Consider the following 57671-nt stretch of genomic DNA (forward strand, 5'->3'; position numbering starts at 1 on the left):
CGCAACCCATCACAAGGCCAACGGTCTTGCCGCAACAGCCCATGGCACCGCCATGGGACATAATCCGATAGATTTAGAATGTGGTCGCGAGCCAATGTAGATTGAAACGGTCAGGAAGTTTCGACCGTAATAATGTAGAGCCAGATTGAAATGCAACCCATTTGGCTAAAGCCAGGAGAGTGTTTCATGCACCTGTTCCCCGGGCTAAAGCCCAGGGCAATTGAGAACGCCAGAACAACAGTAACAACAGTAACGACAGAAACAATATCAGTTACTGCAACCTCGAAGCGTAACCTGAAACCTGAAACCTGAAATGGTTTAACAGCGAAGCTGAACAACAGAAACAACACTAACTACCGCAATTGCACAGCTCCCCTTGGAAATCAATAAACGATTTCGTGTTTGCTATATTCGTTTCTGATTCTCACCAATTTTTGATTGTTGAAAAACAATCTTACGGACGATTTACCGACTTTGCCCGAACTGACATCTTCCGTAAAACTAAATGCCCATTCGTCGTAATTAGCCATGTCCGGGTCGAAAGGTCTTTCCAGTGACTTGTCGGGGAGGGTGATCTGATAATCACTGTAAGGAGCGGTCTGGCAAATTGCCAATAGCTTTTCATACATCGTGTCAATCGGGTCATCGACATGGATCGTAATTTCATCAGGTGTATCCTTAGGCCATGCAGAAGCATCATCCAGCAAAGCGCCACCGGTTTCGATAGAACTCACTTTACCCTGATCAAATTCGATAAGAGCCCGCTCTGTAACGCCCGATGTTGTTTCCAGGGTAACAGACCGGTAAAAGCCAAAAATATTCTGAATGTCTTCGGGGTTTGAATAAGGCTTTCGATACACAATGGCTACAGCGTCAAATTGTTTCTCGGTCCCCAGTTCCCGGAGCTGGCTGTAAACTTCTGCCGGAGAACTCCCTATTTGAAGTGTCCATTTTTCTCCGCTGGTTGTGTTTTCTATCCGGGGAAAGTCGTTGTCCTTCTCACAGGAAGCAAATAAAAACAAGGCAGGAATGGCCCATAATATCAGGTTTTTCATGATTGGTTAGATTTTAAGTACTCTTCAAAGAGTATATTTCCCTCAGTTTGGTTGCGTGAAATCTTATAATTAATAATTAGTAATGAACAATGAATAATTTATTGTTTTGAGCACTATTTTATAATCGAATACAGTAATCTGAGTAATTCGTTGAGGTCATTCCTAATGGAATTAAATGACTCTACTTCCAGATAACCAGTATCTTTTAATAATCTTAACCAGTAATCAGTTTCGCGGGCTTCTTTATAGGCAACACTCATTTTAGCCCTAAAATCAGCTTTCGAGATACCACCAATCGCTTCTTCTATATTTGCTCCAACAGAAGTCCCACTCCTCAGAATCTGCTTACTCAGAACAAATTCTTTCTTTTCAGAAGACAAATGCTGGTACATTTTGACAATCCTGACAGCAAAATTGTACGACTTGGTTAATACTACATTCTCATTTTCACTCATTATTCATTGTTCATTACTAATTATTAGTTACTCATTACAAGTTACTCATATCATAAACTTTCCACCGGATTCCGGGTGACTGCCTCCCCGCTTTATTTTTATTGTTTTTTTAATTGATTACCAGATTGGCTCCTTCTTTTGCCAATGTTAATGCAATGTTCCGTCCAAGCCCATTTCCCGAAGCTCCTGTTACAATTGTTGTTTTGTTTTTCAGGCTCATGAGATTCTTTTTTAGTTACTTAACTATGGGCGTTTAAATATTCCGGCATTCAAATCGTAACCTGTTGCCCCAGGAACAATGTGTAAATGTGCCTGAGGAATTCTCTCACTATTACATTCAACAAGAGATATATTGGCTTTCTTATCGATATTGTTTTCAGTGAATTTCTGCATACTCTCCGTTATTCCGGTATTTCCCCAATTGCCCCTGAGGTGTTGGTTCCCTGAAATTATTGAATTGGATATTTTGAATTCTGTTTTACTGTCTGGGTCGCCAATCCAGAAGTAATCGCAATTGCTTACAATGTTATTCTCAAATTTCAGGTTTTCATCGTTACCCATCCATAATGCACTTTCATACGCATCGTATATAATATTGTTGCTGATAATAGAATTGTTGATGTTTTGGAATAATAGAATAGCATTTCGGCATTGGTAAAATACATTATGATTGATATTTATATCTGTTCCATGTGCCCAAACCCCTCCCTGAATAATGCCTGAATTTCTATCGCCAATAAAAACACATTGCGAAACAACAAGGTGCTTTAAGTCCGGATTTTCCCTTGTAATTGGATAGTAATATCGAACCAGGGGGTTTGCATTACCTAAAAATTTTATTCCCCTGAATTCAACGAAATCAGAAGCAACCAAAAAACCAGTTGAATGTTGAAATTGTGTTTCTGAATTATTTGCCGAAAAAGATACAACAACCGGCATTTTCAAAGGTGTCCATAATGAATCGTCCGGCAAGATGGCTGATTCGATTATCAATTTTGAGTTTTCATTGAGAATCCGAACAGGGTTAATATCGATTCTGTTGGATAATATGTATATCCCCGGCATCACTTTTATTGTAATGTTGCCCTGTCCGGTCAATTCATTTGTTATTTCAATTGCTTGCTGAATTGTTTTAAGAGGCGTGGTAACATTCCCTGAATTCATGTCATTTCCGTTTTTGGAATCGACATAGAATACCTGGGCATTATTGATTTGGCTAAAAAACAGGGAAATGATTAATAGTAAAAAGAGTTTTGATTTCATGGTTTGTTGCTTAAAAATTAGTATTCAATTTTAAAATAGAAGTAGTTCGGCAAAAACACTTTTCGGTCGGCATGAGTTTTCTTTTTCCATCTAATCATATCGTAAACTTTCCACCGGGTTACGTGTAGCAGTTTTCCAGCTTTGCCAACCGTTTTACATTTAATAATCAACAATGAATAATTAGTAATTGACTGTTACGCGCATGATTTCACCTTACTCAGAACACTTTTTTTTAGAGGACAAATGCTGGTACATCTTGACAATCCTGACAGCAAAATTGTACGACTTGGTTAATACTACATTCTCATTTTCACTCATCATTCATTGTTCATTACTAATTATTAATCACTCATTATTAATTACTCATTACACGTTACTCATATCTCAGCGCTTCTATCGGATTCCTCGTCGCAGCTTTCCAGCTTTGCCAGCTCACGGTTAGCAACGCAATTCCCAGTGCCAGCAAACCTGCTAAGGCAAAAATCCACCAACTCAGGGTCGTTTTGTAGGCAAAATTCTCCAACCATTTATGCATGGCAAACCAGGCAATAGGTGTTGCAATTACAAAAGCGATGGCAACCCATTTCACAAAATCTTTATTGAGCATGGTCATCACTTCGGAAACTTTGGCCCCGTTCACCTTGCGGATGCCGATTTCTTTAATCTTTTGTTCAGCCAGTGAAATAGACAATCCCAGAATACCCAAACACGCAATCATTATGGCAATCGCTCCTCCGATTCCTACCAGTGTGCTGAATTGCTCCGCCGATTTATATTGTTTATTATATAAATCATCCTGAAAATTATACTCGAATACATGTTCCGGGCTGAACCTTTTCCACACCTTTTCGATATTCCCCATTACCTCTTTTGTATTGGTGGCATTAACTTTTAAGTTGATAAGGTTGTACCTGTGATCTCTGAAATAAAATAGAACCGGTTCGACCGGATATTGAGGAGATTGAAAATTGAAATCTTTCATCACACCAATTATGGGATAGATTTTCCCGTCCCTTTCCATGGTTTTCTCAAGTGGGTTTTTGATGTTGTATTGTTTTACCGCTGTTTCATTAATTATGTAACCCTTGTCCATTTCGTCTTCCCGGAATATACGTCCTTCTTTCAGTTTAATGCCCATGAGATTGAAATATCCAGGCTCAACGTCATTCACCTTAAATGCTTTGCGACCGCCATCCATTTCATTTACCCAATTCGACCAGTCTTGCCCCATACTATTTCCTGAGTAGGCAGCCTGTAGTACTCCCGGAATTTGAAGCAATTCGCTTTTGAAAGTTCGTTGTTTTGATTGCAAATCGTCGTTTAGCTTAATGCATACAATTTGTTCGGGAGAAAAACCCAGATCCTTGTTTTTTAAATATTGAAGCTGTTTTACAATGAATAATGTCCCGGCTATCAAAATAATTGAAATGACATACTGAAAGGTTATCAGTGGTTTACTAAAAAAAGTTTTTTTAGAGAAACTGTCCATTTTATTTTTCATCAGAGAGATAGACTGGACAGAGTTTATATTAATAGCTGGTAACAAACCGGTCAGTATTCCTGTCGCAAGAATTAGTACGGCAATGATAAGTAGATTATGTGGCGCATAAATCATACTAAAATCAATTGTTTTGCCGATTAAATTATCGAAAAAGGGTTGAATACTTTTTATGATGATTAAAGATAATCCAAGGGCTATGGATAACAGTATGACGGACTCGACCAGAAACTGAATGACTAAAATGCTTTTGGCGCATCCAAATAGTTTTTTTATTCCGACCTCTTTAAACCTGATTTTAGTTCGTGAATTGGTTAGGTTGATGAAATTGATTCCTGCCAGTATAAAAAGCAGTACCGCAATAGAGAAGAGAATAAACAGAACAGCTTTACTTCCGTGCTGTGTGTTTCCCTCATAATACAAAGGCGCGGCAAAATATAAATCCTTGAGGCTGGTTAATTGAAATTTCTGATAGTTAAACTTTTTCAAATCGCTGTTCAGTCTTTCTTCGGTTTGGGCTATACTTAGCGAAGGTTTTCCAACAATATAAGTAAAGTAACTCCACCCGTCTTTTTGCTCAAGAATCTTGGGGTAGGCTAACTCTTTCAAGCTTTCAAGAGTCGCAATTGCTGTAAATGGCAAATGAAAATAATCGGGATTTTCAACCACCCCGGTTACGGTAAAAGGGTACTTGTTTTTTAAAAGAATTGTTTGATTTAAAGGATTTGTTTTCCCAAATATGCGTTCAGCCTCTCTTTGGGTAAGTACTATTGAATGCCTGTTTTTTAGTGCGTTTTCCGAATTCCCCAGTAAAAAATTAAAGTTGAATGTGCTAAAAAAGTTTCCATCAGCCAATCCTATATTATCCATAAGATAGACCTGACCGTCATAACTGACTTCGTGTTCTTCCATTTTCACCCGGGTGACGTCCTTGATATAACCCGATTCATCTTTCAGAAAGTACCCGATAAACGATGGCATGGTCGCCCAGTTTGTTTCTATCCGGTAAATTTTATCACGATTATTTATCTGGGTGTCGTATTTTTGCTCATTTCCAAAATAAACCAGTATAATGAGGATTGATGTAATTGAAACGGTCAGTCCGAGGATATTTATGAAATTATAAATCCTGTTTTTCCATAAATATTTAAAAGCTGTTCTGAAGATATTTTCAATCATGGCTAAATAGTTAGGTCATTATTTAAACGCTTTTACTCATATCTCAGCGCTTCTATCGGATTCCTCGTCGCTGCCTTCCAGCTTTGCCAGCTAACTGTGAGCAGAGCAATTCCCAACGCCAGTATACCTGCCAGGGCAAATATCCACCAGCTTAGGGTAGTTTTGTAGGCGAAATTCTCCAACCATTTATGCATGGCAAACCAGGCAATAGGTGTTGCAATCACAAAGGCTATGACAACCCATTTCACAAAGTCTTTATTCAGCATCGTCATCACTTCGGAAACCTTGGCACCGTTTACTTTGCGGATGCCGATTTCTTTAGTCCTCTGTTTGCTCCGTAGTAACGCAATGTTGAAAAGTCCCATTAACGAAATTAGTAAGGTGATTAACGTAAATAATCTGATTAACCTGCTTTTTGTATAATCATCTTCGTACATCATTTTTACCCGGTTATCGAGAAACTCTGTCTTTAGAGGTTCATCAATAAAAAAGCTTTTCCATGTTGTTTGTATACTGGCAATTGCACTTTTAAAATCTGAATTTGCTTTTAGCCTGATATTCAAATAACCTTCTTTTTGTTGGTCGAGATAGAACAACACTGGTTCGGTTTGATTACGCAGAGAGTTCAAGCAAACATCTTTTAAAACCCCAATAATTTTTATCCCTTGAATTTCTTTTCCGACAACAGGAGAGGGGAACCCAAAAAAATTGACGGCAGCTTCGTTGATAATTGCCGATTTAAGATTATCATCATGATAGCTGTTATTGAAGTTCCGGCCTTCGGTAAGTTCCATTTTCATTAATGGGATATAATCGTAATCTACACCCATGCTGCTAACGATTTTTGTTACTTTTTTCCCCTCCCGGTCAACCTGAAAATGAAAGCTACCCAGTACTTCTCCGGGAGAATGTTCTGAGAATGCAACTGATGCGATATTTGGGTTTCTCTGTATTTCCTGTTTTAGTGACTTGACTGTTTCCGGACTACAGATTGTTTTGTTAAGTTTTAGCATGACGACGTTTTCTTTATCGAAGCCCATGTTGCTTTTGGTAAGGAAAGTGAGCTGTTTGCTGATGGCTATGATTGAAATTAGCAGCATGATAGATAAAGAAAGCTGGACAATCGTAGATAACTGTCCAAAGTTTAATTGTCCCTTATTTTGTTTGAATTCATCTTTTTTTAAAAGGAGTTTTAACCCACTTTTTTTCGATTGATTGAAAAACGGGATCAATGACGATAAAAATGAAAATACGAGCAGTAATCCTGCAGCTAAGAAAATGGTTATATGCAATGGCAACAGGTTGGAGTGGATGAGTGGTAGCTCGTTTAAAAGCGGGACAGACAACCGGTAAAGAATAATTGCTAAGACTAATGCTACAGCGATAACAACCATTGAGTTAAGAAAGAATTGCAGGAAGATGCCGACCTGGCCTGCCCCTATAATTTTTCGTATACCTATATTTTTTGACTGTACAATGTTTTGGGAAACCAGGAGATTTGAATAATTAATAAACGCAATTGCTAAAATAAACAACCCGATAACCATAAAGATATAGGAATAGGTGCGGTTTCCTTTTGGATAGTCGTAGCTCATATTGCGTGAGAAGTGCAGCGATTTTAGTGGAATAGCAACCGGGACAAATTGTGCATTAATGGCTTTCCCGAAAGAGGACATATATTTCTCGTAAAACGGTTGGAAGTTGTTGGTGATGCTTTCAATTTTCGCGTTTTTCTTCAGTAAAACAAATACATAACAGGTAGGCATCCAATAACCTTCAGATATCTTTATTTTGGGAATTCCGGTTAAGTCATTCCATTGGTTTCCCATCGAGAACAAAACGTTTAGTTTATGATGGGAATTGTCGGGACTGTCTTTTACAACGCCTGCCACGGTTAGAGGTGTGCCGTCCCTTACAATTGTCTCACCTAGCGGATTCTCATCTCCGTATATTTTTTTGCTCAAGCTTTGGTTAATTACAATTTCATCGGGTTTTCGAAGCGCATATTTCGGATTGCCGTAAATAAAATGGAAGGTAAAGATATTGAAGACCGATGAGTCAGCAGTATAAGCTTCTTCAACCTCAAATATCCCCTTGGGGGTTTCCAGTTTAACCGATTGGTGTACAGGAACCAGGCGGGTATAGGATTCGACTGCCGGAAATTCGTTTTTAAGCCCTGGCCCCATTAGCGGGCCGAGTACTGCATGTGTCATGGTATTTTCGGCTGCAACAATATCCCCGCTAATTCGGTAAATCCGGTTAGCTTTTTCATTTTGGGTGTCATAACCTCTTTCAAAGCTTACGATCGAGTAGATGTGAAAGATTGCGGCAAATGCGATGGTTAAACCAATCAAGCTAACTGCCGTGTTGTTTTTCCTGTTAAGCAGATTGTTTACTGCTTGCCTGAAATTTAGTTTATTCATGGTTAGGTAATTTTTGTTATTCGTATCGCAACGCTTCCACCGGATTTCGTGTGGCTGCTTTCCACGATTGGAAAGAAACAGTTAGCAGGGCTATTCCCAGGGCCAATATGCCGGACAGGGCAAAAATCCACCAGCTTAAAGTGGTTTTGTATGCGAAGTTTTCGAGCCACTTATTCATCGCAAACCAGGCGATTGGTGTGGCGATGATAAAGGCAACGACTACCCATTTCACAAAGTCTTTATTGAGCATCGTCATCACTTCGGAAACTTTGGCCCCGTTCACCTTGCGGATGCCGATTTCTTTTACACGATTTTCTACCATATTTAAAACCAAACCCAGCAAGCCGAGGCAACATAAAAACAAGGCTAACCCGGCAATAATGCTGATTGAATCTGCCAGTTTTTGTTCCTTTTCGTAGAGTTGAGCAATTATGTCGTCGTAAAACTGGTAATTGAAAGGGTATTCAGGAAAGAACTCTTTCCACGTTTTTTCAATAGTGGAAATGGTTTGCGGAATGTTTGTTCCGTTTATCCGAAAAGTTACATTCGAAATGTAGTTGCTTACAGGCTTGAACATTACGCCGCTTAACTCCTGGCGCATCGACATACTGTTAAAGTCTTTGACTAATCCTATTATCTGGTAATCTCCGATTTTTTCGTTTAGCGGATTTTCAAAACCACATTCCCTTGCAAGTTTTTCATTTATGATGCATACATTTTTATCAGAATCGAAAAAAGTCCTGCCTGCCACTAGTTTCATGTTCAGTGTATTAAAAAAACCGGTGTCACAATCAATATGATTGTATTTAACATCGTGACCATTAATTTCGTGTTGGCTGTAAGAATGAATCTCAAAAGGCACTCCATCAGATAATGTCAGTTTCAGGATTTGCGGACTTTTTAGCAATTCACTGGCATAAGTTTTTATGGTTTGTGGATTTCTCACCGAATAATGGATGTCCTGTTTAATTAGATAACTCGTTTCGAAGCCGGGGTTCTTGTTCTTCAGATAATCGATTTGCTTAAAAATCATCAAAACGGACGCAATTAAAGTGATTGCCGCTACAAACTGAAAAACAAGCAGGACTCTTGAAAAAGAGCTAAGACGCATTTTCCCGACGATTTTCCCCTGAAACAAACTTATTGGACTGATTCCTGAAAACAACCAGGCCGGATATAATTCGATAAAGAGAAATAAGATAATTATTACCCCCAAAAATGGGACTAGATAGGAAATATCGGTTAAAATACTGAGGTGGAAACCGGAACCTACCAATTGATTAAAATAAGGCAAAGCCATAACAGATAGCATAATGGCGACAGAGAAAGACAACAAAAGAACCAATCCGCCGGATACCGCGTAATACCTGAACATATTATTTCGATGCGCACCATTGACCTTTAGGATACTCACTGTTTTCGATTCAGCACTCAGGTTCGATAAACTAAAGTTAATATAGTTGATACCTGCAATAATTATTACGACCAGAGTTATTGAAAACAATAGCCAAATCAATGACTTATTAAGATGACTGACTCCGGCATCCTTATAGGTATTGTTCCTGAAAATATCAGAAAGGGGTTGCATTTCAATGTCCGGGGTAAAACTGTACCAGGGGAAATTGTATGTTGCTTTAATCTGTGCCGCAACACTTGCCGTATCTACCTTTTTATTCAGTAATAAATAGTAGCTGTAAAGTTTGACTTTCCATGTGCCGTTTTGGTTGCCAAAATTACCGCCACTCCATGGCAGCTTGTCGGTGTAAAGCGAAACAATTGCATCGGTTTTAAAATGCGATTTCTTTTTTATATCATCAACAATGCCCGAAACATAGGCAGTTGTGACCATGTTTATTTTAACTGGTTTTCCGAGCGGATCTTCCTTTCCAAACAGTTTATCGGCAAGCGATTTGGTTAATACGATTTTATTTGGCGCATCCAGAAGGTGCTGTTTCGATCCCGCTAAAATGGTGTAATCAAACAGGTCGAAAAAAGTTGAATCGGCAATAGCAAGGTTATCAATTCTTTGTACAATATCTTTCGAAGTTAACATCGACCCGAAAACATTAACCCGACAGGCTTTCTCGATGCCGGTTACACCGGTCAAAAGCGTACTGTAATATTGGTCATCCAGCCTGACCTGATTTTTCGGAGTGTTTACAAGCCGGTAAATTCGCTCATAGTTGCTTTGATATTTATCTGAACTGGTTTCGTAAGCGTAGTAAGCAGAGGTTAATATAACCAAAGCCAAACTTACAGAAAGGCTGACTACCGAAAAAAACAGGAATCTTTTTTGCCTCAGCAAAGCCCGGATGACCAGTTTTAATAGGTTGTACATGGTTAGTTCATTTTTATTTAGTTTGTTTTTTTTAATTTTCTGAATCAGGATTAAATAGACATTTTCTCAATTTTGTTTATCCTTTGGTTCTGCCCAACCTGATACCGACATTTTACTCATATCGCAAAGCTTCCACCGGATTTCGTGTGGCTGCTTTCCACGATTGGAAAGAAACAGTTAGCAGGGCTATTCCCAGGGCCAATATGCCGGACAGGGCAAATATCCACCAGCTTAGGGTCGTTTTGTAGGCGAAATTCTCCAGCCATTTATGCATAGCAAACCAGGCAATAGGTGTCGCAATCACAAAAGCGATGGCAACCCATTTCACAAAGTCTTTATTCAGCATCGTCATCACTTCAGAAACCTTGGCGCCGTTTACTTTCCGGATACCGATTTCCTTGATCTTTTGCTGAACAAAATAGAGCGACATGGCAAACAATCCCATCACCGAAATCAGGATTGTCAGCAGAGTGAAATATTCAACCATCTTGCCGATTCGGGTTTCACGGTCGTACCACTGGTTGATGCTGTCGTCCATGAATTTCATTTCAACAGGCAAGCCATGGGTAAATTTGGTGTAAGCTGCTTTTATTTTCTGTGTGGTCTCAAAGGTATTCCGGCCCGAAACCTTCACCATAATGCTCCAGGCTGACATTTTGGGTGACATGATTCTAAAATAAACGGGGCCAACTTTTTCTTTCAGATTACGAAAATGAAAGTCTTTTACAATGCCGTAAACCGGAGTTTCTTTATCGAAAAGCTTAACTGATGTCGGGTTGTCCGGCAAATCCAAATCCTTTACAGCAGTTTCGTTCAGCAGTATGGCATTGGTCGAATAAGCTGCCCCTGTCAGGTGCACATCCATTCCCATCATCCTAAAATAGGAGGTGTCAACCTGAAAAACCTGGAAACTCAATGGTTTATCATGGTAGGTAAACGAGTTGTTGTTGCCTCCGTCAACCGGATTGCCACGAACAAAACAAACATGTTTCACGCCTGGAATGGCCATTAATTCCGACTGAAAAGAATTGCGTTGATTATTGGCAATGGTATTGTTTATAATTAGAATGTTGTCTTTGTTGAACCCCAAGTCGAAGTTGCGCATAAAACGGGTCTGTTTGTTGATAAAGATGGAGCTGGTAACCAGAACAATAATCATGAAATACTGGAAAGCAACCAGTCCTTTGGTATACGATTGTTTGCTTTTCATGCGGAAGGCTCCTTTGACTACCGCAATGGGATCGAAACGTGCAATGGTTAGAGCGGGAATAATGCCCGAAATTGCTCCGATAATTATTGCTCCGCCAACGAGCAGCCCCAGAAATTGCCAGCTGAACGAAGTATCTAAATTGAGATGGGTGTCGAGTAGATGATTAAATATGGGCAGAACGATGAAACTCAGCAAAAAGGCGATAAAGAATGAAATGAGTGATAAGAAAATCGACTCGAAGGTATACTGAGCTAAAATTTGACCTTTTCGGCTACCCATCAGTTTTTTGATGGCAATCTCTTTGCTTCGGGTTCCCGATTGAGCGATGGTAAGGTTAATATAATTTAGTACCGATAGGAAGAGGATCATGAAAATAATGGCCGAAAGCACAGTAAGCAATGTTTTGCTGTTTTGCCTTACTCCTGGCGAATACGATTTACTGAAGTATACATCGCAGAGCGGCTCGAAATTAACTTCTTTAACCGATCCGTTTTTATACATCCAGTTTACATCTTTAAACAGTTTTAGTATTTTGGGAGCTTTGTCTGGCAGGTTGGTATTGGGTTTTTCCATTACGTACAGACCAAACGAATTGTTGTTATAGGTCGTGAGTACCTGTGGATATTCCCACATATCGGCCAGCGACGGGAAATCGACGAGGGCATCCTGTTTGGCGAAGTGCGTGTTCGCGGGCCATTTATCCAATATTCCACCGACTTTGTAATCAACCTGATCGTTGATGTTGACTATTGAACCCAGTTCCGGAATTTTTCCAAATATTTTCAGCGCATATTCTTTGGTCAGGACAATCGATTTAGGTAGAAGTGCTGTTTCCGGGGTTCCTTCTATCAGGTGGAATGAAAACATCTTGAAAAAACAGGAATCTACCATCAGGTAGCTGATTTTCATCTTTTCATCCTTGTTGGTATAAGCATAACCTTGCTGATCGTATGTGCGGGTAAAATATTCCATTTCCGGGAATTTCTCCATTAGTAATGGCCCGCTTGGTGGCGCAAATCCCGAATAGTCGTCATGAGCCAGCCGGAATATGCGGTTTTTATTCGCATTAAACTCATCGACTGAGTATTCCTGTTCGAGGTAAACACTTAACAGAATAACAAACATGAGTGATATGGAAAAGCTGATGATGGTAATGGCGGTGTACAGCTTGTTTTGACTCAGGTGTCTGATAAAGGTTTTGATATTCTTTAGAAACATAATTTCTCCAGATTAAGTAGCGGGTAAAGGCAGTTGTTACAGGGCTAATTTTAATTGATTTATTATTTCGAAAAGCTAACAGCGCTTCGTTATTTTCATCTCCGTTGCAATGAGTCCCTGATTAGTGTATGCATCAAATAATAAGGGAGATTCAGCAACTATTCGTGGAACATCAAATTTTGTTCCTAATCACATAATGAACGCCCGGAGAGCACTTTGCATAAATTTAAAATTTCAATGTTGAATATTTTTTTGACAATCGTTGTAAAATATTTCAACATGATGATGCCTGTTTCCGGCAATAAAAGCGATTGCAGCCAAAGAGACCGCGAAGTGAAACCTGAAACCTTCAAATCAATGAATAATTAGTAATGAAAAATGAGCAATAAAGAAAAGAATAAGGCTGTACTTCAGAGCGTAATCTGTAACCTGAAATTTCCTCACGTGCGGCGCAACAACACCTCCGTTCCAATCATCTTCCGAATGTGCGCCTCTGGTTTGTCGTGGTATCCTGACCCCGGAGCCTGTCCCGACGACCGTCGTGGGTGGCGTCATCACGACATTCGTCGTGTCCCGATGTCCATCGCGGATTCCCCCGGGCTGTGGTCTTTCAGGCCTTCAGCCTGACAAACACGGCAACTTCCAAGCGCAACCTGAAACATAAAACCTGAAATGGTGTAGCCGCGCCGCCCAACAACAGTAACAACAGGAACCATAGGAACAACAGAAACGACAGAAACAATATCAGTTACTGCAACCTCTGAGCGTAACCTGTAACCTGGAACCGCGAAGCACAACAACAGAAACAACAGCAACCGCGAAGCGTAACCCGTAACTCTCCTTCGTCATTTCTTCGAGCGAACATATTTTACCCTCAAATCGACCAGCCGGTCCGACAGTTTCTCGCCTTCAGGGGTCATAAACGAGAGTTTATTTCTTTCAAGCGACAGTTGATAGGCGCGTTCACATTCTGCCAGGGCATTTTTGATATCGCCTCTTTCCTCAAACACTTTGCTCATCAGGTCGTGCGCTTCCGGCAGGTTAGTATTGAATTTCAACGCTTCCAGTGCATCTGCGTTGGCTTCTTCATCCCGGTTTAGTGCAAGAAACGTTAATCCGCGTTGTGTGTGATAATAGGCGCGTGTGGTATTGGAGCTGTTTTCCGGTAACAGGTTCAATCCTTTGTTCAAGTCGGGTAGTGCCTGTTCATTCTCACCAAGTTGATGTTGAAGCTCCCCCCGGAACAATAATCCACCGACATTTTCGCTATCAAGCGACAAGAGCCGATCGAGGTAGTCTTTGGCTTTTGCCTGCCAGTTCATTTTTGCGGCAGCACGGGCCTGCAAAAAATAAGCCTGTACTTTCCGGTCATCGTCGGAGAACGCCCGGTTTGCCCGGCGTGCCTTGCGAAGCGCCTGGTCCATGTCGCCACTACGGTAAGCCAGTCTTGCCTGGGCAAACTCCTGTTCAGCATCGATAAAAAATATGCTTATAACAGTAATGACGACTGCCAGCAGAAAGGTAACTATGCGAACGAATTTTATCATGACCTTTTTTTGTTAGTCGTCAGCGGTAGCGAAACGAGCATAAGAAAGAACATAAACGAGATATCGAAAAACCAGAGAAAGGCCCAGAATCCGCCGCTTAATCCTTCCGAAAAAGTTTGATGAACGACGCCTCCGGTGGAGAAAATACCGAAAACGGATTCGGTGGTGTCTCCGTTCCAAACCCGGGCTACCCAGTTGAAGGGATCGAATACCGGTTGGGCCACTCCAAAACCGATTGCCTGAGCAACCATAAAGGAGAAAAAGAGTAGGAGAGCCATTTTAAACCGAATATCAGAAATGGCTTCCAGTTGATTGGGGGCTGCTTTTTTTACCATCCAGGGAATCAGCAAACCGGCAATTACGCCTTGTATGAGCACATAATAACCAATCCAATAACGAATCCAGCCAAAAACCAGGCCCGTTACCCCCGCAATCAGTAGCCACTTGACTAACGATGCCGTGGATATGCCTCGGGGTTCAGCGGTCTTTACCGGCTTTGGCGCAGTGGCTGCCGTCTTTTGCGGAGCACCGCAATGCTGACAAAATTTATCCTCCTGGCTGATTGGTTTTCCGCACTGGCTGCATGTTGATGATTTCATCGTATCTGATTAAGTTGAAGCGTTATTTTAACAGCGGACAGCCGCAATTCCGGCACACATCTTCATGAATATCGTGCAAAAATGCGCAGGCGCTACAAAAGATAATCGTATCGCCCGATTTGTCGAACTTTTCATAGGTATTCAATCTTCCGTGATGCCGTACCTTGTCGCCGATTTTGTAATAGTTATAAACCGTTTCGTCGTCCTCGTCCCTTATTTCGTGTACTTTCCCGTTTTCGCTTTTTATCAAAACGGTGAATACGTAGCGTTCGGCTTTTCCATCACCGTACCCAATGTCTTTGGTGGTTTTTTTTATTTTTTTGTCGATAACCACACCGTCCCACGTACGGTTGTTTGAAGTTGATTTTCCTGAAATGAACCCGATCAGGATAAACAGCAATCCGATGCCCATCCCGATTTGAAGCGCCTCGGGGTTGTCCATCTCGTCGCTTAATGCGCCATAAAGGGAAAATCCGGCAATTGCCAGGGCAGCAAGAATCAACGAAAACTGAAACTTCCAGTTTCTGGTGTTCCTCAGGTACTTGTCAAATGACTGGTCGTATATTTTGTTCGAGTACGGCATCTTTTTTCATTGAGACGATTTATGGCGGCTGACGGTAAACCGCGTTTGTGCAACGGAAAAGATTACGTCAACGATGAACTCCGGCACACGGGATTTGAAAGCAATCTATTTCACCCTTTTGTATAGCACATTGGTTTCTATGGTTCTTTTTCCATACCGGGTATAATAACTTGTAATTTCACTGTTGTCCGGCGAAATGGTATAATGGTATACATAGCCCTGGTCGGCACTTGAACCATTGGTTGTGGAAGGAAAGACTTTAAAATTCATTTTTCTGCCTTCAAACCGGCCTTCACCTTTGTAGCTTTTCCAGGTTCCTGTGGCGGCGTCGGGCCACGATGCGATGACCACAAATTTGTCTCCATCTTGCCAAATCTGTAACCTGCCAATTTGATTTCTGCTGCCATTCGCACTCCAGCTTCCAATCACATTTATGGGTAAAGAAGTTTGCGTTGAACTACTGGCAGCTGTTGAGCCGGAAGAGCCTGTTTTTGTACCGTTCCATTTGCTTGTTGGCGCGTCGTTGTTGTAGCCCCATTTACCGGTAAAGGCTGAGAAGTCGTTATTGAAAACAAAAACCAATTTCCCTTTCCCATTGGTTTGCGTCCAGGTTCCGGTGAGTGTGTGGCCCGAAAGTGTTCCATCGATTCTTCCGCCGGCATGTTCGTACGTTCCGGTGACGTGATTTCCCGAAATGGTCAGCGTCATATTCTTGAAATCGGTAGAATAAACCCCTGCGATTTTACTGTTTCCTGAAACAGAGGAAACGGGTGTGGAACTGGTACTTCCCGCATTTGAACCGCCTGCTATTTTTGTACCGTTCCATTTACCGGATGGCGTGTCGTTGTTGTAGCCCCATTTACCGGTAAAGGCTGAAAAATCGTTATTGAAAACAAAAATCAATTTCCCTTTCCCATTGCTTTGCGACCAGGTTCCGGTGAGTGTATGGCCCGATAGTGTTCCATCAACCTTACCTCCCTTAAATTTATAGGTTCCGGTTACGTGGTTGCCGTTAACGTACAATGTGAGTTCGTTAAAATCCGATTTGTAAACACCGGCAACACTCTTCGGAAACTGTGCGGATGAACCGGGTTTTGTAGAAATATTTTCCGCTTTTGCGTTTACCTGGAAACAAAAAACGGTGACGAAAAGAAAATAGATTAGTTTTTTCATGGTTTTTAGTTTTTACTTAGGTTTTGGATTTTATAGTCAATATTCCGCACGACACTGATTAACGTATTGAAATAGTTGTCAACCGGGGCAATCAGGACTTTTCCGGTTCCGGTAAAAGAATTCACCAGGCCTTCGCCGGAAAGTACCGTAGAGAAAATCCCGCGGGATGCTTTGGTTACTTTCAAATCGATGCCTGATGTTCGTGCAACGGCAAAACGTCCGTCAACCACCAGTTTGTCGTTGTTCAATGTAATTTCTTCGAGCGGACCGGCCGATGTAATGATGACTTTTCCTGTTCCGGCGACCACCGTTTGAATCCACTTTTCGCCCGAGAACATGGCACTGATAGCCCGGTTGGTATAAGCGCCAATTTCTACATTTATCTCGGAAGCATAGTAGGCGCCCTGGTCCAGTATCCACTCGTCGTTTTGCAGGTCGAGAATGGTAAATTCGCCGAAGGATGGTTGAAGAAACACCGTGCCGGTTCCGGAGATGACCGGTTTGATGATTTTCTCTTTGGTAACCATCGATTTGAACATTTTCCCTACGCTGGGGACATTCGATTCCAGTTCCAGGTTGCCCTGCATGTAATGCATGGCGCCGGCTTCGTATCGAAACGATGCATTTACCAGATCAACCTTCACCATGTTTAAACGCTCGCGGTTAACGACATCGAAAGTTACTTGCCCGGCAGGGGTTTGTGCTACCGGTGCAGCAGTTTGTTGCACAACCGGAGTTCCGCAGTTCCCACAAAAAACTGCTCCGGCTTTTATTTCATTTCCACAATTTGAACAGTAGGCCATAGTTTAGTTATTTAGTTGATTTTGGTTCCTTTTACGTCTTGTATGTTGACCCAGAAATATTGACCGGAAGGGGAGTAGGCAAACATCTTTCCAATAAAATGCGACTCGTCGGTTAGTTTGATTACAAAATTTAATTGAAACCCCTGTCCGGTTCTTGTTACAGTGAATAAGTCGCCTTTTCTTTTATAACTGAAGTCTCCCTTTTTTAGAAATTCAATAAGTCCATCATCGCCCAGATTTGTAAAACCGGCTGTATTTTTGGCAAACGACGGGTTTTTCAGATAAGAAGATATGCCCTTTTGGATGACATCTTCGGCTTTAGCTTTTGAACTGACCTGTTGGGCGTCGCCATTTACGGTGCCCTGTGGCCTAATCATCACCCGCCACTGGCCGTAAGGAAAATCAACAATGGTGTTAAATATTACATGCGTTACCTTTCCCGCAGGTTTGAGTTTTACAGCTGCTTTAATTTTCTCAAATTTTCCATCCTCCACTTCATCCGGGATAAACAGCGTAGCGTTAACAGGAGCTCCGGCTCCAATGTATCCGGCAGCCGTGCAGTAAAAATCCATTTTTGCATCTTTATTCAATACTCCCTGCCACATTTTTATCATCTCTTTTCCGGCAACATCAAACGCTACTTTAAACTGTTCGTATTTATCTGGTTTTTCATCTTTATCCAAAGCTACTTCGCAACTTAACAGGCGCTCGCGGTTGAGTTCTTTTGCAAGTGCAGCACGCTGCAGGCTAAGTTCTTTTCTGGCTTTGTATATGTATTGCTTTTGCAAACTCTGTAATAAGGCCTGTGTGTATTGTAATATTTGCAACCTGAAATCGGCAGAAAGCTCATCTTTCATTTTCTTATTCAAGCCTCCACCCGCTGAAAATATCGGGCCGACTTCAGACTGGATGAGGGCTATTTCTGTTTCATCGTCCCAGAAATCAGCAATATATTTCGCTATAATACCTTCAACAACCGATTCAAATTTGGAAGGATCATTGGCTTTCTTCATTCCAGTCACTATTTGCTTTTTCCACCAATAGAGATTTCTATTCTTTTTCCTTTGTCTTTTCTGATAATTGTCCCAAATGGTTTCGTAAAGGGCTTTTCTTCCTGCCCAGGCTTCATTGGCAAAAGTGGTTAACGAATAGTCGATGGCAAATACTCCTATCAGTGCCAGGTTCATAGCACGGGTATTAAACCCTTTCGAAACGATCGTATTTAAAAAAGTTTTATAAATGCCTACCTGGGCCGCTTCAACTTTACCATTGTATGCATCGAGCGCTATCTGAATAACTGATAATCCTATCCCTATATTTCCGGCAGCTTCGCCAATTTTAGAAAGGCCGCTCATTCCTACTCCATTTTCCATAAAAGAGAGACCCGTACCCGCTAGCCCGTAGACATCCATTACCGTATTCCAACTTAATATATGGTAGTCTTTGTTTAATGTTTTGCTAACCCGTTCGGCATTGTACCCTTCGAGTATCGATACGGCGTCGTGTGAAGCAATGGTTCTGAAATATTGGTATGTTTCGGTAGCCACCGTGTACATGGGATCAATAATCAGGTTCGTTCCATTGTACTTAATTACATTAATTTCGAAAGGAGATAAGTGGTCGGTAACGATTCTTACTTTATTGATTTCAGGTTCGTAAAATGCCATTACCGGTTGCCAGGTTTTATCTTCCCCCGACATAGACAAGCACTGGATGTCATCCTGCGACGAAAAATTAGCAGGCGGAGTCACCAGAATTTCAATAAAATCATCAAACTGGTGTAGGTTCCCCAGGCTAACATCTATAGCGATATCCGATTTTTGTCCATTCGGCAGCTGAACCGGTTTGAGTTCTTTCACAACCAATTTTTCTTCCTTCGGCAATAATGCAATGGGGAGTATGACGCTAATGTCATCGGTAGCTTTTATTGTCACTTCTGACGTATCGGTATTGACAAGCGTTTCGACTAAAAGGTCTTTGGTTTTAAGTTGCACGGATTTATTTGCCTCCTTCTTCCGGTTTTCAGGAAGATGACTGACATCACCCGGTTCAATATCAACAATGCCGGGAATATTGGTGTTGGTCAGTCGTTCTGGCTTTTCGTCATCCGGAAGATTCCAGATAATAACCATGCCTACCACCAGTAAAACCAATAGAATAAGCATGCCTTTTCCCAGGCAACCCCGTTTTTTCTTTTGATGAGGTGGTGTGACCGATGGTGGAGGAATTGTTCTATTCGCTTTGGATGGATTTGGTTTGGGCCCCGCATCGATAATTTTTCTGCCCTCTTTGGTATACTTGCCCTCCTTTTCCCCGGGTTCCGGTTTTTCTGTTTTGGCTTCGTTTCCTGCTGGTCGGGCAGAAAGGGGTGCCCCGCAACCGGAGCAGAATTTCTCATTTTCCGCTAACAGTCTTCCGCAATTGGGGCAATTGGCTTTTATTGCAACCTGTTCGGTTCCGCATTTGCTACAAAAGCGGGTGCCCGCAGGATTTTCATTTCCACAGTTTGGACAGAAAGGCATAGCACTAATTATTACAGATCCATTTAGTCGTCATGGTCGTCAATACCATCATTACCGTAATCGTCATCATAGTCAAAATCGGCTTGTCTTTGCTTTGTTGACTTTATTAACCCCTTCTTGCTTTTTCGCCAGATAAGAGCGCCAAAAATGGCCATTACGGTAAATCCGAATAAAATATTACCAAGTTTCTCTTTGGCGTTCGGATCGGTTTTAATCCATATAATCAGTGCAATTGTTCCGATTAAACCGATTATAATCATTGTGTTCCTGATTTTCTTTCGTGTTCCTGCACCTTTCCCTTTAACCATGGTGCCTGAGTAATTCCCCGACGACGAAATGGTTTTCGTTGATGAAGAAGCAGATTGTTGTTTATCTGACGGAATAGGAGAACCGCAGTGAGGACAGAATTTATCGGAGGGTTCAATGGGATTGTTGCATTGTGTGCATACGATTTCACTCATAATGAAGGAAGGTTAGGTTTAGTTAGCATTAATAGAACGTGAAGACAATAAAATTATTTTGAACTATTGTTCACGCCTGCAAACATAAATCTACAAAAAATTGATGGATAAAGACTACTTAGATGCCTAAAGCATAGGTCGATTATGGTGAAAAAACAGGTGCTCGTATATTTCAATGGAATCTTGCGTGTCATTATTTCGCAAAACAAGCCAGGAAACACAAGGGGCACAGCAAAGGAGACTACAAAACGGTCACAGTTGACTAAGCATACTCACTGTCAGTGGTTCTGCACACTGATTGTGATCATTCGCTACATATCCCAGCCCATGAAGATGTTTCCCTTTTCATTGTTTTGTTTACGGCACACCGATAAAAGGGGTGGAGGAATAGGTATCGCAAAATCACTGCAGGTTTCACCTAAAAACAAGGGTGCTCTATTGTCCGCCCAGGTTCGGTTTTGGGTGAGATCACGTTAGGTTTGGAGTAAAAGCGGGCGTGGTTTCAGTTTTAGTCCTTTTTCCCGGTGATTTGGCGTAACCGTGTCAGTACTTTATTGCCTTCGTCGAAGAGTTTACGCCATTGTGAATCTCCGTATTCAATATTTTTCAGTTCCTCCTGGGCATAGTAGGTTCCCTTGTTGGTCAGGAAGTAAAAGCCTACACAATCCTTGTCCGGAAGCAAGGTCGTCTCCGTTTTTTTTCCTCGTCTAAAATAGAGTTGTCCGTGCCTGACAAAGGGAAGGACGGCTCTTCGAACCTTTCGGTGTTGTCCACCACTGATAATGCCGCCACCTGAACTTAAATACAAACTGGCATCGCCTGATTGATACGAAGCTACTGTCAACATACCATCACCTGCATCCCAATCCATGACAATACCATACACGTACGTTCCTCGTCCCGTGTTTTTGGCTTCAACCAGCTCCGGAGTTACTCGTATGGCCATTTTTCGTAATTCGTGGTAACGATTGACTGATGGTCCCGTCTGTTCCTCGGCTCCGGCCATATGTTGTGTGTACGTCTTTTTAGGGGATGGGAAGGCGAAGAAGAATCCCGTAACGACAACCAATATTACGCTAATGATGATGTAAATTGCCATATGCTCTGTATTAGTTCGTCCAATTCTAAAATGCTATGCTTCCCCAAATAATAATCTACCACCAGATGTGTATAACAGATTTATGTAGCACTATGTCCGGACCAGCCGTGTGCAAACGCCATGTTCCGGATTTTGTCACCGGGCGACTGGTGTTAAGTGTCAAATCATTTCCATCTGTTCGTCTTTCAGGCGTTCAATTTAGTAATTATTGTTTAGAATGGTTCAAAGTAGTATGATTTTATGACAGAAAGGGCATTGACCTTAGCGGATTTGTGGTTTTGGTTTCGCCCGGTCACGATGTATGGCTAGCCTACAGGGAGCTTCGGTTGCGGATGATACAGTGTTAACACATTTAAAACTTTGTCAACAACAGTAACAACAGAAACCTCTTCCATAACCTGAAACCTCTTTCCTCTCTCATCTGGTATCCTTCATTTACGACCTTTTTATAAACATGTGTAGCTATACAATCTTTTTTTTCTATTCTCGTTATTTAACAGTATTATTGAACGAATTTTTAAAACCTGCCCCCTCAGTGAATCATTTGTTCAGGAATCAAACATCGTTGCCTGCTGCGGTATTTCTTTTCCTCCTCATCAGTCTACTTGGTAATCAGCTGGCTGCACAAACCTATACTATCGACGCAGTCAATGGTGATACCATTGCCACCTGTTCGGGAAATTTCTACGATAGTGGTTTCAATACCGGTTCATACAGTAACAACGAACGTTCGGTTGTCACATTCCACGCTCCCATAGGCTATCGAATTAAATTTAATTTTATTTCCCTCGATTTACGCAGTGAAGGTGGCGACACCCTGAAGATTTTCGATGGTATGGATACACTTTCGACCGTCATCGGCAAATATACTGGTACAGGTCTGGCTTTTTCCGTCGAATCGACCGATTCTGCACTCACATTTCAGTTTATTTCCGACGGAACGCTGGTGAATAACGGTTGGGATGCGTCCATCAGTTGCTGCCCGATTCCGGTTACTTCGGCTATTACCGGGAATTCTGATGTTTGCGAGGGAACAACCGGAGTCACCTATTCCGTTGTCAATACATCCGGTTCCACCTACCAGTGGTTTGTAACGGGAGGTACGCAGGTGAGTGGTACCAATACCAACAGCATCACGGTCGATTGGGGAAATACGTCTGGTCCCGGAAAGGTGCAGGTGGTAGAAGACAATGGCTGTACAAAAGGTGATACCGTTTCCCTGGCGGTGAATATGAATCCTTTGCCGACAGTCAGCTTTACGGGCCTCGATTCGGTTTACCAAATCACCGATAGTCCGGTTACCCTAACGGGAAATCCAGCCGGCGGTACATTTACCGGCGATGGTATTTCAGCAGATCAGTTCGACCCGGCTGCAGCCGGATTGGGTTCCCATAGGATTATTTATACCTACAGCGATATCAATTCCTGCGAGAACTCCGATACCCTTTATACCGATGTGAGAAACTTCGACCAGCAGGCTGGGGCTATCTGGCTTACCGATCTGAACAACTGGTGCTCGCTTGATGCGCAATATACCAATGTTGGAGCTACGGCTGACGGAGGTGCTCCAGGTTGTTGGTCGGGAGGTCCGGGAAACAATGTCTGGTTTAAATTTAAAGCGACCACCAATGCCGTAACGGTGAATGTAAAAACCGGTGGAAGTTATGGCTCCATGCGCGGACAGCAAATAGCCTTATGGAATGAGGCAGGTGTTTTGGTGAAATGTATTGAGGCGGCGAACTATTTTGGGAATACGTTACCCTTAAGCATCGATACATTGACAGCCGGCCATACCTATTACATTTCGGTTGACGATCGCACTACACACGGGACGTTCTCTCTTTGTATTGAAAATATAGCGTCTAACGATTATCAGTCGGGTGCCTTCGATATCTCTGATATAAACGGCTATTGTTCGACGGATGCTGAATTTGATAATACCTATGCTACACCCGATGGAAACTCCGAACCCAATTGGACCGGAGACGTGGGGAATAACTTGTGGTTTAAGTTTAACGCGCTTTCCAATGGCGTGTTAATCAATGTGGAGACGGGCACACCAGCCGGTTCGATGCGCGGACAGCAGATTGCTCTTTGGAATGAAGCGGGCGATTTGGTGAAGGATGTACAGGCAGCCAACTATTTTTCGGGCACACTTTCTCTGAGTGTCGATACCCTGACGGCTGGCCATACCTATTACATTTCGGTGGATGACCGCACAACTCACGGCACATTTAAATTGTGTGTGGATGACTCCATTAGCTACGATTACCATGATGGAGCCAAAACGATTGATAACATCGATAATTACCAGTCAGCAAATGCAGCGTATTCCAATGAGTATATGACACCCGACGGGGACGTTCCTCCCTGCTGGACCGGCGCAGTTGGAAACAATGTGTGGTTCAAATTCGAAGCGGTCAGTAATGTGGTGAAAGCGGATGTAATTACCGGTGGAAGCTACGGTAGCATGCGGGGACAACAGATTGCTTTGTGGAATGAAACGGGTGAACTGGTAAAATGCTCCAACGCTGCCAATTATTACGCCGGTACGTTATCACTGCAAACCGATACCCTGACGGCAGGACATACTTACTGGTTGTCGGTGGATGATCGCACAACACACGGAACATTTACCCTGGCAGTGGATAATCAGGTGGATTATGACTATAAAATAGGGGCGAAATATTTGATCGATCAGACCGATTGGTCCTCGGCAGATGCCGAATACGATAATACCTATGCTACTCCGGATGAACAGGCTGGAAGTTGCTGGACAGGAGGCGTGGGCAATAACGTTTGGTTCAAATTCGAAGCGGCGACGCCTTCTATTGCTGCCAGTGTGCTCACCGGGGGATCCAATGGATCCATGCGGGGCCAGCAAATCGCTCTATGGAACGAAAACAATGAGCAGGTAGCCTGTATCAATGCGAACAACTATTACAGCGGAAAACTGACGCTGAGTGCCGATACGCTGACGGTTGGAAAATATTACTGGATTTCGGTGGATGACCGGACTACGCATGGTTCGTTCACACTGGAGTTGGACAATAAGGTTCCGTATGACCTGAAAAGCGGGGCGAAATTGCTGCTCGATTTGGATCATTGGTGCTCTTCGGATGCGGAATTCGACAACACCTACGCTACGCCTGATGAATTGCCCGGCGATTGCTGGACCGGTGGAGTAGGGAATAATGTGTGGTTTAAACTGGTGGCTATCTCCGGTGAAATCCAGGTGGACGTGAAAACCGGAGGAGCTCTGGGCTCGATGCGTGGTCAGCAGATTGCCCTGTGGAACGAAGCCGGAGATCAGGTTGGTTGCGCGGATGCAGCCAATTACTATTCCGGAACACTGACGTTGACCGCTGATACACTGATACCGGGACATACGTATTACATTTCAGTGGATGACCGGACTACGCATGGTTCATTCTCACTTTGCGTGAATAACAAGGCAGGATACGACTATCAGGCTGGGGCTAAAACCTTGTCGCATATCAGTTCATTCTGCTCTTCTCCGGCCATTTATACGAACCGCTATGCCACCTCCGATGGAAACACGCCTCCCTGTTGGACCGGAGGAGTGGGGAACAATGTCTGGTTTAAATTTACAGCTACGACCACAGATCTAACCTTTGATGTAAAAACCGGAGGGAGCAATGGCTCCATGCGTGGTCAACAGATAGCCGTATGGAACGAGGCAGGCGATTTGGTGAAGTGTGCCAATAGTAATAACTATTATTCCGGGACCCTTTCACTGAGTACAGATACACTGACCGCAGGACACACGTACTGGGTGTCGGTGGACGACCGGACGACACATGGTTCGTTCTCTGTTTGTATTAGCAATCAGGTGGATTACGATTATAAAAAAGGAGCCGTTGAACTGACTAATTTGAGTAACTGGTCGTCGGCTAATGCTGAATATGCTAATACGTATGATACGCCCGATGAGAATACTCCATCCTGCTGGACCGGCGGGGTAGGCAACAACGTGTGGTTTAAATTCACCGCTACCACCAATTCCATCAACGTGGATGTAACGACAGGCGGGGTTCATGGTTCGATGCGCGGACAGCAAATTGCCTTGTGGAATGCGAACGGTGACGAGGTGAAGTGTGCTAATTCAGCGAATTATTACAGTGGCGAATTATCATTGAGTACGGATACACTAACGATTGGGAATACTTACTGGATTTCGGTGGATGACCGGACTACACACGGCTCGTTTACCATCGGAGTGGACGATACGCCCAGTTATGATTTCAAGCAAGGAGCCATTTGGCTGTATGACCTCGACAACTGGACATCTCCGTTGCAGGCATATTCGAATACTTACGCGACCCCGGATGAAACAGGCGGCAGTTGCTGGACTGGTGGGGCTGGCAACAATGTCTGGTTCAGGTTTGTAGCTATTTCCGGCGAGATTGATGTGAGAGCATTGACCGGGAATAGTTTTGGATCGATGCGGGGGCAGCAGATTGCGATTTGGAATGAAGCAGGACAGCAAGTGCAATGTGCAAACGCTGATAACTACTATTCAGGTTCGCTGTCTGCGACCATCGATACGCTGACGCCAGGTCATACTTACTACATCTCTGTTGACGACCGGACCACGCACGGTACATTTACGCTGTATGTGAATAATAAAGTGGGATACGATTTCCAGCAGGGAGCCGTGAACCTGACGCAGCTCGATCACTGGTGTTCCACGAATGCAGCTTATACGAACCGGTATGCTACCGAAGGCGAAGATATCGGAACCTGTTGGGTCAATCCGAGCCATGCTAATGTGTGGTTCTCCTTCGAAGCTATTTTTGACACTCTGCAGGTAGATGTGTCCACAGGAACCGGAGGCTTGGGTTCGATGCGAGGTCAGGAAATTGTTGTCGTTAATCAAAACCATAACGAAGTTGGATGCATTTCATCGGCTAATTACTTTGGAGGAACACTGAGCCTGCAGATTGATACCCTAACGCCTGGGCATAAATACTGGATAGGGGTGGACGACCGGACTACCTCCGGAACCTTTTCGCTTTGCGTGAACAATGTCAGCAATCTGGATTACTGGGCCATTGGTGATGGAAACTGGAATGATGTGAACAATTGGTCCCATACAGAAAACGGCCCGGTGGCCGGAACTATTCCCACGCTTTCAAATAATGTTCATATCAAGGGGCACAACATCACGGTGACCGATAATGAGGCCTGTGCCAATCTGTATACCGATGTATCCGGTAGCAATACCAGCCTGACGGTAAACGGAGGGACTTTGAACGTCAATGGCAATCTGGAATTAACCAACAATGGTGAAAACTACGCCGGAACAGTCAATTTGCCGGGTGGAGGTATTATCAACGTAACGCGCGATTTCAATATGACGCGGGCCGGTGGCGATCAACTTTTCCAGGTGAACCTATCAGACAATTCTCAATTAAACGTGGACAATGATGTCAATATTATTTCGTCGGCCGGTTCGGTGAATCCGGTGGAGGTAAATTCGGGAAATACCTCCCTGATGACCATCGGGAACGATTTGAACATGCAGAACAGCGGGGGACCTCAGATACTGTTGAAAGCTAATGATGACGCGAGAACGACGGTTACCCGGAATATCGTGTTTGATGCCGCTGGTTCCGATCAAGTCGTAACGGAACTCAATAACAACGCCTCACTCTGGCTGGCTGGCAATTTTGATCGGGGAGCATCGGAATATGGTATACTGACGTGTAATGACAATTCGACGCTGGTACTGAATGGGCAGTCGTATATACAGAACTTGCCGAAAAACATAGGCGGTGGTACCGATGAATTCACGTATCAGAATATTACCATCGATAACTCGAAGGTGACCAGCCCTCAGGTAATTCTGGACGGCAACGTAAGTATGTTCGGTACGCTGACGCTAACTCAGGGAATTGTGGAAACCACATCGGCCAGTCTGCTCACCATCGAAAACGGCGGATCAATAACCGGAGCATCTCAAGCCAGTTTTGTTGATGGACCTTTACGTAAAATCGGTAACCAGGCATTCACTTTCCCGGTAGGTAACAGCGAACTGTACAAGCCCATATCCATCGCAGCACCGGCAAATACCACCGATGAATTCACGGCACAATATTTTAACGTAAGTCCGAGCGCAGCATATGATACGACGTTGCATGCACCGTCCATTACCTATATTAACCGATGTGAATACTGGACGTTGGACCGGTCGGCCGGAAGCTCGGATGTGAATGCAACCTTGTACTGGGATACTAACAGTTGTTGTATTTCCGATTTAGCCAACCAGAAGGTAACCTCATGGAACGGTTCGCAATGGGATGATAAGGGTAACGGCGGAACGACCGGAACCACGACGGCAGGAAGTATTGTCTCAACTGTTCCGGTAACTTCGGACAACACTGCTCTTACATTTGCGAATTCGCTGCAAAGTGTTTCATTCACGGGTTTGGGAACTCAGTACTGTGCCAATGATGCCGATTTGACGCTGACTGGTTCCCCGAAGAACGATGTACAAAGTTTTTCCGGCCCGGGAATTTCGGATAACGGCGATGGAACTGCCGTTTTTTCGCCTTCCGCAGCGGGGGCAGGGACACATGAAATTACGTACACCTTTATTAATTCGGCTTCCGGGTGTTCCAATTCCGCGACACAAACGGTTACTGTGTTGCCACGCCCCACAGCCAATATCGTTGGTACCGATTTGATTTGTCCGCGTACCAGCGCTGATTTGTCCATTGTCTTTACCGGAACCGGGCCGTGGAATTACACCTACACCGATGGAGTTAATTCATTTTCGGGAAGCACATCAGTCAATCCATACGAGTTCACGACATCCAACACAGGTAGCTATTCGGTAACCATGTTGCAGGATGCCAACGGTTGTGTTGCGAATGATTTCGGCACAACGGCTACAGTAGATGCTTTCCCGGACCAGCCGAAGCCTACGGTGACGCCATCCGGACCGACAACTTTTTGTGAAGGAGAAAGTGTAACACTTAGCTCGTCAGCCAGTGCTACATTCTATTTTTGGTCAAATGGAGCAACCACGCAGAGCGTTAATGTGACGGAATCGGGGTCTTATTCGGTGCAAACCCGCGATGCCAACGGTTGTTTGAGTGAATGGTCCGATCCGATCGACGTGGTGGTGAATCCGTTGCCAGGAAAAGCGGGACAGCCTTCCGGGAATAATACCTTATGCCAGTTTGGCGGAACAGAGGTATACACGACGCCCGGTGCAGCCGATGCCAATGCTACCGAATATGTCTGGACGTTGAGTCCAGCATCAGCGGGAACCATTACCGGAAATACGACATCAGCCACGGTGCAGTGGGATAATACCTTTACCGGTACAGCAACCATTACTGTTCAGGGACATAACAGTTGTGGCTTCGGTTTGGAATCGAATCCTTTTTCCATCACGGTGAACAGTTCGCCCGTGGTTGATTTGGGTGTTGATCGGACTGTTTGTGGATCAGAAATATTGGATGCCGGCAATGCGGGCTCATCTTACCTGTGGTCAACCGGTGCGGTAGCTCAGAGCATCTCTGCACTATTCTCGGGAGATTATTGGGTGAAAGTGACGTCAGGTAACGGTTGTAGCAGTAGGGATACTGTAGCTCTCGTCATTAAGATGCCGGCAACGTTTACCACACAGCCGGTTAGTCAGACCGAGTGTGTTGGCTCCGACATACAATTGAGCGTAGCCGTGACGGGTACCGGCCCGTTTACTTATCAGTGGCAGAAAGACGGAACAGATTTAACAGATGGTGGTAATGTTTCCGGTAGCCAGACCAATGTACTTTCGGTGAACAATGTGCTGGCAACAGATGCGGGAACTTACCGATGCGTTGTGACGAACTATTGTGGCGATGTTCCCAGCAATTCGGCTACCATCGTGATCAATAATCTTCCTGTTACAACGCCCATTGCTACAGACATGCATTAACAGCATACATTTTGAAATTGTAAACTTTTACCTTCTGTTGCTGTTTCCATTGACATATAATTCGTAACCAACCAATTGTCGTGAACAAGACAATTTTCGAGATAACAAAAATGGATTGCCCGTAGGAGGAGAACCTGGTTCGTATGAAGCTGGACGGCATTGCAGGTATTCTGAAACTGGGATAATTCAATGAACAGGTAGAAAATAAAAATGAGAAATGCACTTCGGGAAATTGTTCATTTCTCACTGCTCATTGCTCATTTGTTGTGCTATCTTGTAAGTACCTAAATTACTATCCCGTAAGGGAGCGAAAAACGAATACATAACGCCTGAGATGGAGACAACCGATAAGCGCAGATGGTTCGAAATACTGGCCGTGATTCTCACCGGAGCATTGAAATATGTGATGATGGACTGGCTCGGGCTGCGACTGTTTTACATCACGGCTGCCATTCTGTTTTGGGGTGTGTACATCTGGTTCCGCTATCGCGAAAATCCAACAATTCTTAGTCAGTGGGGGATCCGGAAGGAGAATTTCAAACGAACGTTTCTGTTTCTGTTGCCCTATGCGTTGGGAATATTGGTCCTTATTGTTGGATACGGCTTTTACGTGAATGCCTACTTCCTCAATTGGCGCTTCATCCCGGTACTGGTTATTTACCCGTTGTGGGGCATCATTCAGCAGTTCATGATGATTTCGTTGGTAGCCGGAAATTTGCGCGCCATTACATCACTCCGGTTGCGCAACTCACAGGTGATGCTGTGGACGTCGCTGCTGTTTGCGTTTGTCCATTATCCGAGCTTACCGCTGATGGGCTTTGCCTTCCTGATGGAGCTGCTATTCATTTGGGCCTATTTTAACTGGCGAAACCTCTGGGCGTTGGGGCTTTTCCATGGTTGGCTCGGCAGCCTCTTCCAGTTTTTCGTTTTGGGCCGGGACCTTTGGAAAGAGCTGTGGGTAATTTTTTAACATGACCATTTTACAGTGTAAATCTTACGGGAACTCAATTCCTTAATTCGCCGTAAGGCGAAAAGAAAGGGAGGCCAGTCAAAGTAGGCCGGGCCAGCGAAGGAGGGAGCAATTCTTGGTGGGTATTCAGGGTTGTGAGTAGGAAAGAAAGAATTGTGACGCGGGAGGAAGGATCACTTTGACTTGATTCTTTTTTCTCATCTAAGGAGAAAAATGAAATCCCGTCCGGAAGGACAATACAGACAGATAATGATTCAATTATATATTTATATACCACCCCAAAGATGAGTATTAAGAGTAGTTTCTAAAGAGAAATTCGTTGAAAAATGTTGAACTTAGGAAAGGAAATTAACAAAGTCGTGGTTAAATATGAAAGAACCGTTTCAAATCAGTCACTTTCTTCATCCGGTAATGCATGTAAAGTAAAAGCCCGGCAATCATTACTGTTGCTATCAGCACAATCGGGCTCCAGTTGAAATGCAAGCGATGAACAACGTACAGAGAAATGATGCCGTCGGTACACACGCTCAGCAATCCCACCGTTATCAGCGAATAGGCGACAATATTCAACCCTTTCTGCCGGGCACGACGTACCATCAGAATAAGTCCGAAAAGCGTGATATAGGCGGCCAGTAACAACGGAATCCCCAGGTGCATACCCCAACCGGTTCCGCCGCCATAAATATCCAGCAGAATAATCAGCAGGGAAGAAGTAAGGAAGCTCAGGGACAACCACCGGCTCGACTTTTTGTGCCAGAAGGTTAGCAGCGTGATGTTGATGAGCAAAGCCAGACTAACGGTAACCGGATATTTTGACCAGGTGATCGATTCGTTGCCAATCAGATCGATAAGAAAGGTGATGAGACTCCCGGAAAGCAGGATGAGCCCGGAAATTTCCCAGAAAATCATCCGTTTCTGAAACCGGGTCAGTCGTTGATATTCGGAACGAAGTTTCTTTTCCTGCACGACCTTACGGGATTGAATCCACTCGGCATTTCCGGATTGGTGATGGAGCAGGGGTTCCCCGCAAAGGGAGCAAAAATTGGCATTTTCGTTCAGTTCAACGCCGCAGTTTGGACAAGTAGTCATGGTTGGTCAGTTTTTGTTTCCGGTTCAACTGAAATATGTTGTGTCGTCAGAAAAAGCAGGAATCGTTCTTCAAATTCGTTCGAACGGGTAATGTTTCCGAAGCTCAGAACCAGTTTGTCGCCAAACCCGATGACGCCGCAGTTGAGTTTCAACATCTTGTTAGGCGGAGGAGGAATGACGACCAAATGGTCCGCGAATTCAAGTGTTTCATCCGGCAGATCAACTTTCCCCAGGTTGGTGATGACGCCGCTGTACTGACTTGTTCCCAGTGAGTAATATTTCATCCGTAGAATTAAACTTTTCAGAAAAAGCGGAATGCCCCGAACCACCCGGTTTTTTTCACCGCTCACATTTCGGGCGATGTTCTTGTTGATGAGCTTTTCGTCCGATTCGAGCTGCATCTGGTGGTACACAGTTTTGATGATCTCGTCGAAGGAGTACTGTCCCAGGCGTAGATCAATTTCAGGCATGACGAAGAGCGAAAAATTCCGCATGGTTTTCGACGGGAAAATCTTCCGCAGGTTGATTGGCACTTGCACCCGCAACCGCCTGCACTTTTTCAGCCGGCTCAGCCCGCCCAGATTGTTATGTATTTCCTGCAAGGTATGCAGGTATACCGCCACCAGGTAAATGGTTATGCTGACGCCTTTCTCTTTTGCGGCCTGTTTCATTTGAGACATCGAAAGGATAACGGTCGACTGCCGGAACCGGGGCTTGCTATTCAGCGGAAAAGGCAGATGAAATGCCTTCGAACGTTTCACCATTGGTGGAATATCGTCTTTGAAATAGCGTTTGTAGGCATCCTCATATTCTTCAGCGGAGACTACCTCCCCGAGGGTATGAGGTAACTCTCCTTCCGGGAAGGAGAGCCCGAGCGCCTGTAAATAAAACAGCAAGATGGTTCGGAGAAAGGCAAAAGCCCCTGAACCATCGGTTAAAACATGCGATCCTTCGAGGCTAACGCAGTTTTTCCGGACCAGAATCCGGAGCAGTAGTTCTCCTTTTCGAAATTGGCGGCAGTAGGGACGCTCGTCTGCTGTTATGGGTATGTGACGAGGAAGCTGCTCGAGATAGTACCAGAAAAATCCTTGTTTGAGTTGAACGAGATAATAGGGAAATCGCTCTTCTGTCTGCAACACGGCCTTGTGCAGGACGTCCATTTTTACGGGTTGCTTCAGTACAACGGACAGACGGAAAACAGATGTAACCTCCTTCGTGATAATCGCCGGAAATATCTTCGCAGCATTATCAAGAGAGAACCAAAAAGGTTTGGATTCGGGAGTTGTATTGCCGCTGTCCTTTTTCAAATTAATCCGTTTTTTTCCCAAAAATCGAAGAGCTCAGGAATGTCGTCTTTCAAAGTTAGGAATTATTCAAGACGGCTGTGGAATAAGTGGGTGTTTCTATTGTTTTAGAAGTTTTAAGTGGTAGGTGTTAAGACGCGGGCTTGAGATGTGAGACTTTATAGCTTTGATGTTGGTCTTTTTAAAGCAGTTTTTCTTTCAAAAAAAGATGAGAGATGAACAATTGAAGGAAGTTCATCTCTCATCTTTAATTTTAATTGCCATCAGATTTTCTTGAAGAGCAGCGTCGCATTGTGTCCACCGAAGCCAAAACTGTTGGTCATCGCCACATCAACTTTTCTTTCCTGACTTTCTCCGGTAACGATATGAATCTGTTTCGGAATGGATGGATCCAAATTCACCGTATTAATCGTAGGCGGGATGATGTCGTCGGTAATTGCTTTGATACACAAAATGGATTCGACAGCACCCGCTGCTCCCAGTAAGTGACCAGTCATCGACTTGGTTCCGCTGATGCGAAGTTGTGGTTCTGAGCCGAATACTTTTTCTACCGCAATCACCTCGCTGGGGTCGCCCACCGGGGTGGAAGTAGCGTGCGCGTTCAGGTAATCGACGGCATCCGGATTGAGTTGTGCCTCTTCCAATGCCAGCTCCATGGCTTTAATGGCGCCAATGCCCTCGGGATGCGTAGCAGTCATGTGGTATGCGTCGGCCGTCATGGCAGCACCAACCATCTCAGCATAAATGTGGGCTCCGCGTGCTTTGGCATGTTCGTATTCTTCAAGAATCAGGGCACCGGCACCTTCTCCCATTACAAAACCATCGCGGTCGACGTCCCATGGACGGCTGGCCAATTCCGGATGCTCGTTATTGGTTGACATGGCTTTCAGCGAGCTAAAACCACCCACCGATGCCGGAGTAATAGGCGCTTCCGAACCACCGGTCACGAATACCTTCGCTTTTCCCATCCGGATGTAGTTGAACGCGTCCATGATGGAGGTATTAGATGTGGCACAAGCCGAAACCGTCGTGAAGTTGATGCCTTGCAAACCAAATTTGATGGAAATCATACCGGAAGCCATGTTGGCAATCAGTTTGGGTACAAAGAAGGGGCTGAACCGCGGTTCGGAATTGCCTTGCACATAGTTGGTCACTTCCTCTTCGAAGGTGCTCATTCCACCTTGTCCGGAACCCCAGATGACCCCGATGTCGAATGGATCCATTTTCGATATATCCAGACCGGAATCCTGCAGGGCCTGGGTAGCTGCATGCAGCGCATATTGGGTGAACAGATCGCTACGCTTTATTTCGTTGCGTTCAAGATATTCACCCGGATTGAAATCTTTTACCTCACAGGCAAAGCGGGTTTTAAAAAGGGAAGCGTCGAAACGGGTGATGGTCGCAGCGGCACTTTTCCCGGCTACAGCATTTTGCCAGAACTCGCTGATGCTATTGCCCAAAGGTGTGACGGCACCCAGTCCGGTGATGACTACTCTTTTCATATCAATTGATTTATGGTTCTTTTTCTATAATTATTTCTAATGATTGAATGGCATTTTTTACTGCCGTTATTACAGAAGAAGCGAGATTAACGCCTTATATCAGTATCATATTTACCTGCTTTTTCAGTAGTTCCAGATTCGATAATAAAATTTGATTATTTCCGAGGCTTTTTGATAGCAAAATCCCACCTTCTATCAGGGAAATAAACATGTCAGCGAAAGCCTCCGGGCTGGTTTCCGGTTTGACTTCCCCTTTTGATAGTCCCTCTTCAACGATGGAAATGAGATTGTTCCTCCAGCTTTCCAATGCGGATTTTACCTTCTGGAATAGTAGGGGATGAGCATCATCGGAGTCGGACGAGACATTCAAAATAGGACAACCGCCCCATTGAAAAATGGTTTCATAATATTCCTTGTAAAAGTCAACATAGGCGAGCAGTTTCTCCCGTGTATTTTCTGCTTTCTGCAGTGCAACGTGCACTGTCTTGCGTATCTGTCCGTAGTTGAAGGCAAATGCAGCCAGCGCCACTTCCTCTTTGTTGGCGAAGTTCCCGTAGATAGCGCCCTTGGTCAATCCTGTGGCGCCGGTAATATCGGCCATGGAGGTACCTGCAAACCCTTTTTTGTTAAAAATGGCTGCGGTTTGCGCTATGATAAACTGCTTTGTTCTTTCCGATTTCTTCATACCCAATACAAATATATACCAATTGGTATAAAAAACAAAAATGAGTGGAAATCATGTTGTATAATAAACTAGCTGAGATAATTTGAGCGATTATTTTTGGGTTAATGCCTGGTGTATATATGAAAGAAACTTGAATTCCACTTCTTTCGTCTGGAATTTGATTTTCGTTCGTTTGATAACGAACATCAAAAATATTAGACTTATATTTATTGTGTATTGATAATCAAAATATTAATTGTGTTTTGAGATGAGGATTGAAAAACAATGAAGAAAGAGCAGCCTGACAAATTGCAGTAACAATAAAAAGTAGTTGGTTTTCGTTATTGGATTGATAGTAAATAATTTGCATATGTGAGTGATGTAAATCTTATTCAGAATTTTGTAACTGTTTTTCACTTAAATAGCTCGAAATTGGAAGATGAATGTAACACATGGAGCCCTACTGGAAGTTTAAATCTTTAAAAACCAATAGTTATGCCTCATTTAAACGAAAATCAGGATCCGGAAAAGGGAAAATCAAGGCTTTCCCTTGAGGGAGCATTATCGGCTTCAGAAATCCGTTATCGCCGACTTTTAGAATCGGTAAACGACGGGGTTTTAATTCTTGATGCCGAAACGGGGATAATCGTTGATATGAATCCGTTTTTAACCGATTTGCTGGGCTATCCGAAAGAACGTTTTATTGAAAAAACAATCTGGGAAACAGGAATCTTCAAGGATATTATCGACAATAAGGAAAAATTGTTTGAATGGCAGCAGAAGGGGTACGTAAGATATGAAGAGCTGCCTATCGAAACCGCTGCTGGGCGAAAAATCAATGTTGAATTCATTTGCAATGGTTATTTGGTAAATAATCATAACGAAATTCAGTGCCATATTCGTGATATCAACGCGCACAAACCAGCGGACAACGAGTGGCGAAATAGTGAAGCCCAATTGCATGCGCTGTTACAAGCGATACCTGACCTGGTTTGGCTTAAAGATGCCGGTGGTGTGTATCTGGCTTGCAATCCAATGTTTGAGCGTCTTTATGGTGCGAAGGAAGTAGATATGATTGGAAAGACCGACTATGATTTTGTAGACCGTGAATTGGCTGATTTTTTCCGCGAGCATGATCGAAAAGCGATGGAGGCAGGTAAACCAACAAGTAACGAAGAATGGCTAACCTTTGCAGATGACGGGCATAAAATTTTTTCTGATACCATAAAGACTCCGATGTATGATGAGAATGGAAATCTTATCGGCGTGTTGGGAATAGGCCGGGATATTACCGAACGTAAACTTGCTGAAGACAAACTGAAGGAAAGTGAATTACGATTTGAACAGGTAGCAGAAGGTGCACGCGAATGGATTTGGGAAATAGATCGTGAAGGCTTATTTACGTATGTAAATCCGGTTGTGAAAGAACTATTGGGGTATGACCCCGATGAGCTAATCGGTATTAAACATTTTTACGATTTTTTTGAGCCTGAACATAAAGAAGAGCTTAGACAGGGAGCTCTTGCAGCAATTGCCCGCAAAGAGAGCATCAGCGATTTTGTTAATTGCAACATACACAAGGACGGCAGAAGAGTGTTCATTTCTACATCAGGATTTCCGATTCTTGACGAGGAAAATAATCTTACCGGTTATCGCGGGATTGATATTGATATAACCGAACGTTTAAAAATTGAAGAAGCGTTGCGTGAGAGCGAGGAGAGATACCGTACTGTTGCAGATTTTACGTACGACTGGGAGTATTGGATGGCACCTGATGGAAAGTATATTTACATTTCACCGTCTTGTGAGCGTATTACCGGTTATCTCCCCGAAGATTTTGTCAATGACCCGAATCTGTTTTCGAGCCTTGTTCATCCGGATGACCATAAAGCTTATTTTACCCATTTAGAAGAAGATTTACGAAAAGACCAGGGTTTACGCTCCCTTGATTTTCGCATCATTACACGTTCCGGGCAAGAACGCTGGCTTGGGCATACTTGTCAAACAGTTACAAGCCCCGATGGAAAATGGCTGGGACGACGCGCCAATAACCGGGATATTACTGAACAGAAATTGGCTGAAGAAAAGATTAAGAAATCAAATGAACAACTAAAAAAGCTAAATTCTGAAAAAGATAAATTCTTTTCTATCATCGCTCACGATCTAAAAAGCCCTTTTTATGGTTTTTTAAATTTAACTGAGCTAATGTCCGATAGTACCGAAGTATTCTCTCGGGAAGAATTGGTTGAATATAGTAAGTTGTTAAACGAAGGCGCCCGTAATCTATATAAGCTATTAGAAAACCTATTGGAATGGTCACAGGTTCAAAAGGGAGCTATCGACTTTGTGCCAAAAGATTCTGATTTATCGAAGATGGTTTCACAAAGCATCGAAACCATTTATCAGCGTGCCAAACAAAAAAGGATATCAATTATTAATGAAGTCGTTAATATGCAAAAAGTTTACGCTGATGAGAAAATGATAGGCACTGTACTCCGAAACCTTCTATCAAATGCAGTTAAATTCACAAGGAAGGATGGGAAGACTATTATTAGATCTCAGTGGCTGGATGATAATATAATTGAAGTCTCGGTAGAGGATGATGGAATCGGAATTCCAGAGAAAGATATTAACCGACTTTTTAAAATAGAAGAAAAAGTAAGTTCACAAGGAACCGAAGGAGAATCAAGCACAGGGCTGGGGTTGCTGCTATGTAAGGAATTTATTGAGATGCATGGCGGAAAAATTTGGGTGGAAAGTGAATATGGAAAAGGTTCCAAATTCAAATTCACATTGCATAAATAAATTTTAACTCAACACAGGTCAGTATCATGAAAAAGACAGATAAAAAAGAAAATATACTATTAGACGACGAGTCTAATTTGTTGAAAATAAAAGGTATTATTTCGAAAATGATTGATGCAGACCGGAAATTATCACGTAGTGACTCTTCGGTCGGAATTCGGTCCAGATGGAAAGATGAGCTGGGAGAATTAGAACGGGCTTTTGACCAAATGATAGAGCAGAAACAAAAATCTGATGAGCAAATTCTTCTTCTCAGCAATACCTTAAAAAGCGCTAATGATATAATTGCAATAGCCGATGTTAACTTCAACTTTCTATTTGCAAACGATGCTTTTTGTAAAACATTTGGTTATACACAGGAGGAGTTAACAGGCAAATTCGTAGGTTCAGTACTACTGGAAAGAGATGATGGCAAAGTGGGTGAAATAACAGATCCTAAAATATTTATGGACGGGTGGAAAGGTGAACAATGGAGCAAAACCAAAGACGGTAAAGAAATATTAGTTGAAATGCGTATTTCCCCCGTTAAAAATTCAATAGGTGAGGTAATTGCTGCAGTTGCTGTTGCAAACGAAATAACAGAAAAGAAAAGGCTGGCAAAAGAACTACTTGAATCTAAACAGAGACTTGAAATGTTGATGAAATCGAGCTCTACTATGATTTATTCCAGCGAAGCCTTTGGAGATTTTGATGCAAGATATATCAGTGGAAATTTTTCTTCTATTACAGGCTATGCAGATGAAGTTTTTTTTAAAAAAGGATGGTGGGCAAAGAATATTCATCCGGATGATGCTCAGGAAGTATTTAAAAACCTTGGCGAACTATTTCAAAAAGGTAATCATTCACATGAATATCGCTTCTTATTTAACGATGGATCCTGGCACTGGATGCACGACGACCTAAAACTGATTAAAGATGATTCGGGAAACCCTATCGAACTGATTGGAACCTGGCAGGATGTTACCGACCGGAAATTAGCTGAACTAAAACTTAAAGAAAGTGAAGCCAAGTTAACCGATGCTATGAAGATTGCCAAACTCAGTACATGGGAATATGACTTCGTTCTCGATCGGTTTACTTTTCCCGATCAATCCTTCGCACTATTTAATACAACAGCAGAACAAGAAGGCGGTAACACTATGTCTTCGGAGCATTTCGCACAAAAGTATATTTACCCGGATGACCGGGTATTGATTGAGAAGGGACTTCGGAAAGCGTTGGAAACTCCGGATCCGGCGTATACTTCCCAACTGGAATACCGTGTAATCTATGCACCCGGCGAGATAGGCTACTTCGCAGCTAATGTTCGTATCGAGAAAGATGCAGATAATCGTACCATTAAGGCACTGGGGGTTAACCAGGATATCACCGAGCGGAAGCGCGTGGAAGATGAAATACGTAAAAACGAATACCGTTACCGTGATTTATTTGAAAATTCCGGAACACCTATTTGGGAGATCGATCTTTCAGAAGCAATAAATTATATTACCGGACTGAAGGAAAAGGGAATTGGTGATCTTCGCACGTATTTCGACGAACACATAGATGAAGTGATTCATTGTGTATCAATGGTTAAACTTATAGACGCGAATAAAGAAATATTGAATTTTTTTAAAGCAACCCAAAAAGAGGATGTTCTGACCGGACTTTTCGACTTCTTTATAGAAGAATCATTTGACACGGCAAAGGATGTTCTTGTTGCACTGGCGCGCACGGAAGAAAATCAAAAAATTGGCGGAGAGATTCCGGTTAAAACATTAACAGGAGAAACAAAGCAGGCCATTTTCAGGATCTCGGTAGTTCCCGAAGATGAAAATACCCTGGCAAAAAGCTTAATCAGTTTTATTGATATTACAGAGCGCAAGCAGGCAGAGAAAGCATTAAGGGAACGTGAAAATTCTTATCGTACGCTTGCCGAAAATATACCGGCTTCCGTGTACCGGCTTTACCTCAGAGAACGGGGCAAAATGGAATTTTTCAATAATGTTATTGAACAAATGTCCGGCTATACCAAAGATGAATTGCGAAACGGAGAAATTTGCTCTATTGATCCGTTTATATTTCCTGAAGACAAACAATATGTGATGGAAATTGTCAAGAATGCGTTGAGAGATAATTCTGAATTTGAAGTCGAATATCGTTTCATTCGAAAGGATGGCAGTTTAAGCTATTTCCACGAAAAAGGAAGACCAGTTGTGGGGAATGATGGAAAGCCCCTCTATATTGAAGGCGTCATATTTGATGATACTGAGCGCAACCGGACAGAAAAGGAGATAAAAGAAAAAAATGAACAACTAAAAAAATTAAATGCTGAGAAAGATAAATTCTTTTCCATAATAGCGCACGATTTAAAAAGCCCTTTTTATGGCTTCTTAAATTTAACTGAGTTAATGTCTGATAGCTCCGAAGTATTTTCCCGTGAGGAATTAGTTGAATATAGTATATTATTAAACGAAGGCGCCCGTAATCTATATAAGCTATTGGAAAACTTGCTGGAATGGTCACAGGTTCAAAAGGGAGCTATCGACTTTGCGCCAAAAGATTCTGATTTATCGAAGATGGTTTCACAAAGCATCGAAACCATTTACCAAATGGCCAAACAAAAACGGATATCAATAATTAATGAAATTGTTGATACACAAAAGGTGTACGCCGATGAAAAAATGATAGGTACCGTACTTAGAAACCTTTTGTCAAATGCGGTTAAATTCACCAGAAAGGACGGGAATACTATCATAAAATCTAAATGGCTCGATAATGATACAATTGAGGTGGCGGTTGAGGACAATGGAGTCGGAATTCCAGAGAAAGATATTCACCGACTTTTTAAAATAGAAGAAAAGGTAAGTTCACAAGGCACTGAAGGAGAATCAAGCACCGGGCTGGGTTTGTTGTTATGTAAGGAATTTATTGAGATGCATGGCGGAAAAATTTGGGTGGAAAGTGAATATGGAAAAGGTTCCAAATTCAAATTCACATTGCATAAATCAATTGAGACGTCGTAGTATTTTCAGGAAAGAGATGAAAAATGGGGAAAAAGGAAAATATAAAATCGGCTAAAAGACCTTCGCATTCAAAAATGAGTTTGACGGCTAGGGGGGAGGTAGATATGTTTGCCGAAAATATAATCAATACGGTACGCGAACCTATGCTTGTGTTAAACGAGGAGCTAAAAGTTATTAAAGCCAACCTTTCCTTCTATAATTTCTTCAGGGTAAATCCGGAAGATACCATTGGAAGGCTCATCTTCGAGCTTGGAAACCAACAATGGGATATCCCGAAACTGAGAGAACTGCTGGAGGTAATTCTTCCAGAAAAAATAACTTTCGACAACTATGAGGTAGAACACAGCTTTTCTACTATAGGCCAACGCATCATACTCTTAAATGCCCGACAAATTAAAAGGGCTGCCGGAGAAGAGAAAATCATTCTGCTTGCCATTGAGGATATTACAGAGCGAGAACATGCTCTTGAAACGATAAAGAGTAATGAACAGAAGTTTGTTACGCTAGCAGAACAATCGCCCAATTTAATTTTTATCAATTACAATGGACGGGTTGTTTATGTAAATCAAAAGTGCGTCGACGTAATGGGCTACTCAAAGGAAGAATATTATGCCGAGGATTTTGATTTCATGGTATTGATTGATGATGATTATAAGGATATTATCAGGCAGAATTTATATAAAAGTATGCAGGGCCTCCATGTAGAGCCGTTTGATTATCGAATTGTAACTAAAAATAATACAAAACTGGACGCCTTAATTACCACCGAGTTGGTCGATTATTTAGGAGGAAAAGCGATTATGGGTACCATAACCGACATTACTGAACGGAAACACACAGAGGCCGTACTCAGAGAGAGTGAAAGAAGAACAAGAGCATTGTTGGATGCTGTTCCCGATTTGATATTCCGAATGGATAGTGAAGGAACTTATTTGGATTATAAAGCCGATAAAGCAACTCTTTATGATCAATCCGGTGAAACAATCATCGGTAAAAAAAATCGGGATATTACTCCTCCCGGGTTTGCGGATTTGACTGAACGGTATATCCGGAAAACGCTGGATAGTGGAGCGATACAGGAATTAGAATACCAATTGGACACACCAATGCATGGAATGCGTGATTATGAAGCCCGCATGGTACCCAGTGGCAAAGATGAAGTTATTGCCTTTGTACGCGATATTACCAAACGTAAAGAAGCGGAAGCATTATTGAAAGAGAGTGAAAAGTTTTTGAGAGAGACTCAGAAGATTGCCTTGCTTGGAACTTATGCGTTAGATATAAAAACCGGGAAGTGGAGAAGTTCGGAAATTTTAGATTCGATTTTTGGAATTGACGCAGATTATGATCGGTCGATCAAAGGATGGACTGCCATTGTTCACCCGGAATGGCAACAAGTAATGCAGGAATATTTAACAAATGAAGTACTAGGTTCTTTAAAAAAGTTTGATAAAGAGTATAAAATAATTCGGAAGAATGATAATACAGAAAGATGGGTCCGGGGAATGGGGGAGCTTGTCCTCAACGGAGAAAACCAACCAATACAATTGGTAGGGACAATACAGGACATAACCGAAAGCAAACTTGCGGAGGAATCACTTTTAAAACTGAAAAAAGCGATTGATAATTCTGCCGAAATTATTTTCCTGACAGATGAACACGGTATTTTCACTTTTGCCAATCCTACTTTCACTGCTATTTACGGATATACTATCGATGAAATTATTGGAAAAGTAACCCCGCGAATCCTAAAGAGTGGATTGAAGGACGCGAACGATTATATACAATATTGGGAAAAACTAAAAAGCGGAAATGAAGTAAGAGATGAATTCATTAATAAAAGAAAAGACGGTACACTGATTCAAGTTGAAGTTTCTACCAGTCCGGTTTTCGATGATAGGGAAAACATCATAGGTTTTATTGGAATACAGCGGGATATTACCGAGCGTAAACAGTCGGAAGAGGCTCTTCTTAAATCTCAACAGATTATTGAAGGGATTATCAATACCATCCCGGTGAGGGTATTTTGGAAAGACAAGAATCTCACTTACCTGGGTTGCAATAATATCTTCGCGCAGGATGCGGGTTTTAACGACCCCAAAGAAATTATTGGCAAAGATGATTATCAAATGGTTTGGCGGGATCAGGCCGAACTGTATCATCGTGATGACCGTCTGGTAATTGAGAGTGGCAAGGCCAGATTGAATATCGAAGAACCCCAAACAACACCTGATGGAAAAAACATCACCCTTCTTACGAGCAAGATACCTTTGCGCGGTCCTAAAGGGGAGATTAATGGTGTACTTGGAACATATATTGACATTACCGAGCGTAAACAAATAGAGTTAACTCTACTTGAAAGGGAAAATTTTCTGGATACATTACTCAATGCGATCCCAATCCCCGTGTTTTACAAGGATAAAAACGGACGGTATTTGGGTTTTAATAAGGCCTATGAAACATTTTTTGATTGTTCCAGGGACGAACTAATTGGGAAAACCGTATTTGAACAGAGTCCTGGGGAGTTAGCTGAAATTTACTTTGCCAAAGATAATGAATTACTGAAAACTCGTGAAGAGCAGCATTACGAGTCCAAAATAAAAACGAAAAACAATTTAATCCGGGATGTTATTTTTAACAAAGCGGTTTTTACGAATAGTGAAGGAAACGTCGATGGGATTATAGGTACAATCCTTGACATAACCGACAGAAAGCGGACTGAGGAATCGCAGAGACTCTTCCGCACGCTACTTGATAAGTCGAATGATGCGATTGAGGTTATTGATGTGGAAACAGGGCAGTTTATCGATGTGAATGAACGGGCTTGTATCGACCTGGGATATAGCCGTAGTGAGCTTTTGGGTATGAACATATTTGATATCGATCCGAATCAAACACCAGAAATGTTCCAATCATTAATGGATGGATTTCAACTATCCAATTCAACTATTATAGAAACATTGCACCTACGCAAGGATGGTACGACATTCCCGGTTGAGGTGAATGTAACGATGGTTCAGCTTGAGAAAATTTACACCATTGCCATTGTTCGGGATATTACACAACGAAAGTTGGATGAACAGGAACTGATAAGCGCCAAAAATAAAGCGGAAGAAAGCGACCGTTTAAAGTCCGCCTTCCTGGCTAATATGAGCCATGAGATTCGTACGCCAATGAACGGTATTCTTGGCTTTACCGAACTATTGAAAGAACCTATGTTATCGAGCGAGGAGCAGCAGCAGTATATTGATATCATAGAGGACAGTAGCAAGCGTATGCTGAATATTATCAACGATATCGTTAATATTTCAAAAATCGAATCGGGACAAGTTGAAATTTCGATTTCTGATACCAACGTAAACGAATTGCTTGATTATGTATACAGGTTTTTCAAACCGGAAGCCGAACAGAAAGAATTGAATATATTCTATAGAGCTCTACTTCCCAATGACGAAGTAGTTATAAAAACAGACAGGGAGAAAGTATTTGTAGTGCTCACAAATCTTGTAAATAATGCCATTAAGTTTTCTAGTACAGGCTCCGTTGAACTTGGCTGCCAAAGGAAAGGAAATTTTTTCGAGTTTTTCGTGAAAGATTCAGGCCCAGGTATTCATCCGGAACAAACAGAAGTTATTTTTGAAAGGTTCAGACAAGGCAGCGAATCGTTGACTCGAACTTATGAAGGAGCCGGATTGGGATTATCGATCTCAAAAGCCTACGTAGAAATGCTAGGGGGTAAAATTTGGGTGGAAAATAACACTGATACGCAAGGGACAACCTGTGATGGATCGGAAAAATGGCCTGAAGAAAACAACGGTGGTGCTACATTCTATTTTAGCATTCCGATTAATCATGCACCGAAGGAGAAAAATAACGTTCAAATTGATCTTCCAAATAATGTTGCAAAGTACCAGGCCAAAAAGTTGAAAATTCTGATAGCCGAAGACGACGTAGTGTCGGAAAAGCTGATGTCATTTGTCGTCAGAAATTTTGCAAAAGAAATTCTAAAAGTGAATACAGGCATTCAGGTGGTTGAAACGATCCAGAGTAATCCGGACATTGATTTGATATTGATGGATATTAAAATGCCGGGAATCGATGGTTATGAAGCGACCAGACAGATTCGTGCATTTAACAAGGAAGTGGTTATTATTGCACAAACAGCTTATGGATTTGCAGGCGACAGGGAAGAAGCAATACAGGCTGGATGCAATGATTATATTTCAAAACCAATTGATAATGATGCTTTGAGCAAAATGATAAAGAGCTATTTCTAATTAATAGAACCCGCATCAAAAAAAAGTGGTATACCTTTTCCCTGGAAAACCGCAAACACATCACCGTTTTCCATGTGTGAATGATGTAACTCTCAAAAATTTAATGTCAAACAGCCTCCCCATTCAAAAATGGTGGGATAATACTCTTCATAAACGGAAACATATACCACTAGCTTGTCCCAGAAGTTTTCTACTTTGTTCTTCCCGATTTCTTCACATCCATTACAAATACATACCAATTGGTATAAAATAAAAATAATGGAGAAGAAATATTAAGCATTGAAGTATATTAATAACCCAAAATTGGAGTCGATAAATTAATGGAAATCTCTATCGGGTGATCATAATGGATAGGTTTTTTCATTGATTTGTCGTAAATTAATTCTGCTTTAATAAATTGATTATTAAAATTATCTGACTGGCCAGGTGCTAACATAACACAAGATGTTTGCTACAGTGTACACATATTTAGCCATGTAATCATTTTTATTATAGAGAATATCCGGGAGGAAGAATATGCACGTTATTCGTCCACCTTAAGAAGCATTGATGTTTCCCGTTGTATATCCCGAAAATTTAGATGAACCAAGATTCCCGGTCAATGATATTACATGTCATCCTGACATCGATTTCTGGAGAGAAACCAGGAGCGTGTTTATTTCAATGGTGATGTGAATGAATTGAATTAACTGAGGACCCGGCATTTCCTAAATTGCCGAATACCTGAATTCATTTCATCTTTTATGCAATATCCAGTGATGGGGAGTCTTGCCCGGGCTTCTGAGTGGTATTCGGTTTTTACCGAAACGTCGAAAAATAATTGTCTTGACAAAAAACTCCCAAAAGTTAAATCAAATGAAATCTATACTGTTAACCTTTTGTCTTGTTTTTCTGTGTGTCGGTTTTGTTCCTGAATCAGCCATCGCACAAAGAAAAATGAACCTCAAATCCGGACAGCATTTCCGGACCCCCAATCCATATCCATCTTTCTGGAATTGGAATTACCATCATCGAAAGCCAGACGATCCTGTTTTTCATCGCCATGTCACTGAACCTTTGTTACAACCCGGACCTTTGGGCAGTTGGGAAGAGGAGAGTGCATCACATCCCCGTGTACTGTTCGACGGAAAAATTTACCGCATGTGGTACATGGGCATGGATTACGATTACAAGCGTGGACTGGGATTAGCCATGTCGAAGGACGGTGTTCACTGGACCAAGTATGAGGGGAATCCGGTATTGGGGCCGGGGGAAGAAGGTGAATGGGATGACTATGGCCCAGAAGTACCGGCCATTATTTACGATAAAAAGGAATGCCTTTTCAAGATGTGGTATATGGGCGCCAATGAACCATATGCCTCCATCGGTTCCGGTTACGCCTGGTCGAAAGATGGTATTCACTGGACTAAATATGAGCACAATCCTGTACTGAAAATCGGAGAAGAAGGAGAGTGGGATCAGTATTATGCCGCCTTGGAAACCGTCGTTTACGATGGGAGAATCTACCGGGGGTGGTACACGGGTTTCCAGGATGATTCCTGGTATGCACACATTGGTTATTGTTGGTCAAAAGATGGTATCCACTGGCACAAATACAAGGAAAACCCGGTACTGGCTCCCGTTCCCGGAACCTGGAATGAAGCCGGAATATGGGTCTCCAGTGTGGTGCACAAAGACGGCCTTTACTACATGTTCTATGACGGCGGTGATTATGCCGGCAGCAATTCTATTGCTTATGCTACGTCGAAAGATGGAAAGAACTGGGAACCTTATGAGGATAATCCTATTTTCTTTGCATCCGATAGTGGATTCGACGACTTTTGGGTACTCACTCCCTGGGTGAAGTATATGCGACATGAATGGAAAATGTGGTACACAGCCATTAATCAGGATTGGGTGCAATCGATGGGTTATGCTTCTTCGCGTGAACATCCGTATATTCATCAGCGGCAGATAGCCCGTGTCAACCATCATTGTATTGAAAGCATAGAACCTAACCCGTGCAGTGATTATGCGACTATTCGAATCAAAATGGAGCAGCCGGGAATGGTATCTATGAATATCCTCCGAACTGATGGAAGCCTGGTACAACAGCTGGTTAACCGGAAATATGAAGCAGGTACCCACGAAATACATTTCAACGCCTCTGCCTTACACAACGGAGTCTATCTCTGCAATCTGAAATTAAATGATTATAAGGAAACGAAGATGATGGTGAAGAACTGAGCGGGTGACTGTTGTTTGGAAAAGAGAAGGCCGTCTGCCTGATTAGATGGCCTTCTTTTTTCGTAATAAAAGCGGGGACTTGGCCGGTGCTTGTTGGTTTGCGAGGATTAGGGCTCGGAGATACGGTGAGGGGAATGGATGAGGTCATCAAATGATTCCCCCGGGAGGCTTGCCCCCAGTAGGTTTGCCCCGGGGATAGTTGGTTTTACGAAATTTTTTTATTCCAATCGATTGTTCTAATCGCCAAATGCTTTGCTGCTTGCATGAGATTTATCATCCTGTTATATTGCGAGCTTCCGGACATCTGATAGTATTTTATGCTACATTTGTGACTCAGACAGACAAAGCAGATTGGTTAACTAACTAACAAAAGATTGAAAAAGCTTGTATTTTCTATTCTCATTGGATTGATTCCATTGATTTACTCATGTACGTATTCTACGGGAGGGGAGAATTTTGTGGACGTTGATCAAAACACCACTCCGCCGCAGGTTCAAAACCTCACACTCGATTTGAACCAGGATACATTAGTTGTCTATCAGAAGACACGCTATAACTTTCATTTTGTTTCCGATAAACAACCTATTTTGGGTGTGGTCATCACCTTGAATAACCAGGATTTTGTTTATGATACGGTCGTTGGTTCCATCGATATCGATCCCAAAGTTATTCCTGAAGGGGTATATTCCATGGCAATGAAAGTTTACACACATACCGGCACGGGAAGTCTGGCCGATAAGACGGGAACCGAAGCGTACCTCTTTCAAAAAACGTGGGTTGTCATCGTCGAACATCCCAGGGCGCCCGACTTGAAAGTGACTTCATCCATCGAAAATGGATTTCTTCGGTTTCATTGGGACAAATTCGATTCGCCTTTCTTTTATTCTTATCGGTTATTCATCGATAACAGCGGTATTGGCGCTTCTTATGATCATGAGTTTACTGATTCCAATATCACTTCGTTTGTCGATTCATTTTATGTGGGAGGAAAAATCAGGTTGCAGCTTTTTGCCAAATATCGAGACCTGGACGGGAACATAAAAGCTACTGAGTTTGATTATACCTATGACTATCCCCTGGAGATGCATATTCAGGAAAATCCCGATAGCCTAACCGTCAGCTGGCCGTCGCAACCTTTTCAGAGTAAAGCCTTTTTCAGCACAAGCCAAAGTATCGACAAAACAGCAATGGGGGCTGACACGTCGATAACCCTCCCTGCACCGGGTATGGGCAGGACTATCGATTATCAACTCGAATTCCAACCTGTGAAAAAGTGGCGGGATTTCTATCTTACTTATTACCAGATGAAGCGATATACACTGGGAGTCGACGACGGTCAAAGCTTTACCGAAGTGGTCTACGATCCCTCAATTCACTCTTTTTTCGTGAAGTCGGCCGACTACCTCCGAAGACTGGATGCACATCTGGAAGTGATTGCCAGCTACGACCACTCCTATGATTACAAGGATAATCATTCCCTGGCCATTTCGAAGAATCATCAAACGGTGTATGCCGTTATCGCTCAGCAACGCCGGAAATTCAGCATGACCCTCTTAAATGACCTGGGTGGTATGCCCAACGGTTTTGGGGATAATGCGACCTTCCGGGTCGTAAAAAACCTGAACGATACGATTTTCCTGGTAGGGCATAACAGTAATTTTTCGTTATTGAATATTTTAAGTAACCGGGTGATTACTACGACAGACCCACTTCGTACTTCCGGCTCGATTGCTTATTATCAATTTGCCGTGTCATCCGACGGACACTATGCTGCGTTTGCTAATGAACTCGGAGTGAGTGTATACGAGGTGGTGAACGACAGGCAGTTCGTTTTGCAGTATGAGAATTCCAACGCCTACTACAGTTGCTTGTTTAATCCGCGAGAACCAAACGAATTGGTGTTGAATGCACAGGATGGGATTCATGTGATGGACTGTTCAACCGGTCAAATCACTCGTAATCTAAACCAGTTTGTGGCGAACCCTATCAATTTCGATCCGGTAACCAATAACTTGTTGCTGGTCTCCAATTCCCAAAAGAAAATATATGTGTACGATTATGAAAATAACGTGGTGAAGCTTACGCTGAATCATCGGGCCAGTGCCTGGGATTTTCGTTTGCTGAACAACACCATTTTGTTCGACGCCGGTTATCATTTAGCAGTATCAGATTATGTCCATTAAAAGAATTATACCGCTCGTTTCCCTTTGTTTCATTAGTATAGGTCTGAAAGGGCAGGGGTTTGAATTTCGCCCGGCCATTGGTTGGGGTACGTATGCGATGGCTGATTTTAAAGATTTTCAGCAGTACGCTATTCCCGATATAGGGGTGAATGTGAAAAGTGTGAAAGAGTTTCCGGGCTATGCCAATTTCGGAGCCGATGTGTTATACTATTTGAATCCTTCGTTCGGTTTTGGGGGTACTACTGGTTATTATTCCACCGGTGCCCGAAATAGCTATGCCGATTATTCGGGGTCGTATAGGATGGATATTAAAGCCAGGGCCGTGAATTTTGGTGGAATCGTTTCCTATAAACAAGAAGTTGGGAGCAACCTGTTTTTGGGACTGGAGTTGTCTTCCGGCATTAAGCTTGCTAATATTGATATAGCTGAAAAATTAGTTATTCCCAGTCAGGGGTTTGACGAAACATATCAGTTCGAAAGCCACAACTGGTGGATGATGCCACAGGTCAGGATAAGTCGCTATTTTTTTACCGACATCTCTTTTGGTATTTATGCAGGTTATGAATATAATGCGAAAAGCAAAATAGAAACCAGGGAAAACGTTCTGCACTATCTGGTCGGTGAGCATGGTCCGGTTAAGCAGGATTGGTCGGGAACCCGAGTCGGCGTTTATGTGACGATTCCTATGAATAATTTATAGTGTAGCAGGTTGTGGCGTAGTCTCAAGCAGAGGGTGATGTCGCAATATTCTTCCGGATTCCTTTAGCTTCCTTGCAAGCCAAAAGTCAAAAACTTCCTATTTTTGCAAAAAAATTTCATTCATGCTGATTATCGATTCGCCCTCAAATAACGCCTGGTTCAACATTGCTTCCGAAGAGTATTTGCTCGACAAATATCCGGATGACGAGATTTTTCTCCTTTATGTAAATGCGCCTTCCATCATTGTGGGACGGTTCCAGAATACATTGGCGGAAATCAACCTCGATTATGTCAAGAAAAACAAAATCAAGGTAGTTCGCCGGATGTCGGGCGGTGGTGCCGTGTACCACGACCTGGGTAATCTGAACTTTTCGTTTCATACGCCTTTGGGAGACGACGATTTTTCCGATTTCTCGAAGTTCACCCAACCGGTGGTCGATTTGCTGAACAGCCTGGATGTCCCGGCTAAGCTGGAAGGACGCAATGATTTGGTGGTCGACGGCAAGAAATTCAGTGGCAATGCCAAACTGGCCCGCAAGGGGAAAATGATTCAGCACGGTACCATTTTGCTGGACTCTGAAATGCAGGTATTGAGCGAAGCATTGAAAATCAATCCGCTGAAATTCCGGGATAAAGCGGTGAAGTCGGCCCGCGCCCGTGTAACCAACCTGATTGATTATTTTCCGGGCGGAATGACGGTCGACAAGTTCAAGCAATTGCTTATTGGGCAAATCATGAAAGAAAATGGCGATGATACAACCATTCACCACCTGCGGCCCGACGAAGTGGCGAAAATTGAGCAACTGGCCGCGGAAAAGTACAGTACCTGGGATTGGAACTTTGGTGGTTCGCCCAACTACGATTTCAACAAAGCCATTAAGGTACCTGCCGGATTCATTGAACTGCACATGGATGTGAAGAAAGGCATCATTCAGAAAGCAAGAATCTTCGGCGATTTCTTTGCCTCACGCCCCATCGAAGAGCTCGAAGAAAAGCTGGTTGGTGTGCCGCACGAAACCAACAACATCCGGCAAACTCTATCATCGGTGAGCTTAACCGACTACTTTGGGAAGGTAACAACGGAGGAAATAGTGGAGCTGTTTAGCTAGTGAAAACGGGATGGCTGCGAAATGCTTTATCGTATTTTATAAGCGTTTATTTGCTTACTCTCTCCTTGGAGTGCCTTTAATAATTGAAATCGCGCGGTTCACCCCTCATTTCGCGTGCGTCTAATATGGCTTCCCGCAATTGCTCTCGTATCATTTGGTAGGTGTCGTTCATACCGAACTTGTTGTCTAACTCATACGTAAAGCCCAGCTCTTTGTAGGTTACATACTGTTCGTAAACCGTATCGAGCGCCTCGGCTACTTTTTGATTTTTGTATTGAGATGCCGCCTTGAGAATGGCCTTGTACCACACCAGGTGACTATCGAAATATATCGGGCGGTCGGCATCCTGCAACGTTGCGAGAGGACCTTCCAACTCAGCGGGACTCGATTCCCGGTCGATTTTTTGAATGTGAATTTCCATCCCGTCAAACAGTTTCAGAATGTAAGGGTCGGTTTCGGTCTCACGGGCAAATTCAATATAAAAATCGATATACCCCGACAATACCGGACGCTTATCGGCTGGTGGCGGCGGACTCTTCTTTGCCGGTTTTGCTTTTTTTTGCGTCTTCCTCGCCAGGTTGATGTACATTTCTTCTATCGGCCCCTTCTTGTCGGGAAGCAAAAGCAGCAGGTTCGTCCCCATGCGACTGTCGTAATACTCAAACCAATCGGGCATGTCACTATAATTGCCGTTTTCATCTTTTTCCATCACATGCTGATAATCCGGTATGTCCAATTCCCAGGGACGCCGCGGATACGGATCGTCGAGCGACAAGAGAAAGCTTTTCATTAACGCTATTTCTTCCGGGGTAATCATCGGGATGAAAGGACAGGCCATAATGTTTTGGTGCCAATATAAGAAGTCGAACGATATTTTTACCTCTTCAATCTCAAGCTGCCCCGCCCGCCACTGCAGTTCCATGTTGAACAGTTTCTTCTTCAAAATACTCTTCAGCGCCTCAGTCGCGTAGTTCTGGTACTTGAGTTCCAGGGTATCGCGTTCGTTTAGCAAACCAAAGTAATAGTTATACGACTTGACGAGTGATATTTTCCAGTCGACATACCGACTGATGAAATCATCTTTGCTCTGGTCGGCATACTTTTCCAGGTACTTTTTTCCTTTCTCCGATTCTTTTAACTCGGTGGCAAACTGCGTTGCCAGCTTTTTGAAGAACTGTTCATATTCCACTTTGTCCTCGGGAATAAGCTCTTTCCGGTAGGGGAAATGATCGAAGTTGACAGAGACCCTGTTTTTTTTCATTATGGCTAATTCTTGGTTAAACGTTTGTACAAATACCGAAAATTATAGAGGGGAGCACTCAGCCTGTCCCTGGTCGCATTGCACCCTTATATTCGCAAGAAAGCCCCGGTTACGGGGCTTTTGTTATGTCAATACCGATTAGACTTATTGTTCAGTTGCTGCATCCTCCACGGGTTCATCCTCTTCAATGGTATCCTTCGAGCCATATATCACATAATCGTTGTAATAAGCCTCGTTTGCACCTTCCCAGATATCCTTGCCGGCCTCGCATATCTCGGTAATCGACCGGTAAATCTCATTGGCGGCTCTTTCGCGTTCTACCGTTTTGGCCTCGCGGGTTGATATCAGTGTTTGCTGTTCGTCGATAGCGTCGTCGAGCACCGTAACAGCTGCTTCAATCTCCGTTAGCGTTTCTTCGGTAATGTTGCGCGAAGCCAGTTTGTCGAGCATCTCCCGGCAGGTGGTACAGATATGGTTAGCCAGGTTAATCAGGTCGGCTGCTTTAACATCCTTCAGCTTATTAAACCGGATGGCTTTGTATTCGACCGACTGTTCGCCCAGGGCATATTTACAGCGAAAACGTAAGGTCGATAACAGCTCTTTCACCTGGGCGTAGGCCTTGTTTTTCGCATCGGTTTTCAGGGTTTGCTGTCCCAGCCAGTAGTTATCCGACGGCATTTGCCTGAAGGCCGTTACCTTGGTTTTGAGATTGGTCCGGAAAGTTTCATCGTATCCGAGAGGGGAGACTTGTTCCGCATCGCGTTCTAACAAATTATCGATACGGTCGGCACGCTGAGTTAACGTACCCATGCTAAAATTAAAACTAGTTGTCATGTTAATTAATTTTTATTGGTTGTCTTAGTTGCTAACTGAATAGCTTTTTGAAATTACAACGTTTTACCGCTATATGCAACTCAATTGCACCACTTTTTTATATGTTTTTTAATATAAGAGTTAATATTTTCACCGTTTTAGTTAGTATTTTCAGTGTATTCGATTGGTCTCTCATGGGAAATAAATGCCTATCCATTGACCATGTGTTTACCTTTCTTTTTTGGTATTGCATATCATCACTTCCTCTTTGATTACTGCCATTTAGCAACCATTTCCCCCGCGGAGGAAGACATCGAAAGAGTGGAGGAAGACACCGAAAGAGGCGAGGAAAACATCGAAAAAGTGGAGGAAGACACTGAAAGAGCAGGGAAAGACATTGAAAAACCAGAGAACAACACCGAAAGAAGTGCGACGGATAATACCAGAGCGGTGACCAACATCCCGGAAGCCGGGAATAACACGACCAACACCGCGGAAATCTGAACCAGCATGGCGAAAGGTATTACCAGAGAAGAGGAAGGGGTTGGGAGAGGAAAAAGTGAGATTCTGAAGGCGAAATGGCAAATTCCGATACGCAATTAGTAATTAACTGTTGATTGTGAATAGTTTGTAAAACTGAATAGTTGTTTGCTGAGAGTGAATCGTTATTTTTATGATTACAAATAATTTCTATGAAAACAGGTATACAGTATTTAGACGAACAACGCACTGCCATTCAGAAAGGATTACTGGAAAATCAGAATTATATCCATCAACAAAAGGAACTGCATAACGGTGACATTGCTTTTCTGGCTGAGTTATTTTTGGAGGAGTTGCTAAATGCAATCTATGCCAATGAAGGTTGGAAGATTAAGAATTTGAACACGTATAAACCAAATCATCCGGCAATCGATTTGGCGGATAAAAAGAACCGGGTTTGTTTCCAGATTACGGTGACAGACTCAACCGGTAACGCGAATAAAAAAATTAAAGATACGCTTACTTCATTTTACAAAAGAGGTCTCGATAAGGATTACGATCGGCTTTTTATTGTGTTTGCATCGGGCATTCAAAACAAGAAGGGAATTAAAATACCTCCAACAGTGGAAGTTAATGGACACAATGTGCCTGTAGCTGGTTCTTTAATAACAAATGAAAGTGTAAACGACCTGTTGGACTTGGAAGAGACTATTTTTGAGGGGACCAGAGATTCGGAAAAGATAAAGAATGTCCTGATTAAGATTCCGGCGCGTCCGGAACAAAAATTACCGGTCTTTAAAGCTGAAAAATACATTGCCCGGAAAGCATTGGATTTAGAAGGAAGGTCTATTGATTTAACCAACTATTTGAACAAGGAGAAACGAGTTGTTTTGTTAGGCGTCGGCGGTTGGGGGAAAACCACGGAACTAATACGAATTACTAATGAGATAAAGAAGACCGCTAATACCTTTTGCTTTTTTGTGCGATTGATTAATTACTCGAGGTCATTGGAAACCTTGTTGAACGCTCGTTGCAAGAATTGGCAGAATGTTCCTGAAGATGCAGAAACATACTTTATTCTAGATGGCTTCGATGAAATCGACAGTAGTAAAATAGAAGAAGCGGGCCATGAGATTGAGAACTTTGCAGCAGGACATTCCGATGCACATTTGCTGGTTTCCTGCCGTAATAACTTTAATCCGTTTCATGCAATCGAAAATCCGGACGAAAAAAAGAGTGACGAGTTCAATGTTTGCTATTTGGAGGAATTGTCGGACGAAGATATTCAGAAGTATATTGAACAGGAATGTTTGGATTCGGCTTCTTTCATGAGTGCGGTAAAGGAGAATAAATCGTTTGAAATCTTATCGAATCCATATTATCTGGTAAATACAATCGACATATATAATTCAACCGGACGCTTGCCCGAAACAAAGGCTGCATTTTTCGATAAGTTAATCGAATTGCGTATTGATTGGGAACGCGATAAAAAGCCTTTGACATGGCAGAATATCGATGAGTACGGTTTAAGGGAAAGTTTAAGAAACCTTGCCCTGACAATGCAATATGCAGGCTCTTTCAAAATATCCCAAAGAGATTTCACCATGATTGTCCGAAAACAGGAAATCAGGCAGACGATACAAAAACTCTTTTTTTATCAGGAAGAAAATGAATGGCGGTTCGAGCACAATAACCTGCAGGAATTTTTGGCGGCGCAATATATTGCAGAATTAGACTGGGAACAACAAAAACAGATTATTCTATTGGATAACGGGAAGCTAAAACCCAAATGGCTGAATGCATTTTCGTTTTTGGTCAATATTGCGAAGCCTTCGGGTGAGTTGATTCAATATTTCATTGAAAAGGATATCGATTCGCTGGTAAAAACGGAACCCGATAAGGTCGATAGGACTATTCGGAACGACGTTTTTAAAGGGATTCTCAATAAGCATAAAGCAGAAGATTCAATTATTTGGAACAAGACATACACCGAACAAGATTTATACAATTTCGTCAAATTGGAGAAGAATAGTGAAGTAATTGAATTTCTCATAACTGAACTTAGTGTGGAGAACGCCAAGCAGCAGGTGATTTCAAATGCTGTCAGGGTTTTATCCCATCTAAAGAGTTCGGGGCAATATTTGCACAAAATTCAGCCTTTGTACTTAGTGCTCCTAAATCGGAACGGAATCCATAAATATGGTTGCAGCCGGGAAATCATCCAGTCCTTTTCGAAATGGAAACTCTTCTCGAAGGAAGTGAAAGACCAATTAATAGCGACCGAAAATTTGTATGACAAAGATGGCCCCCTAAGCTCTTTGTGTCATTATTTGGCCGATGGTAAGTTTGATGATATCACTGGAGAACAAGTTCATAAACTTGTGGAGGCATTCAGTGAACAGAGGTTTGTTGGTTCAGAATATTCATTGTTTGACGTTGTAAGATTGCTTTCCAAAGAAGAACTTATAAATCTTATCGTTGCAGAAACTCCAGCTAATAACAAAAATAGAGAACGTACTTGGAAGCGTGATTTATACGAAGTATTAGGCATTCAAGCCATAGAACTCTATGATTCAGATTCCTGTGTTACAAAAGCGATTATTGACTTTGTGTATACTTCGTATCGGTTCCATGAGAAAGAGTATGGAAAACAATTCAAGATCTTTTTTGAGAGAACGGAACAGGTTGAGTCGGTTTTTAAATCATGTTTCCTAAGAGATTTAAATAATTCAAGTAACAGGCGACGTGAATACTTCATTGTGCCGGCACTAATTGCCAATCAGGAATGTTTGGATTGGGTAATTGAGATGTATCTGGGAGGAAAAATACCGGATAAGCTAATTTGGTATTTCATAGGCGTTTTATCCATTGTTGAAAATTATGAAAAGGGTAGAGTCTTTCAAGAAAAGTTAAGTCTTGTTGCTGGTCGTAAGTTTAATGATGACACCAGTGAATTAAATTCATTTACGACTAGAGTTGAACAACTAGAGTACGAAATTCTTTTGAATAGAAAACTGGCAATAGCATGTGTAAAGAAAGCTTTTGGCTTTATAAAGCGCTCCAGAATTAGCCGAGAAGACCTTATTGAAATACGTTGGTCAGACGATAATATTCCCAAAGACCCTGAATTAATTGTTGGTCTGGAATTCTTAATAACTCATTCCGATAATGATGAGGAAATTGAAAAAGATCTGTTTTTAGAACGATTATCGAATGAAGACCAATGGGAAGATATCATACTCGATAAATATGCGTATGCCTATTCGTCAAATAATCTTCCCCGTGAAAATATTGAGTGGATTGTCAACTGGTGTAAGACTAATTCTTGTAAAGTTAATTTTGAAGGTAGCCTGACTAAAAACGGTGATGGAGGATATACGTACGATAACAAAACAGCACTTTTCGTACAATTTGCAGTTTTTTTTAATGTGGAGATAGAGGAGAATATCATGTTGGAAATGACTGGATGGATGGGGATTAATAAAATGATAACCTCCGGAGGTGGAAATATTAACGATTACAGAGTTTATGCTTATCTAAAGAAACACCTGAATATAGAGACTCTAAAAGCAAGAATCGCAGAAAATATTAGGAAAGAGTCAGATATGATTGAACCTGTTTTAGTCGAGCACGTCGAAGTTGTGAAAGAAGAGAGATGGACAGAAGCTGCTGAATATTTGCCTCACTATTTGAACAGTCCTTATGTAAAAAGATATGTAAGACGGGAAGTTTTGGATACCTACGAATTCCTGGGAGGTGATTGTGAAATGATCTTGCCTTCACTGAAATTAGTGGAGTTAGGTGGAAGTGATAATTACTATGATTGGAACCTCGTTGACTATTTTGTCAAGCATAAGCGACCTGAAGTGTTGGAGTTTATGAAGACCCAGGTTGATTGCCCGAATGT

At 42.6% G+C, this 57671-nt stretch carries 32 protein-coding genes and 1 pseudogene (1 of these 33 running past the window's edge); 12 read left to right on the top strand and 21 right to left on the bottom strand.

Annotated elements, in window-relative coordinates:
* Positions 1–383: 383 nt before the first annotated feature.
* The 15 genes from T426_RS0118740 to T426_RS0118830 all read right to left on the bottom strand — a co-directional run bounded on the left by T426_RS0118740 (position 384) and on the right by T426_RS0118830 (position 21426).
* Positions 384–1055, bottom strand: a complete 672-nt coding sequence (locus T426_RS0118740; RefSeq protein ID WP_025866340.1) for a hypothetical protein — start codon at positions 1053–1055, stop codon at positions 384–386.
* 113 nt (positions 1056–1168) lie between these two features.
* A complete protein-coding gene (locus T426_RS0118745; protein WP_027586112.1) occupies positions 1169–1510 on the bottom strand; it encodes a four helix bundle protein in 342 nt (113 codons plus the stop codon).
* A gap of 243 nt (positions 1511–1753) precedes the next feature.
* Positions 1754–2773, bottom strand: a complete 1020-nt coding sequence (locus tag T426_RS0118755; protein ID WP_027586113.1) for a right-handed parallel beta-helix repeat-containing protein — start codon at positions 2771–2773, stop codon at positions 1754–1756.
* A 373-nt stretch (positions 2774–3146) separates the two neighbouring features.
* Positions 3147–5450 (bottom strand): ABC transporter permease, encoded by a 2304-nt coding sequence (locus tag T426_RS0118765; RefSeq protein ID WP_025866146.1) that lies wholly within the window; start codon positions 5448–5450, stop codon positions 3147–3149.
* A gap of 32 nt (positions 5451–5482) precedes the next feature.
* Positions 5483–7873: an ABC transporter permease gene (locus T426_RS0118770; protein ID WP_025866147.1), complete on the bottom strand. Its 2391-nt coding sequence runs from the start codon at positions 7871–7873 to the stop codon at positions 5483–5485.
* 16 nt (positions 7874–7889) lie between these two features.
* The gene (locus tag T426_RS0118775; protein WP_025866148.1) at positions 7890–10211 is read right to left on the bottom strand and encodes an ABC transporter permease; all 2322 of its coding nucleotides are present in this window, start codon (positions 10209–10211) and stop codon (positions 7890–7892) included.
* A 112-nt stretch (positions 10212–10323) separates the two neighbouring features.
* Complete coding sequence (locus tag T426_RS0118780) at positions 10324–12639, bottom strand: ABC transporter permease (RefSeq protein ID WP_025866149.1); 2316 nt, start codon at positions 12637–12639, stop codon at positions 10324–10326.
* An 845-nt stretch (positions 12640–13484) separates the two neighbouring features.
* Positions 13485–14186: a tetratricopeptide repeat protein gene (locus T426_RS0118790; protein WP_025866150.1), complete on the bottom strand. Its 702-nt coding sequence runs from the start codon at positions 14184–14186 to the stop codon at positions 13485–13487.
* On the bottom strand, positions 14183–14785 hold the full coding sequence (locus T426_RS0118795; RefSeq protein WP_025866151.1) for a zinc-ribbon domain-containing protein: 603 nt from the start codon (positions 14783–14785) through the stop codon (positions 14183–14185). Before T426_RS0118795 ends, T426_RS0118790 begins: the two co-directional genes overlap by 4 nt.
* 22 nt (positions 14786–14807) lie before the next feature.
* Positions 14808–15368: a hypothetical protein gene (locus tag T426_RS0118800; protein WP_025866152.1), complete on the bottom strand. Its 561-nt coding sequence runs from the start codon at positions 15366–15368 to the stop codon at positions 14808–14810.
* Positions 15369–15473: 105 nt separating this feature from the next.
* Positions 15474–16541 carry a hypothetical protein gene (locus tag T426_RS0118805; protein WP_027586115.1) on the bottom strand — a complete coding sequence of 356 codons (1068 nt, stop codon included), beginning with the start codon at positions 16539–16541 and terminating at the stop codon, positions 15474–15476.
* A 5-nt stretch (positions 16542–16546) separates the two neighbouring features.
* Positions 16547–17344 (bottom strand): AIM24 family protein, encoded by a 798-nt coding sequence (locus T426_RS24295; RefSeq protein WP_025866154.1) that lies wholly within the window; start codon positions 17342–17344, stop codon positions 16547–16549.
* A gap of 11 nt (positions 17345–17355) precedes the next feature.
* The gene (locus T426_RS0118815) at positions 17356–19866 is read right to left on the bottom strand and encodes a zinc ribbon domain-containing protein (RefSeq protein WP_025866155.1); all 2511 of its coding nucleotides are present in this window, start codon (positions 19864–19866) and stop codon (positions 17356–17358) included.
* A gap of 23 nt (positions 19867–19889) precedes the next feature.
* Positions 19890–20327, bottom strand: coding sequence for a zinc ribbon domain-containing protein (locus tag T426_RS0118820; protein WP_027586116.1), 438 nt, complete (start codon positions 20325–20327; stop codon positions 19890–19892).
* Positions 20328–20835: 508 nt separating this feature from the next.
* Complete coding sequence (locus tag T426_RS0118830; protein WP_025866264.1) at positions 20836–21426, bottom strand: hypothetical protein; 591 nt, start codon at positions 21424–21426, stop codon at positions 20836–20838.
* 535 nt (positions 21427–21961) lie between these two features.
* On the opposite strand from T426_RS0118830, the gene T426_RS24300 reads away from it, so the two are divergent.
* Together T426_RS24300 and T426_RS0118840 are read left to right on the top strand one after the other, a co-directional pair.
* The gene (locus T426_RS24300; protein WP_036985146.1) at positions 21962–29377 is read left to right on the top strand and encodes an immunoglobulin domain-containing protein; all 7416 of its coding nucleotides are present in this window, start codon (positions 21962–21964) and stop codon (positions 29375–29377) included.
* Positions 29378–29711: 334 nt separating this feature from the next.
* Positions 29712–30347 (top strand): type II CAAX prenyl endopeptidase Rce1 family protein, encoded by a 636-nt coding sequence (locus T426_RS0118840; protein ID WP_234406902.1) that lies wholly within the window; start codon positions 29712–29714, stop codon positions 30345–30347.
* Between the two features lie 363 nt (positions 30348–30710).
* Here the strand turns inward: T426_RS0118840 and T426_RS0118845 are convergent, their stop codons facing one another.
* From T426_RS0118845 to T426_RS0118860, 4 genes are all read right to left on the bottom strand, one after another.
* Complete coding sequence (locus T426_RS0118845; protein WP_025866306.1) at positions 30711–31436, bottom strand: DUF6320 domain-containing protein; 726 nt, start codon at positions 31434–31436, stop codon at positions 30711–30713.
* Positions 31433–32743, bottom strand: coding sequence for a hypothetical protein (locus tag T426_RS0118850; protein ID WP_027586119.1), 1311 nt, complete (start codon positions 32741–32743; stop codon positions 31433–31435). The genes T426_RS0118845 and T426_RS0118850 overlap by 4 nt, the downstream gene beginning before the upstream one ends.
* 260 nt (positions 32744–33003) lie before the next feature.
* The gene (gene fabF, locus T426_RS0118855; RefSeq protein WP_027586120.1) at positions 33004–34242 is read right to left on the bottom strand and encodes a beta-ketoacyl-ACP synthase II; all 1239 of its coding nucleotides are present in this window, start codon (positions 34240–34242) and stop codon (positions 33004–33006) included.
* Between the two features lie 94 nt (positions 34243–34336).
* Positions 34337–34927, bottom strand: a complete 591-nt coding sequence (locus T426_RS0118860; RefSeq protein WP_025866304.1) for a TetR/AcrR family transcriptional regulator — start codon at positions 34925–34927, stop codon at positions 34337–34339.
* Positions 34928–35401: 474 nt separating this feature from the next.
* Between T426_RS0118860 and T426_RS0118865 the strand changes: the two genes are divergently transcribed.
* From T426_RS0118865 to lplA, 7 genes are all read left to right on the top strand, one after another.
* Complete coding sequence (locus tag T426_RS0118865) at positions 35402–37711, top strand: PAS domain-containing protein (RefSeq protein ID WP_027586121.1); 2310 nt, start codon at positions 35402–35404, stop codon at positions 37709–37711.
* Between the two features lie 26 nt (positions 37712–37737).
* Positions 37738–40716, top strand: a complete 2979-nt coding sequence (locus tag T426_RS25305; protein ID WP_051569026.1) for a PAS domain S-box protein — start codon at positions 37738–37740, stop codon at positions 40714–40716.
* A 23-nt stretch (positions 40717–40739) separates the two neighbouring features.
* Entirely contained in the window at positions 40740–44993 is a 4254-nt protein-coding gene (locus tag T426_RS25310; protein ID WP_051569027.1) for a PAS domain S-box protein, read from the top strand.
* Positions 44994–45848: 855 nt separating this feature from the next.
* Complete coding sequence (locus T426_RS0118880; protein ID WP_025866104.1) at positions 45849–47219, top strand: T9SS type A sorting domain-containing protein; 1371 nt, start codon at positions 45849–45851, stop codon at positions 47217–47219.
* A gap of 374 nt (positions 47220–47593) precedes the next feature.
* Positions 47594–49402, top strand: coding sequence for a hypothetical protein (locus tag T426_RS0118885; RefSeq protein WP_025866103.1), 1809 nt, complete (start codon positions 47594–47596; stop codon positions 49400–49402).
* Complete coding sequence (locus tag T426_RS0118890) at positions 49392–50102, top strand: hypothetical protein (RefSeq protein WP_027586122.1); 711 nt, start codon at positions 49392–49394, stop codon at positions 50100–50102. Before T426_RS0118885 ends, T426_RS0118890 begins: the two co-directional genes overlap by 11 nt.
* Before the next feature lie 121 nt (positions 50103–50223).
* Positions 50224–51210 (top strand): lipoate--protein ligase, encoded by a 987-nt coding sequence (gene lplA, locus T426_RS0118895; RefSeq protein WP_025866101.1) that lies wholly within the window; start codon positions 50224–50226, stop codon positions 51208–51210.
* A 76-nt stretch (positions 51211–51286) separates the two neighbouring features.
* Here the strand turns inward: lplA and T426_RS0118900 are convergent, their stop codons facing one another.
* Positions 51287–52471, bottom strand: a complete 1185-nt coding sequence (locus tag T426_RS0118900) for a hypothetical protein (RefSeq protein ID WP_025866100.1) — start codon at positions 52469–52471, stop codon at positions 51287–51289.
* 144 nt (positions 52472–52615) lie between these two features.
* Positions 52616–53305 (bottom strand): hypothetical protein, encoded by a 690-nt coding sequence (locus T426_RS0118905; RefSeq protein ID WP_027586123.1) that lies wholly within the window; start codon positions 53303–53305, stop codon positions 52616–52618.
* Between the two features lie 201 nt (positions 53306–53506).
* Between T426_RS0118905 and T426_RS0118910 the strand changes: the two genes are divergently transcribed.
* The 3 genes and pseudogenes from T426_RS0118910 to T426_RS0118920 form a co-directional block, all read left to right on the top strand.
* Positions 53507–53788 carry a hypothetical protein gene (locus T426_RS0118910; RefSeq protein WP_027586124.1) on the top strand — a complete coding sequence of 94 codons (282 nt, stop codon included), beginning with the start codon at positions 53507–53509 and terminating at the stop codon, positions 53786–53788.
* Between the two features lie 188 nt (positions 53789–53976).
* A pseudogene (locus tag T426_RS26335) lies at positions 53977–54348 on the top strand (SMEK domain-containing protein); the annotation flags it as partial.
* Between the two features lie 423 nt (positions 54349–54771).
* Positions 54772–57671: the 5' portion of an NACHT domain-containing protein gene (locus T426_RS0118920; protein ID WP_248622595.1), read on the top strand. The gene runs 466 nt beyond the window's last position; only the first 2900 of its 3366 coding nucleotides appear in the window; it begins with the start codon at positions 54772–54774; the stop codon falls past the right edge of the window.

Source organism: Prolixibacter bellariivorans ATCC BAA-1284 (assembly GCF_000621705.1).
Classification (GTDB): domain Bacteria; phylum Bacteroidota; class Bacteroidia; order Bacteroidales; family Prolixibacteraceae; genus Prolixibacter; species Prolixibacter bellariivorans.

What these genes read in the sequence shown, in the direction of transcription:
- T426_RS0118740 (WP_025866340.1), bottom strand. Translation starts at nt 1,055, where the DNA reads ATGAAAAACCTGATATTATGGGCCATTCCTGCCTTGTTTTTATTTGCT.
- T426_RS0118745 (WP_027586112.1), bottom strand. Translation starts at nt 1,510, where the DNA reads ATGAGTGAAAATGAGAATGTAGTATTAACCAAGTCGTACAATTTTGCT.
- T426_RS0118755 (WP_027586113.1), bottom strand. Translation starts at nt 2,773, where the DNA reads ATGAAATCAAAACTCTTTTTACTATTAATCATTTCCCTGTTTTTTAGC.
- T426_RS0118765 (WP_025866146.1), bottom strand. Translation starts at nt 5,450, where the DNA reads ATGATTGAAAATATCTTCAGAACAGCTTTTAAATATTTATGGAAAAAC.
- T426_RS0118770 (WP_025866147.1), bottom strand. Translation starts at nt 7,873, where the DNA reads ATGAATAAACTAAATTTCAGGCAAGCAGTAAACAATCTGCTTAACAGG.
- T426_RS0118775 (WP_025866148.1), bottom strand. Translation starts at nt 10,211, where the DNA reads ATGTACAACCTATTAAAACTGGTCATCCGGGCTTTGCTGAGGCAAAAA.
- T426_RS0118780 (WP_025866149.1), bottom strand. Translation starts at nt 12,639, where the DNA reads ATGTTTCTAAAGAATATCAAAACCTTTATCAGACACCTGAGTCAAAAC.
- T426_RS0118790 (WP_025866150.1), bottom strand. Translation starts at nt 14,186, where the DNA reads ATGATAAAATTCGTTCGCATAGTTACCTTTCTGCTGGCAGTCGTCATT.
- T426_RS0118795 (WP_025866151.1), bottom strand. Translation starts at nt 14,785, where the DNA reads ATGAAATCATCAACATGCAGCCAGTGCGGAAAACCAATCAGCCAGGAG.
- T426_RS0118800 (WP_025866152.1), bottom strand. Translation starts at nt 15,368, where the DNA reads ATGCCGTACTCGAACAAAATATACGACCAGTCATTTGACAAGTACCTG.
- T426_RS0118805 (WP_027586115.1), bottom strand. Translation starts at nt 16,541, where the DNA reads ATGAAAAAACTAATCTATTTTCTTTTCGTCACCGTTTTTTGTTTCCAG.
- T426_RS24295 (WP_025866154.1), bottom strand. Translation starts at nt 17,344, where the DNA reads ATGGCCTACTGTTCAAATTGTGGAAATGAAATAAAAGCCGGAGCAGTT.
- T426_RS0118815 (WP_025866155.1), bottom strand. Translation starts at nt 19,866, where the DNA reads ATGCCTTTCTGTCCAAACTGTGGAAATGAAAATCCTGCGGGCACCCGC.
- T426_RS0118820 (WP_027586116.1), bottom strand. Translation starts at nt 20,327, where the DNA reads ATGAGTGAAATCGTATGCACACAATGCAACAATCCCATTGAACCCTCC.
- T426_RS0118830 (WP_025866264.1), bottom strand. Translation starts at nt 21,426, where the DNA reads ATGGCAATTTACATCATCATTAGCGTAATATTGGTTGTCGTTACGGGA.
- T426_RS0118840 (WP_234406902.1), top strand. Translation starts at nt 29,712, where the DNA reads ATGGAGACAACCGATAAGCGCAGATGGTTCGAAATACTGGCCGTGATT.
- T426_RS0118845 (WP_025866306.1), bottom strand. Translation starts at nt 31,436, where the DNA reads ATGACTACTTGTCCAAACTGCGGCGTTGAACTGAACGAAAATGCCAAT.
- fabF (WP_027586120.1), bottom strand. Translation starts at nt 34,242, where the DNA reads ATGAAAAGAGTAGTCATCACCGGACTGGGTGCCGTCACACCTTTGGGC.
- T426_RS0118860 (WP_025866304.1), bottom strand. Translation starts at nt 34,927, where the DNA reads ATGAAGAAATCGGAAAGAACAAAGCAGTTTATCATAGCGCAAACCGCA.
- T426_RS0118865 (WP_027586121.1), top strand. Translation starts at nt 35,402, where the DNA reads ATGCCTCATTTAAACGAAAATCAGGATCCGGAAAAGGGAAAATCAAGG.
- T426_RS25305 (WP_051569026.1), top strand. Translation starts at nt 37,738, where the DNA reads ATGAAAAAGACAGATAAAAAAGAAAATATACTATTAGACGACGAGTCT.
- T426_RS25310 (WP_051569027.1), top strand. Translation starts at nt 40,740, where the DNA reads ATGGGGAAAAAGGAAAATATAAAATCGGCTAAAAGACCTTCGCATTCA.
- T426_RS0118880 (WP_025866104.1), top strand. Translation starts at nt 45,849, where the DNA reads ATGAAATCTATACTGTTAACCTTTTGTCTTGTTTTTCTGTGTGTCGGT.
- T426_RS0118890 (WP_027586122.1), top strand. Translation starts at nt 49,392, where the DNA reads ATGTCCATTAAAAGAATTATACCGCTCGTTTCCCTTTGTTTCATTAGT.
- lplA (WP_025866101.1), top strand. Translation starts at nt 50,224, where the DNA reads ATGCTGATTATCGATTCGCCCTCAAATAACGCCTGGTTCAACATTGCT.
- T426_RS0118900 (WP_025866100.1), bottom strand. Translation starts at nt 52,471, where the DNA reads ATGAAAAAAAACAGGGTCTCTGTCAACTTCGATCATTTCCCCTACCGG.
- T426_RS0118905 (WP_027586123.1), bottom strand. Translation starts at nt 53,305, where the DNA reads ATGACAACTAGTTTTAATTTTAGCATGGGTACGTTAACTCAGCGTGCC.
- T426_RS0118910 (WP_027586124.1), top strand. Translation starts at nt 53,507, where the DNA reads ATGTGTTTACCTTTCTTTTTTGGTATTGCATATCATCACTTCCTCTTT.